Source organism: Pseudomonas sp. KCJK8993 (assembly GCF_046230915.1).
Taxonomy (GTDB): domain Bacteria; phylum Pseudomonadota; class Gammaproteobacteria; order Pseudomonadales; family Pseudomonadaceae; genus Aquipseudomonas; species Aquipseudomonas piscis.
Map to the genome: position 1 here is coordinate 1 of NZ_JBJJLO010000038.1, position 50,809 is coordinate 50,809.

At 64.0% G+C, this 50,809-nt stretch carries 51 protein-coding genes; 24 read left to right on the forward strand and 27 right to left on the reverse strand.

Annotated elements, in window-relative coordinates; genetic code table 11:
• Positions 1-3: 3 nt before the first annotated feature.
• A complete protein-coding gene (locus tag ACK6AU_RS14355) occupies positions 4-1,074 on the forward strand; it encodes a methyl-accepting chemotaxis protein (RefSeq protein WP_409299699.1) in 1,071 nt (356 codons plus the stop codon).
• A gap of 28 nt (positions 1,075-1,102) precedes the next feature.
• Here ACK6AU_RS14355 and ACK6AU_RS14360 read toward each other — a convergent pair whose 3' ends face one another.
• The 4 genes from ACK6AU_RS14360 to norR form a co-directional block, all read right to left on the reverse strand.
• Complete coding sequence (locus ACK6AU_RS14360; RefSeq protein ID WP_409299669.1) at positions 1,103-1,852, reverse strand: YkgJ family cysteine cluster protein; 750 nt, start codon at positions 1,850-1,852, stop codon at positions 1,103-1,105.
• 371 nt (positions 1,853-2,223) lie between these two features.
• The gene (locus ACK6AU_RS14365; protein WP_409299670.1) at positions 2,224-2,703 is read right to left on the reverse strand and encodes a GNAT family N-acetyltransferase; all 480 of its coding nucleotides are present in this window, start codon (positions 2,701-2,703) and stop codon (positions 2,224-2,226) included.
• A gap of 3 nt (positions 2,704-2,706) precedes the next feature.
• Complete coding sequence (locus tag ACK6AU_RS14370; protein ID WP_185698631.1) at positions 2,707-3,609, reverse strand: chemotaxis protein CheV; 903 nt, start codon at positions 3,607-3,609, stop codon at positions 2,707-2,709.
• A 136-nt stretch (positions 3,610-3,745) separates the two neighbouring features.
• Positions 3,746-5,299 (reverse strand): nitric oxide reductase transcriptional regulator NorR, encoded by a 1,554-nt coding sequence (gene norR / locus ACK6AU_RS14375; RefSeq protein ID WP_409299671.1) that lies wholly within the window; start codon positions 5,297-5,299, stop codon positions 3,746-3,748.
• Between the two features lie 154 nt (positions 5,300-5,453).
• Here norR and hmpA point away from each other — a divergent pair, with 154 nt between their 5' ends.
• The 8 genes from hmpA (at position 5,454) to ACK6AU_RS14415 (ending at position 13,860) form a co-directional block, all read left to right on the forward strand.
• Positions 5,454-6,635: an NO-inducible flavohemoprotein gene (gene hmpA, locus ACK6AU_RS14380; RefSeq protein WP_185698629.1), complete on the forward strand. Its 1,182-nt coding sequence runs from the start codon at positions 5,454-5,456 to the stop codon at positions 6,633-6,635.
• A 384-nt stretch (positions 6,636-7,019) separates the two neighbouring features.
• The gene (locus ACK6AU_RS14385) at positions 7,020-7,529 is read left to right on the forward strand and encodes a disulfide bond formation protein B (RefSeq protein WP_409299672.1); all 510 of its coding nucleotides are present in this window, start codon (positions 7,020-7,022) and stop codon (positions 7,527-7,529) included.
• A gap of 795 nt (positions 7,530-8,324) precedes the next feature.
• Positions 8,325-9,269 carry a ubiquinol oxidase subunit II gene (gene cyoA / locus ACK6AU_RS14390; protein ID WP_409299673.1) on the forward strand — a complete coding sequence of 315 codons (945 nt, stop codon included), beginning with the start codon at positions 8,325-8,327 and terminating at the stop codon, positions 9,267-9,269.
• A gap of 3 nt (positions 9,270-9,272) precedes the next feature.
• Entirely contained in the window at positions 9,273-11,291 is a 2,019-nt protein-coding gene (gene cyoB, locus ACK6AU_RS14395; RefSeq protein WP_185698627.1) for a cytochrome o ubiquinol oxidase subunit I, read from the forward strand.
• Between the two features lie 3 nt (positions 11,292-11,294).
• A complete protein-coding gene (locus ACK6AU_RS14400) occupies positions 11,295-11,921 on the forward strand; it encodes a cytochrome o ubiquinol oxidase subunit III (RefSeq protein ID WP_185698626.1) in 627 nt (208 codons plus the stop codon).
• A complete protein-coding gene (cyoD, locus tag ACK6AU_RS14405) occupies positions 11,922-12,263 on the forward strand; it encodes a cytochrome o ubiquinol oxidase subunit IV (protein WP_185698625.1) in 342 nt (113 codons plus the stop codon).
• A gap of 10 nt (positions 12,264-12,273) precedes the next feature.
• On the forward strand, positions 12,274-13,161 hold the full coding sequence (gene cyoE, locus ACK6AU_RS14410) for a heme o synthase (RefSeq protein WP_185698624.1): 888 nt from the start codon (positions 12,274-12,276) through the stop codon (positions 13,159-13,161).
• Positions 13,162-13,305: 144 nt separating this feature from the next.
• Positions 13,306-13,860 carry a cytochrome b gene (locus ACK6AU_RS14415; RefSeq protein ID WP_409299674.1) on the forward strand — a complete coding sequence of 185 codons (555 nt, stop codon included), beginning with the start codon at positions 13,306-13,308 and terminating at the stop codon, positions 13,858-13,860.
• Between the two features lie 99 nt (positions 13,861-13,959).
• Here ACK6AU_RS14415 and ACK6AU_RS14420 read toward each other — a convergent pair whose 3' ends face one another.
• Both ACK6AU_RS14420 and ACK6AU_RS14425 read right to left on the reverse strand, forming a co-directional pair.
• A complete protein-coding gene (locus tag ACK6AU_RS14420; RefSeq protein ID WP_409299675.1) occupies positions 13,960-14,835 on the reverse strand; it encodes a queuosine precursor transporter in 876 nt (291 codons plus the stop codon).
• Positions 14,822-15,424, reverse strand: coding sequence for a helix-turn-helix transcriptional regulator (locus ACK6AU_RS14425; protein ID WP_409299676.1), 603 nt, complete (start codon positions 15,422-15,424; stop codon positions 14,822-14,824). The genes ACK6AU_RS14420 and ACK6AU_RS14425 overlap by 14 nt, the downstream gene beginning before the upstream one ends.
• A 504-nt stretch (positions 15,425-15,928) precedes the next feature.
• Between ACK6AU_RS14425 and glyA the strand changes: the two genes are divergently transcribed.
• Positions 15,929-17,284, forward strand: coding sequence for a serine hydroxymethyltransferase (glyA, locus tag ACK6AU_RS14430; RefSeq protein ID WP_185698620.1), 1,356 nt, complete (start codon positions 15,929-15,931; stop codon positions 17,282-17,284).
• 66 nt (positions 17,285-17,350) lie between these two features.
• Here the strand turns inward: glyA and ACK6AU_RS14435 are convergent, their stop codons facing one another.
• The 8 genes from ACK6AU_RS14435 to ACK6AU_RS14470 form a co-directional block, all read right to left on the reverse strand.
• On the reverse strand, positions 17,351-18,049 hold the full coding sequence (locus tag ACK6AU_RS14435) for a hypothetical protein (RefSeq protein WP_409299677.1): 699 nt from the start codon (positions 18,047-18,049) through the stop codon (positions 17,351-17,353).
• Between the two features lie 263 nt (positions 18,050-18,312).
• Entirely contained in the window at positions 18,313-19,239 is a 927-nt protein-coding gene (locus ACK6AU_RS14440; protein ID WP_409299678.1) for a CobW family GTP-binding protein, read from the reverse strand.
• A complete protein-coding gene (locus ACK6AU_RS14445; RefSeq protein ID WP_185698617.1) occupies positions 19,236-20,984 on the reverse strand; it encodes an amidohydrolase in 1,749 nt (582 codons plus the stop codon). The genes ACK6AU_RS14440 and ACK6AU_RS14445 overlap by 4 nt, the downstream gene beginning before the upstream one ends.
• Before the next feature lie 130 nt (positions 20,985-21,114).
• Positions 21,115-22,296, reverse strand: a complete 1,182-nt coding sequence (locus ACK6AU_RS14450; protein WP_409299679.1) for a pyridoxal phosphate-dependent aminotransferase — start codon at positions 22,294-22,296, stop codon at positions 21,115-21,117.
• Positions 22,297-22,338: 42 nt separating this feature from the next.
• Positions 22,339-23,043 carry an ABC transporter permease gene (locus tag ACK6AU_RS14455; protein WP_409299680.1) on the reverse strand — a complete coding sequence of 235 codons (705 nt, stop codon included), beginning with the start codon at positions 23,041-23,043 and terminating at the stop codon, positions 22,339-22,341.
• Positions 23,044-23,052: 9 nt separating this feature from the next.
• Complete coding sequence (locus ACK6AU_RS14460; RefSeq protein ID WP_022640758.1) at positions 23,053-23,766, reverse strand: ABC transporter permease; 714 nt, start codon at positions 23,764-23,766, stop codon at positions 23,053-23,055.
• Between the two features lie 50 nt (positions 23,767-23,816).
• Positions 23,817-24,590: a transporter substrate-binding domain-containing protein gene (locus ACK6AU_RS14465; protein WP_409299681.1), complete on the reverse strand. Its 774-nt coding sequence runs from the start codon at positions 24,588-24,590 to the stop codon at positions 23,817-23,819.
• A 49-nt stretch (positions 24,591-24,639) separates the two neighbouring features.
• Positions 24,640-25,434, reverse strand: a complete 795-nt coding sequence (locus tag ACK6AU_RS14470; RefSeq protein ID WP_409299682.1) for an ABC transporter ATP-binding protein — start codon at positions 25,432-25,434, stop codon at positions 24,640-24,642.
• A 226-nt stretch (positions 25,435-25,660) separates the two neighbouring features.
• Between ACK6AU_RS14470 and ACK6AU_RS14475 the strand changes: the two genes are divergently transcribed.
• The 4 genes from ACK6AU_RS14475 to ACK6AU_RS14490 all read left to right on the forward strand — a co-directional run bounded on the left by ACK6AU_RS14475 (position 25,661) and on the right by ACK6AU_RS14490 (position 29,695).
• A complete protein-coding gene (locus ACK6AU_RS14475) occupies positions 25,661-26,581 on the forward strand; it encodes a LysR substrate-binding domain-containing protein (protein WP_185698612.1) in 921 nt (306 codons plus the stop codon).
• A gap of 121 nt (positions 26,582-26,702) precedes the next feature.
• Entirely contained in the window at positions 26,703-28,310 is a 1,608-nt protein-coding gene (locus ACK6AU_RS14480) for a 5-guanidino-2-oxopentanoate decarboxylase (RefSeq protein ID WP_185698611.1), read from the forward strand.
• A 106-nt stretch (positions 28,311-28,416) separates the two neighbouring features.
• Positions 28,417-28,896: an HIT family protein gene (locus tag ACK6AU_RS14485; RefSeq protein ID WP_185698610.1), complete on the forward strand. Its 480-nt coding sequence runs from the start codon at positions 28,417-28,419 to the stop codon at positions 28,894-28,896.
• A 1-nt stretch (position 28,897) separates the two neighbouring features.
• A complete protein-coding gene (locus tag ACK6AU_RS14490) occupies positions 28,898-29,695 on the forward strand; it encodes a GNAT family N-acetyltransferase (RefSeq protein ID WP_409299683.1) in 798 nt (265 codons plus the stop codon).
• On the opposite strand, the gene ACK6AU_RS14495 is transcribed toward ACK6AU_RS14490, so the two are convergent.
• Positions 29,692-29,916 (reverse strand): DUF4087 domain-containing protein, encoded by a 225-nt coding sequence (locus tag ACK6AU_RS14495; RefSeq protein ID WP_409299684.1) that lies wholly within the window; start codon positions 29,914-29,916, stop codon positions 29,692-29,694. The genes ACK6AU_RS14490 and ACK6AU_RS14495 overlap by 4 nt on opposite strands.
• Before the next feature lie 236 nt (positions 29,917-30,152).
• Here ACK6AU_RS14495 and ACK6AU_RS14500 point away from each other — a divergent pair, with 236 nt between their 5' ends.
• Positions 30,153-30,857 carry a hypothetical protein gene (locus ACK6AU_RS14500; protein ID WP_409299685.1) on the forward strand — a complete coding sequence of 235 codons (705 nt, stop codon included), beginning with the start codon at positions 30,153-30,155 and terminating at the stop codon, positions 30,855-30,857.
• 10 nt (positions 30,858-30,867) lie between these two features.
• Here ACK6AU_RS14500 and ACK6AU_RS14505 read toward each other — a convergent pair whose 3' ends face one another.
• Positions 30,868-31,521, reverse strand: a complete 654-nt coding sequence (locus ACK6AU_RS14505) for an SMI1/KNR4 family protein (RefSeq protein ID WP_409299686.1) — start codon at positions 31,519-31,521, stop codon at positions 30,868-30,870.
• A 152-nt stretch (positions 31,522-31,673) separates the two neighbouring features.
• Here ACK6AU_RS14505 and ACK6AU_RS14510 point away from each other — a divergent pair, with 152 nt between their 5' ends.
• From ACK6AU_RS14510 to ACK6AU_RS14520, 3 genes are all read left to right on the forward strand, one after another.
• Positions 31,674-32,504 carry an amidohydrolase family protein gene (locus tag ACK6AU_RS14510; protein ID WP_185698606.1) on the forward strand — a complete coding sequence of 277 codons (831 nt, stop codon included), beginning with the start codon at positions 31,674-31,676 and terminating at the stop codon, positions 32,502-32,504.
• 146 nt (positions 32,505-32,650) lie between these two features.
• On the forward strand, positions 32,651-33,094 hold the full coding sequence (locus ACK6AU_RS14515) for a DUF3592 domain-containing protein (RefSeq protein WP_185698605.1): 444 nt from the start codon (positions 32,651-32,653) through the stop codon (positions 33,092-33,094).
• A gap of 4 nt (positions 33,095-33,098) precedes the next feature.
• A complete protein-coding gene (locus ACK6AU_RS14520) occupies positions 33,099-33,683 on the forward strand; it encodes a hypothetical protein (protein ID WP_185698604.1) in 585 nt (194 codons plus the stop codon).
• A gap of 25 nt (positions 33,684-33,708) precedes the next feature.
• Here the strand turns inward: ACK6AU_RS14520 and ACK6AU_RS14525 are convergent, their stop codons facing one another.
• From ACK6AU_RS14525 to ACK6AU_RS14540, 4 genes are all read right to left on the reverse strand, one after another.
• Positions 33,709-34,956: an aspartate aminotransferase family protein gene (locus ACK6AU_RS14525; RefSeq protein ID WP_409299687.1), complete on the reverse strand. Its 1,248-nt coding sequence runs from the start codon at positions 34,954-34,956 to the stop codon at positions 33,709-33,711.
• 120 nt (positions 34,957-35,076) lie between these two features.
• Positions 35,077-35,658: a DedA family protein gene (locus ACK6AU_RS14530; RefSeq protein WP_185698642.1), complete on the reverse strand. Its 582-nt coding sequence runs from the start codon at positions 35,656-35,658 to the stop codon at positions 35,077-35,079.
• A 139-nt stretch (positions 35,659-35,797) separates the two neighbouring features.
• Positions 35,798-36,316, reverse strand: a complete 519-nt coding sequence (locus tag ACK6AU_RS14535) for a hypothetical protein (protein ID WP_409299688.1) — start codon at positions 36,314-36,316, stop codon at positions 35,798-35,800.
• Between the two features lie 41 nt (positions 36,317-36,357).
• A complete protein-coding gene (locus ACK6AU_RS14540; protein WP_185698601.1) occupies positions 36,358-36,867 on the reverse strand; it encodes a DUF2938 domain-containing protein in 510 nt (169 codons plus the stop codon).
• Positions 36,868-36,976: 109 nt separating this feature from the next.
• Here ACK6AU_RS14540 and ACK6AU_RS14545 point away from each other — a divergent pair, with 109 nt between their 5' ends.
• The 3 genes from ACK6AU_RS14545 to ACK6AU_RS14555 all read left to right on the forward strand — a co-directional run bounded on the left by ACK6AU_RS14545 (position 36,977) and on the right by ACK6AU_RS14555 (position 40,668).
• Positions 36,977-37,666, forward strand: a complete 690-nt coding sequence (locus tag ACK6AU_RS14545; RefSeq protein WP_409299689.1) for an ArsR/SmtB family transcription factor — start codon at positions 36,977-36,979, stop codon at positions 37,664-37,666.
• 190 nt (positions 37,667-37,856) lie between these two features.
• Positions 37,857-39,902 carry a c-type cytochrome gene (locus ACK6AU_RS14550; RefSeq protein ID WP_185698599.1) on the forward strand — a complete coding sequence of 682 codons (2,046 nt, stop codon included), beginning with the start codon at positions 37,857-37,859 and terminating at the stop codon, positions 39,900-39,902.
• A 196-nt stretch (positions 39,903-40,098) separates the two neighbouring features.
• Positions 40,099-40,668, forward strand: a complete 570-nt coding sequence (locus tag ACK6AU_RS14555; RefSeq protein WP_185698598.1) for a hypothetical protein — start codon at positions 40,099-40,101, stop codon at positions 40,666-40,668.
• A 9-nt stretch (positions 40,669-40,677) separates the two neighbouring features.
• Here the strand turns inward: ACK6AU_RS14555 and ACK6AU_RS14560 are convergent, their stop codons facing one another.
• The 4 genes from ACK6AU_RS14560 to gcvA form a co-directional block, all read right to left on the reverse strand.
• A complete protein-coding gene (locus ACK6AU_RS14560; RefSeq protein ID WP_185698597.1) occupies positions 40,678-41,043 on the reverse strand; it encodes a hypothetical protein in 366 nt (121 codons plus the stop codon).
• A gap of 52 nt (positions 41,044-41,095) precedes the next feature.
• Positions 41,096-43,024 (reverse strand): alkaline phosphatase D family protein, encoded by a 1,929-nt coding sequence (locus ACK6AU_RS14565; RefSeq protein ID WP_409299692.1) that lies wholly within the window; start codon positions 43,022-43,024, stop codon positions 41,096-41,098.
• A gap of 100 nt (positions 43,025-43,124) precedes the next feature.
• Positions 43,125-43,733, reverse strand: coding sequence for a LysE family translocator (locus ACK6AU_RS14570; protein WP_185698595.1), 609 nt, complete (start codon positions 43,731-43,733; stop codon positions 43,125-43,127).
• Between the two features lie 150 nt (positions 43,734-43,883).
• Entirely contained in the window at positions 43,884-44,813 is a 930-nt protein-coding gene (gene gcvA / locus ACK6AU_RS14575) for a transcriptional regulator GcvA (protein WP_409299694.1), read from the reverse strand.
• Positions 44,814-44,914: 101 nt separating this feature from the next.
• On the opposite strand from gcvA, the gene ACK6AU_RS14580 reads away from it, so the two are divergent.
• Entirely contained in the window at positions 44,915-46,048 is a 1,134-nt protein-coding gene (locus ACK6AU_RS14580) for an MFS transporter (RefSeq protein ID WP_185698593.1), read from the forward strand.
• 63 nt (positions 46,049-46,111) lie between these two features.
• On the opposite strand, the gene ACK6AU_RS14585 is transcribed toward ACK6AU_RS14580, so the two are convergent.
• Positions 46,112-46,435: a hypothetical protein gene (locus ACK6AU_RS14585; RefSeq protein ID WP_185698592.1), complete on the reverse strand. Its 324-nt coding sequence runs from the start codon at positions 46,433-46,435 to the stop codon at positions 46,112-46,114.
• Between the two features lie 167 nt (positions 46,436-46,602).
• Between ACK6AU_RS14585 and ACK6AU_RS14590 the strand changes: the two genes are divergently transcribed.
• Positions 46,603-47,313, forward strand: coding sequence for a response regulator (locus tag ACK6AU_RS14590; RefSeq protein WP_185698591.1), 711 nt, complete (start codon positions 46,603-46,605; stop codon positions 47,311-47,313).
• Positions 47,310-48,644, forward strand: coding sequence for an ATP-binding protein (locus ACK6AU_RS14595; RefSeq protein WP_409299697.1), 1,335 nt, complete (start codon positions 47,310-47,312; stop codon positions 48,642-48,644). Before ACK6AU_RS14590 ends, ACK6AU_RS14595 begins: the two co-directional genes overlap by 4 nt.
• A gap of 133 nt (positions 48,645-48,777) precedes the next feature.
• On the opposite strand, the gene ACK6AU_RS14600 is transcribed toward ACK6AU_RS14595, so the two are convergent.
• Together ACK6AU_RS14600 and ppk2 are read right to left on the reverse strand one after the other, a co-directional pair.
• Positions 48,778-49,515 (reverse strand): hypothetical protein, encoded by a 738-nt coding sequence (locus ACK6AU_RS14600; protein ID WP_185698590.1) that lies wholly within the window; start codon positions 49,513-49,515, stop codon positions 48,778-48,780.
• 371 nt (positions 49,516-49,886) lie between these two features.
• A complete protein-coding gene (ppk2, locus tag ACK6AU_RS14605; RefSeq protein WP_185698640.1) occupies positions 49,887-50,780 on the reverse strand; it encodes a polyphosphate kinase 2 in 894 nt (297 codons plus the stop codon).
• Positions 50,781-50,809 lie beyond the last annotated feature (29 nt).

Sequence of the window (50,809 nt, forward strand, 5' to 3'; positions counted from 1 at the left end):
CTATTGCCGCAATCATGGATATACCAGGGCGTGGCGGTGGCCCTGGGTTGCTGCCTGGGCTCGTTGGGCGTCGGCTGGCAGTTGCGGCCACTGGGACGCCTGACCGAACGGGCCCGGCAGATCGGCGACAACCCCTTGAGCCAGGGCATCTATACCGGGCGGGCGGATGAATTCGGGCGTATCGAGTTCGCCCTGCAGATGCTCGAGGCCCAGGTCGGCGCGGTGGTGGGGCGTATCGGCGACGCTTCCCAGCGGCTGGCCGGGCATGCGTCCGAGCTGGTGGAGCACTTGCATTGCAGCCACAACAGCACCCTGGAACAGCAGGCGGAAACCGATCAGGTAGCGGCGGCCATCAACCAGATGGCGGCCAGCGTGGCCGAGGTGGCCACCCATGCCCAGCAGGCTTCGGTGGCGGCCGACCAGGCGGAGAGCGAAACCCGCGAGGGCCACCTGTTAGTGGGGGAAAGCCGCAGCGCGGTGCTGCGCCTGGCCAACGAGCTGGAACGGGCCACTGAAGTCATCCATCAATTGGAAAGCCACAGCATCGACATTTCCGGGGTGCTGGAGGTGATCCGCAGCATCGCCGAGCAGACCAACCTGCTGGCCCTGAATGCGGCGATCGAGGCCGCGCGGGCCGGGGAACAGGGCCGTGGTTTTGCCGTGGTGGCCGACGAGGTGCGCGGGTTGGCCCAGCGGACCCAGGATTCCACCAACGAGATCCAGCGCATGATCAGCACTTTGCAAAATGGCGCGCGCAACGCCGTCGAGGCCATGCAGCACAGCAGCCAGCATGTGGAAAGCAGCGTCGAGCAGGCCCAGCGTGCGGCGCTGGCCCTGGACGGCATCAGCCAGCGGGTCAACCAGATTACCGAGATGAGCTTGCAGATCGCCGCGGCCGTGGAAGAGCAGAGCGCGGTGAGCGAAGACATCAACCGCAACATCATCGGCATTCGCAATGCCTGCGAGGCGACCGTCCATGCCGGCCAGCTCAGCCATGTGAACTCCGGCGACGTGGCCGGCCTGGCAGGGGACCTGCGCCAACTGGCCTTGGAGTTCTGGCACAAGCGCGGCTGAGCCGCGCCTTGCTGCCCAGGCGCCGGGCTCAGGCGGCCCGCAGCGGGATGAAGGCGTAGTCCAGGGGCGTATCGCTGACCACCTGGGCGCCGCTGGCGGCGACCTCGGCGGCGACTTGCTCGCTGGACAGGTGGAAGCGCCAGGCTTGTTCCGGTGCCACGAGCGGGCTGGCCTGGAGCTGGTCGATGGCCTGGGCCAGGGCGTCCATGTCCGGCAGGTAGGCGGTAAAGCCGTCGCCCTTGAGCGCCGTGGTGCGGATGCCCAGCCGGGTGCAGATGGCTTGCTTGGCCTGGATGTCATCCCGGTCGGCCTGGCGCGAGCGCTGGATCAGTTCGGCCAGTTGCTCATCCACCAATTGCCCGCCGAGGATCAATTGCGGGCCCTGTTCCCAGGATTCCGGCGGGCACTCCTTGGCCGTGGGAACCAGAGGAATGTGTGGATTGATTTCCATGGGGTAGATACGGCACACCAATGGCCGGCGCTCATAGATGCGGCACAGCTGGTCTTCGTCAAGATTCCGGCAGGGGCCGACGTTATAGGCGGCGAAGGTGATCGCCACATAGGCATCGGCACTGCCACTGGGCACCCGGCAGGAACGGCGCTGGGCATGTTCGCGTTGCTGTGCCGGCAAACCCAGGCCATTGCCGAGGAAGGCCTCCACCAGCACGATCACCTGGCCGCCATCGGCCGCCCAGGCCCGGGCTTCGGCGAGTGTCAGGGGAACATGGTGGTCGTGGCAGCACTTGCCGCAGCCTACGCAGGAAAACCGAGTGTTCATGGCATGAGCAACCCAAGCGGATCGAAAGGGGGCGTCGTCTTTCTGTTGTTCGACGCTGCGAATGCCCTGGCGAAGCAAGTTATGCGCCAGTCAACGGCTCTTGAGCGCTGGGCGAGTGCTGTTCCACTCGCTGACCAGCGCCTTGCGGCTGGACCGCTGGTACAGGCACCGCTCGATGCCGCTGCGGCCCTGCATGGGCTTTAGCGGGTACTGGCCCTGGAGCAAGGGGGCGCTATAGCCGACCCAGTCGTCGAACGGGGTGCCGGGGCGGCGGTCGGCGGGTGGAGGAGAGCGCGAAGACCCTGCGGGCCTTGTCGCAGCTTCGCAGGCCCAGTAGCGGCTACAGGCCGGGCGTGTCGGCGTAAGTGTGCCTATGGCACCCGTTCGCGGCGGACCACTTGCATGCCCGCGCTGTCGTACAGGCGGCGGGCGCGCAGGTTGTCTTCCAGCACCTTGAGGTCGAGCCGCTCTTCCCGGCGTTCGGCGAACATCACGAACACCTGTTGCAGCAGGGCCCGGCCCAGGCCCCGGCCGCGGGCGTCAGCATGCACCACCAGGTCCTTGAGGTAGGCGCTGGTCCAGCACTGGGCCACGCCTATGACCTGGCCGGCCTCCAGGAGCACCAGGCAGAGTTCAGGATCGTATTCGGCATCGGTCTCGAAGGCCTTGCGCCAGGTATCGAGGTCCGGGACGTGGCCGCCGCCGTCCAGGTAACCCAATTGCATCAAGTGATGCACCTCTGGCGCGAGATCCGGGCTGTAGTGGCGCAGGCTGACCCCGACCGGCCATCGGGGGGCGAGCTGTGGTCCGGTCAGGTCGCGGCGCATCAACAGGCAATAGCGTTCTTCCACGGTTCAGGCTCCGTGGGCAGCGATGGCCTTGGCCGCATCGATCAGGCAACGGGTCAGCTCCGGCGAGGAGAACTTGGTCAGCACCGCATTGGCCCCGGCCTGGCGCGCCTTCTCGCTGTTCATCGCGCTGTCCAGGGAGGTGTGCAGCAGCACATACAAGTGGGCGAAGTCCGGGGTCTCGCGCAGGGTCCGGGTCAGGGCATAGCCGTCCATCTCGGACATTTCGATGTCCGAGACGATCAGGTTGATTTCGTTGGCCGTGCCTTGCAGTTCGAGCAGGCAGTCGATGGCTTCCTTGGCGCTGCGGGCGGTGTGGCATTGCAGACCGAGGTTGCGCAGGGTGTGCACCGATTGCTGCAGCGCCACCTGGCTGTCGTCCACCACCAGGATGCGCGCGTTGCCCAGGGCATCGGCGTCTTCCATGCTCAATTCGGTGGGGGCCATCTCGATCTGGGCCGGGGCGATGCCATGGATCACTTTTTCGATGTCCAGCACCTGCACCAGGGTCCCGTCCACCTGGGTCACGCCGGTGATGTAGGACCTGACGCCGCCCGAGCCGTAGGGTGGTGGGCGGATATCGGTACTCAGGCAATGCACGATCTTGCTCACGGCCTGCACGTGCAGGCCCTGCTTGGAGCGGCTGACGTCGGTGACGATCAGGCAACCGGCGTCCGGATCGGCCAGGGGGCGCTCGCCGATGGCCCGGCTGAGATCGATCACCGACAGTGAGTTGCCGCGCAAGGTGGCGATGCCTTTCACATGGGGATGGGATTCAGGCAGCTTGGTCAGGGGCGGGCAGGGAATGATTTCGCTGACCTTGAGCAGGTTGATAGCCATCAGCTTGCCGCTGCGCAAGGTAAACAGCAGAAGCGAAAGCGAATCTGCGCGGGCTTTGTTGGAGGACATAAAAACCTTCTTCTTGAAGAATTGGCGCGTGGATCGAACCACGGACAACCATGGATAACGGGTTATCGACGTTTTCAGGACGGGCTTTAGCCGGATTGGCCGATCCGGCTCGTCGCAGGCACCGCCCCGCGGGGGCTCATTTGAGCCCCAGGCGCTTGGCCAGGCGACTCAGGTTGGCCCTGTCCAAGCCTAGCTCACGGGCGGCGGCGGCCCAGTTGTGCTGGTGCCGTTGCAGGCAGGCGTCGATCAACTGGCGCTGGTAGTGCTCGGTAGCCTGGCGCAGGTCCCCGGGCACCGCCAGTGGCATGGCCGGTGTTGTCGTTTCGGCAGCCACGCCGGGTTTCTCGCCAGCGTGGGGCAGGTCCAGGTCCGCGGCGTCGAGGCTAAGGATCTTCGGTCGTTGCCGGTGGTTGCCCAGGGCCTTGAGGGCGCTGCGGCCGACCAAGTGCTCCAGTTCGCGAACGTTGCCCGGCCAGTGATAGGCCAGCAACGCGGCCTGGGCATCGGCGCTCAGGCGCAGGCTGCCCAGGCCCATGCGCGAACGGTTCTGCTCCAGGAAGTAGCCGCTGAGCAGCAGCACGTCGCGGCCACGGTCGCGCAACGCCGGGACGCGCAGTGGATAAACGCTCAGGCGATGGTAGAAGTCGGCACGATAGCGGCCGTTGCGCACCTCTTGGGCCAGGTCGCGATTGGTCGCGGCGATCAGGCGCACATCCACCCGATGCTCCTGGTCCGAGCCCAGGCGCTGCAACTGTCCGCTTTGTAGCACGCGCAACAGCTTGGCCTGGACGAGCAACGGCAATTCGCCCACTTCATCGAGGAACAGGGTGCCGCCGTTGGCCAGCTCGAACTTGCCCTGGCGGTCCTGGGTGGCGCCGGTGAAGGCGCCCCGGACATGGCCGAACAGTTCGCTTTCCACCAGGGTATCCGGCAGGGCCGCACAGTTGAGGCTGACCAGCGGCTGGTCGGCGCGTAGCGAGGCGGCGTGGATGGCCTGGGCCACCAGTTCCTTGCCGACCCCGGTTTCACCGGTGATCAGGACCGTCAGGTCGCTGCTGCCCACCAGGGCGATTTCTTCCATCAGGTGCTTGTGGGCCTTGCTCTGGCCGATCATTTCCCGATGCTGGCCGCTGGCCTGGCGATACACCTCGGCGCGCTGGTGCTCGTTCTCCGCACGCTGGGCCAGGCGTTCGATGCGTTCGGCGGCGCTGACGGTGGCCGCGGCCAGGCTGGCGAAGGCCTGCAGGGCATCCAGCTCGATGGGCTCGAAGCGTTGCGGATCCAGCGCGTCGAGGGTCAGCAGGCCCCAGGGGCGTTCGTCGACAAATAGTGGGCAGCCCATGCAATCGTGGATTTCCAGGTGCTCGTCGAGCCCCTCCACCAAGCCGTCGTAGGGGTCAGGTAGCTGGCTGTCGCTGGCGAAGCGGGTTGGTCCCGGGCTAGCCAGCAGCGCGGCGAAACGCGGGTGTTCGCTGACCTTGAAGCGCCGGCCCAGGGTGTCGGTACTCAGGCCGTTGACGGCTAGCGGCACCAGCCACTCGCCATCCAGGCGCAGCAGCGCGGCGGCGTCGCAAGGCAACAGCACGCGCAGCGCCTCCAGCAGGCGTCGATAGCGTTCGCCTTCCGGCAATTCCCGGGACAGGTCGGTGACCAGGGGCAGCAGGGTGGTGAGCAGGGCCTTTGCAGTCATAAAGACTCCTTGTAGTCGATTTGACTATAAATTCATTGAAGTCTTTATGACTACTATTATCTTAAGTTATTGAATTTAAATGATTTTAATCTTGGCACGAATACTGATTGGACAAGGGAACCCTGCAAGCGGTCATAAGTCCAGGAGTTGTCCCATGCTAAGCGTCCAAGATCGCGCCATCATCAAGTCCACCGTGCCCCTGCTGGAAAGCGGGGGTGAGGCCCTGATCACCTACTTCTACCGAATGATGCTCTCGGAGTATCCAGCAGTCCGCCCACTGTTCAACCAGGCCCACCAGGCCAGCGGCGACCAGCCCCGGGCCCTGGCCAATGGCGTGCTGATGTACGCCCGGCATATCGACCAGCTCGACCAGCTGGGAGACCTGGTCGCCAAGATCATCAACAAGCACGTCGCCCTGCAGATCCTGCCGGAGCACTACCCCATCGTCGGCAGTTGCCTGTTGCGGGCCATCGCGGAAGTGTTGGGCAGCGAGATCGCCACCCAGGAGGTCATCGATGCCTGGGGCGCGGCCTACAACCAGCTGGCGAACATCCTGATCGGCGCCGAGGCGGCCATCTACGACGAGAAGGCCCAGGCCCCGGGCGGCTGGCGTGGTGCCCGGGAATTCAAACTGGTGCGCAAGGTGCGGGAAAGTGCGGAAATCACCTCCTTGTATTTCGAGCCGGCCGACCAGGGGGCGATCCTCGCCGCCGAGCCGGGCCAGTACATCGGCCTGCAGCTGTTCATCGATGGCCAGGAAATTCGCCGCAATTACTCGCTGTCGGCCTTGTCCGACCAGGGCCAGTACCGCATCAGTGTCAAGCGCGAGGCCGGTGGCGTGGCTTCCAACTATCTGCATGACCAATGCCCGGTGGGCAGTAGCATCATGCTGTTCCCGCCTGCCGGGGAGTTCACCCTCCAGGCCAGCGACAAGCCGTTGGTGCTGATCAGTGGCGGCGTCGGCATCACCCCGACCCTGCCGATGCTGGAGGCAGCCCTGGCCACCGAGCGCCCGGTGCACTTTATCCACTGCGCACGCAATGGCCAGGTGCATGCCTTCCGCCAGTGGGTCGATGCCCTGGCTGAACGTTATCCACAGCTCAAGCGTTTCTACTGCTATGCCGAGGATGATGGCGTCAGCCCGGCGGCCGACAGCCTGGGCGTGTTGACCCAGGATCAGCTGGCGCAGTGGCTGCCCGAGCAACGCGACCTGGATGCCTACTTCCTCGGACCCAAGGGCTTCATGGCGGCGATCAAGCGCCACCTCAAGGCCTTGGGCATTCCTGAGCAGCAGAGCCGCTACGAGTTCTTCGGCCCGGCCGCGGCTCTGGAATAACTCTCCCGCCTGCCGGCTCCTGTCCTCCAGGGGCCGCTTGTCGGCGCCCGCCAGGTGCATTCCAGCCACCGTTGGGGCGCCGGCAATCTCCAGACCTATTGGCCAACTTTGGAAGAGCGGCTGCCGGGTTAATCCCGACTTAACCTGCCTGTCGTTAATTGCCGGCGATATCGTCCGGGGCGCGACTGCCTGGGCGAGCCGTTCGATTCCATCGCTCGCCCGGCAGGCCTTGGCTTGCAGCCTGCAAGCCGTGCATTCAAAGGTCATGTTCAGCGTGTAGACTTCCGGGCACTGCGACGGCGAACCGGCCATTTGGCAATTCCACAGCGCGACGCCGCGATAGAAGCGGGCGGACCGCTGCAACACACAGAAAAAGGAATAGGGATGAGTGACGACAGACTGCGTTTGGGGCGTGAACGACGCTTCCTGGTACTGCTGGGGGTGATCTGCCTGGCACTGATCGGTGGTGCCTTGTACATGCAGGTGGTGCTGGGCGAGGCGCCTTGTCCGCTGTGCATCCTGCAACGCTACGCCTTGTTGCTGATCGCGATCTTCGCCTTCATCGGCGCGGCCCTGGGTTCGCGGCGCGGCGTCACTCTCATGGAGATCCTGGTGGTCATCTGCGCCCTCGCCGGCGCCGGGGTGGCCGGGCACCATGTGTACACCCAGTTCTATCCGGCGGTGAGCTGCGGCATCGATGTGCTGCAGCCGATCGTCGACAGCCTGCCGCTGGCGAGTATTTTTCCCCTGGGTTTCCAGGTCGATGGTTTCTGCTCCACGCCGTACCCGCCGATCCTTGGCCTGTCCCTGGCCCAGTGGGCGTTGCTGGCGTTCGTGCTGACGGTGATCCTGGTGCCGCTGGGCGTGGTGCGCAATCGCAAGAAAACCTATTGATCGTCTCGCAAAAGCCCCGGTTCCTGTAAAGGAGCCGGGGCTTTTTCATGCCGCGCATGAGGTGCCTGAAAAGTCCGTGATTTGCGGCAAGCCAGGGGGCAACAAAAGTGCGACATGTTGTCACACTGTCGCGGCCGCAGAGAGGTGGGGGAATGGTTTCAAGAGACTGCAAATTACCTGACTGGTTCAATCGATGTCTGTCAGTTTGTGCATGTCGATAAGACCGCGAAAAACCATAGCCTGCTATCTATACAATTCTTCACAGACCCCGTTTTACAAGGGCTGAGCCATACGGATGGCGGCTTTCAGCGACTTTTTCAGGTGCCTGCCAGCACCGGCATGAGGGACTTTTCTGGGGTTTTTGTTGCGAATGAAAATCGATATGATTTTGCGCCTTCGTAACAATCGTGTGGGATTGTTGCGGTCAGCGATAAAAATTATTTCGGGATAAGACATGGTTTATAAAACGCGACATATCTACAATCGCCCGCACTGAATTTCCGACGCTGCTCCCCCCTGAGCACACGAGGATGGTCGAGGAGTGGATTGAGCGCTCCATGCGACTGCAGGTGTCGGCGCCTTCCTAACTTCCGCACCAAATGGAATTGGTCTGTAACAGGGCCTTTGACCACGAGATCGAATAAGAACCACTGCTAGCCCGGGATGTGTCGTTGAGCGTTTCACCGCAACGGGCAGGCCCTTATTCAATTAAAGAAAAATGCCAACCCTTGGCAGGGTGAAGTGTTGGCGATCAAAACCCAACTGCATTGCGCAAGCTGCTTTAGAGGTCGTGAGATGAGTAAAAACAGGTACCCCAGATTACTAGGCTTATTGCCGCTGCTCAGCATGTTGATGCTGGGAGGCTGCAAATGGACCTTGCTTGATCCCAAGGGTCAGGTCGGTCTGGACGAACGAAACCTGATCATCACTGCAACCATCCTCATGCTGCTGGTGGTGGTGCCGGTCATTCTCATGACCTTCGCTTTCGCCTGGAAGTATCGCGCTTCCAACCAGAACGCGACCTACGCGCCGAAGTGGTCCCACTCCACCAAGATCGAAGTGGCCGTATGGGCCGTGCCGATCATGATCATCCTGGCCCTGGGCTATGTGACCTACAAGTCGACCCACGCCCTGGACCCTTATCGTCCGCTGGAGTCCGACGTCAAGCCGGTGACCATCGAAGTGGTCGCGATGGACTGGAAATGGCTGTTCATCTATCCGGAGCAGAGCATCGCCACGGTCAACAAGATCGTCTTCCCGGCGCATACCCCGATCAACTTCCGCGTGACCTCCGACACCGTGATGAACTCGTTCTTCATCCCGGGCCTGGGTGGCCAGATCTATGCGATGGCGGGCATGACCACCAAGCTGCACCTGATCGCCAACCAGAACACCGAGCTTGACGGTATCTCCGCCAACTACAGCGGCGCGGGCTTCACCGGCATGAAATTCAAGGCGACCGCTACCAGTCAGGAAGAGTTCGACGCCTGGGTAAACGAAGTCAAGAAGGCACCTAAACAGCTGGACACAGCTGAATACGCGGCCCTTTCCAAGCCAAGCCAGAACAACCCTGTGGAGCTCTACTCCTCGTACGCGCCAAACCTGTTCCAGACCATCATCGACAAGTATGAGGGTATGACTCCAGGCAAGCCGCTCAAGCACGAGAAGAAAGAGAAAGAAGTGGCCACTTCGCAGGGAATGGACATGAGCTCGCATTCAGCTGCCGGGGCAGAGGAGTAAACGATGTTTGGTAAATTAAGTCTGGACGCGATACCGTTCCACGAGCCGATTGTCATGGTGACCCTTGCCATGATCGCGCTCGGTGGTCTGGCGGTCGTCGCGGGTATCACCTACTTCAAGAAATGGACCTACCTGTGGTCCGAGTGGCTGACTTCGGTCGACCACAAGAAAATCGGCGTGATGTACATCATCGTGGCCATGATCATGCTGCTGCGTGGTTTCGCCGACGCCATCATGATGCGTTCCCAGCTGGCCCTGGCCACCGAGGGCTCGCCTGGCTACCTGCCACCTGAGCACTATGACCAGATCTTCACCGCCCACGGTGTGATCATGATCATCTTCATGGCGATGCCATTCTTCACCGGCCTGATGAACCTCGTCGTGCCGCTGCAGATCGGTGCCCGTGACGTGGCCTACCCATTCCTCAACTCCCTGAGCTTCTGGCTGCTGGTTTCCGGCGTCGTGCTGGTGAACGTGTCCCTGGGTGTCGGCGAATTCGCCCGTACCGGCTGGGTCGCCTATCCGCCGCTGTCCGAACTGGGCTATAGCCCGGGCGTGGGTGTGGACTACTACATCTGGGCGCTACAGCTCTCGGGCCTGGGGACGACACTGACGGGGGTCAACTTCCTGGCGACCGTCCTGAAGATGCGCGCGCCTGGCATGAAGGCCATGGACATGCCGATCTTCACCTGGACCTGCACCTGGGCCAACGTGCTGATCGTGGCTTCGTTCCCGATCCTCACCGCTACCCTGGCGCTGCTGACTCTCGACCGCTACATGGATTTCCACATTTTCACCAATGAACTTGGTGGCAATCCAATGATGTACGTGAACCTGTTCTGGGCTTGGGGTCACCCCGAGGTATACATCCTGATCCTGCCGGCCTTCGGCGTGTTCTCGGAAGTGATCTCGACCTTCACCGGCAAGCGCCTGTTCGGTCACCACTCGATGATCTACGCTTCGGGCGCGATCTCGATCCTGGGCTTCATGGTTTGGCTGCACCACTTCTTCACCATGGGTTCGGGCGCCAGCGTCAACGCCTTCTTCGGCCTGGCGACCATGCTGATCTCCATCCCGACCGGGGTGAAGTTGTTCAACTGGCTGTTCACCATCTACCACGGCCGCCTGCGCTTCACCAGCCAAGTGCTGTGGACCCTGGGCTTCATGGTGACCTTCGCCATCGGCGGCATGACCGGCGTACTGCTGGCCGTACCGGGTGCGGACTTCGTACTGCACAACAGCCTGTTCGTGATCGCGCACTTCCACAACGTGATCATCGGCGGCGCCGTATTCGGCTACATCGCTGGCTTCAGCTTCTACTTCCCGAAAGCCTTCGGCTTCAAGCTGCATGAAGGTTGGGGCAAGGCTGCATTCTGGTTCTGGATCTCGGGCTTCTTCGTCGCATTCATGCCGCTCTACGCGCTGGGCTTCATGGGCATGACCCGTCGCCTGAACGCCACCACCAACCCTGAGTGGGTGCCTTACCTGCACGTGGCCATGGCCGGTGCGGTGCTGATCGCCGTAGGTATCGCCTGCCAGCTGATCCAGTTGTATGTCAGCGTGCGTGATCGCAAGCAGAACATGTGCGAAGCGGGCGACCCGTGGAATGGCCATACCCTGGAATGGTCGACTTCGTCGCCACCGCCTTTCTACAACTTCGCTGTACTGCCGAAGGCCGATGGCATCGACGCATTCACCGAAGCCAAGGAAGCCGGTACCGCTTACCAGAAGCCAAGCCGCTACGAACCGATCCACATGCCGAACAACACCGCGACCGGCCTGGTCATGGGTGCTCTGCTGACCGTATTCGGTTTCGCGATGATCTGGCACATCTGGTGGATGGCCATCTTCGGCCTGGCCGGCACCGTGATCTATTTCATCATCCATGCCGCTCGTGACGACCAGGGCTACATGGTTCCGGTCGAGGTGATCGAACGCATTGAAGCCGAGCAGCACAAGCGTCTGGTATCGGAGAAAGTGATCCCGGCTACCCGTGTTGAAACCTCGTTGGAACAGGCTTAAACCATGTCGAACTTAGTGATGAATGCTGGACACGCCCATGGTCATGACCATGGACACGATGACCACCACCACGACTCGGGCGAGATGACCGTATTCGGTTTCTGGCTCTACCTGATGACCGACTGCATCCTGTTTGCGTCGATCTTCGCGGTATACGCGGTGCTGGTGAACAACGTTGCCGGTGGCCCGTCGGGCCACGACATCTTCGAACTGCCCTACGTGCTGGGTGAAACCGCGCTGCTGCTGTTCAGTTCGATCACCTACGGCTTCGCCATGCTGGCGCTGTACAAGGGCAAGAAAACCCAGGTACTGGGTTGGCTGGCCATGACCTTCCTGTTCGGCCTGGGCTTCATCGTGATGGAGGTCAACGAGTTCCACCTGTTGATCTCCGAGGGCTACGGCCCTAACCGCAGCGGTTTCCTGTCCGGGTTCTTCACCCTGGTCGGTACCCACGGTCTGCACGTGACCAGCGGCCTGATCTGGATGGCGGTGATGATGTACCAGGTCTGGAAAAAGGGCCTGACTTCCACCAACAAGACCCGTCTGAGCTGCCTGAGCCTGTTCTGGCACTTCCTGGACGTTGTGTGGATCTGCGTATTCACCGTTGTTTACCTGATGGGGACTATGTAAATGGCTAACGCATCACATTCCCACAATGGCCACGACGACGCCGGCCACGGCAGCGTCAAGTCCTACGCCATCGGCTTCATCCTGTCGGTGATCCTGACCGTGATCCCGTTCGGGCTGGTGATGTACCCATCGCTGCCCAAGGACGTGACCCTGTGGATCGTCCTGGCGTTCGCGGTGATCCAGGTGCTGGTGCACCTGGTGTACTTCCTGCACCTGGACCGTTCCGCGGCGCAGCGTAACAACGTGGTGGCGTTCATCTTCGCCGCGTTGGTCATTGTCCTGCTGGTTGGTCTGTCGTTGTGGATCATGTTCAGCATCCACACCGTCATGATGGCGAAGTGAGGTAGACCCGATGTCGCTCAAGCACTTTATCCAAATCACCAAACCGGGGATCATTTTCGGTAACGTGCTTTCGGTGGCAGGCGGGTTCTTCCTGGCCTCGAAGGGGCATGTCGATCTGGCCATTTTCCTGGCCGCCATGATCGGCACCTCGCTGGTGGTAGCGTCCGGTTGCGTGTTCAACAACTGCATCGACCGTGACATCGACCTGAAGATGGAGCGCACCAAGAACCGGGTGCTGGTCCAGGGCCTGATCTCCCTGGAAGTGGCCCTGGCCTATGCCTCCATCCTCGGCGTCGCCGGCGTCGCCCTGCTGTACTACGTGGCCAACCCGTTGGCCGCGCTGTTCGCGGTAATCGGCTTTGTCATCTACGTTGGCCTCTACAGCCTGTACCTCAAGCGCAAGTCGGTTCACGGCACGCTGGTGGGCAGCCTGTCCGGGGCCATGCCGCCGGTGATCGGTTACGTGGCCGTGAGCAACAGCTTCGACATGGCTGCGTTGACCCTGCTGGTGATGTTCAGCCTGTGGCAGATGCCGCATTCCTATGCCATCGCGATCTTCCGCTTCAACGACTACCTGGCCGCATCGATCCCGGTGCTGCCGGTCAAGCGCGGTATTCGCGTGGCCAAGAAGCACATCCTGCTCTACATCCTGGCGTTCCTGGTGGCGACCCTGATGCTGACTTTCAGCGGGTATGCCGGCATGAGCTACATGGCGGTAGCGGCGGCGATGGGCATGTACTGGCTGTACATGGCCTGGACCGGCTACAAGGCGGTGGACGACACCGTGTGGGCCCGCAAGCTCTTCGTGTTCTCGATCTTCACCATCACCGCGCTGAGCGTGATGATGTCGGTGGATTTCAAGGCCCCGACCGAGTTGCTGCTGACCTACGCCCACTAAGCCCGGGCCAAGAAAAAGCCCCGCCTTCGCAAGAAGCGCGGGGCTTTTTCATTGCATGGCGGTCACATCATTTAAAGCTTTAGGCCCGAAGCTGTTGCCTGGGCGAGTAAAATGCGCCGCCGTGATGAACCTTGAGTGGATGGAATGGAACGCGGTATCGAACTATACGACTCGAAGGAGCGCTACGGCGCCGTCAGTCGCGGATTGCACTGGACCATGGCATTGGCCTTCGCCTGGATCTACAGCACCGCCGGTGCACATTACCTGCTGGCTGATTCGGCCCTGGACGAGTTCCTCTGGCCGACCCACAAGCAGGTGGGCCTGTTGCTGATGGCCCTGTTGCTGGCGAGGGTGCTGTGGAGCCTGTTGAGTCGCCGTCGCCGGCCACCGAGCCTCAACCTCCTGGCAACGCTGGGGCATGGGCTGCTGTATGTGGGAATGTTCGCCATTCCGTTTTTCGGCCTGCTGCGCCAGTACGGCTCGGGGCGGGCATTCTCCGCCTTCGGCCTGCCGGTGATGAGCGGCTTCGAAGGGCCGAAGATCCAGTGGATGACCGACCTGGGCAACAACTTCCACAGCCTCCTGGGCTGGACCTTGCTGGTGGTGATCCTTGGCCATGTCGCGGCGTTGCTCTTGCACTGTGCCAAGGGCCAGGGGCATATCCTGCGTCGTATGCTGGGCAATGCCACTTCGGTTTGAGTATTTTAATCCGCAACAAGAAAACCCCGCCTTCGAGAGAAGTGCGGGGTTTTTTACTGACCGTCATTGTTGGGCATTCAGAGTACGGTTCAAGCGTTCTTATCCTGCCTGGCTGCTGGTCATGTACTTACTGAGCAATGACCTTGCGCCATAAGCGGGCAAAATATTGAAGAGTGCAAAAAACACCTTGATCGCGATCTGCAAGAGAACCATGTTCAGGATGTCCGCGTTGCGCATCAACCCATAAAAGACGATGTAGCAGAATAGAAAACTGTCGATGATCACTGCAAAGAAGGTACTCAAGAATATTCGCAGGAACAGGAATCTGGAATTCGTCAGTTCTTTTATTTTGCACAGCAAATAGGAGTTGATGTTTTCCGAAACAAGGAATGAGATGGATGACGCCACCAGTACGGACGATACCTGGGTGATCACATCATTATAAGGCGAGTCGAATTTCCAGCCGGGCAGACCAGGGAGGAAGGTCGAGCCATAGAGGAGAATGAACACGGTGGAGGTACTGGCGAATGCGAAGAAAATGGCTTTTCTTGCCAGGCGGAGCCCAAAGTTTTCGTTAAGCAGGTCAACGATCAAAAAGGTCAGGGAGTAAAGAAAGGTTCCTGGAGTGATGACGATGTCCAGCGATTCCAAGTAGATCGGCTTGGTTGCGGCGATGCTGGTGAAGATATAGAAGGTCACGAGCAGCAGATTCAGGGTTATATAGATCATCCATGAGGTTTCATGGCGGTCATTCAAGTCGTAGGCGGTGAGACTATCTCCTTGAGAGTAGAATTTTCGATAAAGATTCTTGATTTCTATTTTGTTCAGGTTGTCTATTATTTCGCTGTTCAAAACCTCGCTTAGTTTGATTTTTATAACCTTGCCGGTTGCGATGATCATGATTATCGCAAGCTTCTTGTTGTTGTCGAATCCCAAGAGCTTGTATTTGCTGTTGTCAATTTCAAAGGCCGACATGGAACCGCTCCTCGATGATATCGCCGACTACGATCATGCGGTCCGAGTCGGAGCGAGCATCATTCGATATCAGGAGCTTTCTTGTCAGTTTGTCGTAGATCAGCTTTTCCTTGTCGTCAGTCGATGAGCCCTTTTGCACGATCAACAGGTCGCCGGCTTCATTCACGCCTGGAATTTCATTCTCCAGCAACACGGCTATCAGATTGGAGGAAGTACCGAAGTAGTAGGTCAATGGGTAAAGCGTGACCAGCTCGCCAATTCGTTTTCCCATGCTCTCTATCAGCAGCCTCTCCCTGATGATCGGAACGGCTGCCGGGTTCATGTTTCCTTGAGGGGAGATACTGCTCTCGATGATCTCCTTTTCCTTGAAGTCGACAGTTTCTATCTCTTCATAGGAAACGCCGAAGAAATCGGAGATTTTCCGGATGGTGGACTGCTGTACGTTGCTGACCTTGCCTTCCAGGATGTTGTAGATGGTCGTTCGGGTCAGGCCGCTGGCGTTGCACAAGGACAGTTGTGTCTCACCACGACTTTTTATCAGGTACTTGATGTTGCTCTTTAAATGCTCTGTTCTTTCTCTTTTGTGCATCTGCTGCTCACCACTTCCTTTTGGTTCTGATCCCTTGAGTACTGCATAACGATCATGCAGTGCCTGGGGACAACTGCGTGACGCGGGTCCGAGGGCTGGCGGGGCAGTTTTGGCAATTTCCGCCAGCTCGCTAGTGCTCCCCAGGCTGTGCCGCGTTCCTCCTGAAATCCCTGATGGTCGATATCCAGGGCGATCGCCCCCCTGGGAAACGGCCGAATTACCAGTGCGGGGAGGGAGGCGACGTATGTGTCGGCCGTGACCATACAGCGCTCGAGGCGCGGCGTCATGACCCTGATGACAAACCTGAACACAAGGTAAGGTCGATGTCATTTCGACTCGCCAGGAAATACCTCATTTAATTTAGTTCATGTTCAATTTTTTGATTAATTTTGTTACATCTCGTACAGTCATTGCCAGTTGGCCCGTTTTGCCCAAACGAACGTAAAACCCAGGAAGCGTGCCTTCGTTCGTGGCATGCGACATACAAGGAAGGGACACAGAACCATGGCAGCCGATACTGAACCACTCAGGACCCAGGCAGACCTGTTGCGACGTGGTTTGGCCGAATTACGAACCGAAGACGCCGAGTTGGCAAGCATCCTGGACGCGGAAATCACACGTCAGCACCGCACCTTGTCCTTGGTTTCGTCTTCTTGCGCGGCGGGCCCCCGAACCTTGGCGGCATCTGCCTCGGCCTTGCTCAACGTCACCGTCGAGGGCGTTCCCGGTCGGCGCCGTCATGCTGGTTGCGAAAATGCCGATCTGGTCGAATCCCTGGCGATTCGTCGGGCCAAGGAACTGTTCGCTGCCCAGTATGCCGGGGTGCAATCGCACTCGGCCTCCAATGCCAATTACCAGGTCCTGTCGGCCCTGGCCGAGCCTGGCGACACCATCCTCGGCATGGCCCTGGACCATGGTGGCGACCTGACCCATGGCAGTTCCCTCGCGTTCAGCGGCGTCCATTACAAGGCGATCCGCTACGGCACCACGGCCCAAGGCGTCATCGACTACCCGCAAGTACGGCAACTGGCCCTGGCCCATCGTCCGCGCATCATCATCTGTGGGGCGACGGCCTATTCACGGATCGTCGACTTCCAGCGCTTTCGTGCCATCGCCGATGAGGCTGGAGCCATTCTCCTGGCCGATATTTCCCATATTGCCGGGCTGGTGGCCACCGGGCGCCACCCGAGCCCGATCGATTCGGCTCACGTCACCACCTGCTGTACCCACAGGCAGCTCGGCGGACCTCGCGGCGGGTTGATTCTCTCGGGACGCGATGCCGACACCAAGGTGCCGGGTCTCAGGTCGAGCTTTCGTCGAGTGCTCGACCAAGCGGTGTTTCCCGGCATGCAGGGGGCGCCGGCAGTCAACATGATCGCCGCCAAGGCGGCCGCGCTGGGTTATGCCAAGTCGGTGCAGTTCGATGCCTACATGGGACGGGTGCGCACCATCGCCGATGAAATGGCCGATGCGTTCATGGAGCGGGACTATGAGGTCGTGGGCGGCGGCACGGAGAATCACACCATCCTGCTGCGCCTGCATGGAGGCATCAGCGGCTCCATCGCCGAATCGGCGCTCGAGAAGTGCGCGATCATCGTCAGCAAGAAGCGTGGGCCGGGGGAAGTCCGCCCAGCCTTTGCCGCCAATGGCCTGTGCATTGGCACCGGCTCCATTGCCCAGCGCTACCTGGATTCCCAGGGGTGTCGCGAGCTCGTCGACCTGGTGTGTCGGATACTGGATCAGGTCAAGCCCCACGGCGAACAACACTACATCCTGGAGCCGGCCTTGCAGCAGCAGTTCCGGCGGCAGACCGAGGCGCTGTGCGCGATGTACCCGATTGTCGAATATGGGGATCGTTGAGAGGGGCGAGCCCCGCCTTCGTCATGAATACGGGGCTGCCAGCCGGCCGGTCGGCCGGGCATCGGCTTACTGCTGGATGGCGCTGTAGCCGACGAACGCGGTCTGCTGCTGGATCGCGGTGACGATGTTCTTGCGGGTCGCCGGTTGTTCGTTGCCCTGGTTGTCGACGAACACCTCGCTTTCCAGCTCGGCCTCTTCGCCTTCGCCGATGAAGCTGAAGCCCAGGAACTCGAAGGCTTCGCGGTCGGCATTGGCCTTGGAGCGCGGGCGCATCGGCAGGGTCACGCTGATGCCGTCCTTGCTGATGGCGAACACTTCCATTTCCTTCTTGGGCCGCGATGCCTTGCTCTTGCCGCTCGGGTTGCTGATGGCCTGGTGGGTCTGGTTCAGCACCTTGAGCGCCAGGCCATACACCAGTTCCTGGAAGTCCGGGTCGTCCTTGTAGCTGGAGAGGATCCGGCTGATGGGAAACTTCTTGCTCAGGTCCTCGAGGGCGGCCAGGTCCGCGGCTTCGGCATCCTTGAGTTGCTTGAGCTGGCCCATGAGTTCATAGGCGGTATCGTCGTCAAAGCTGTCGTGGGCCTGGCGAATGGCGGCGCGCAGTTCGCGAATCTGGTCACTTTCTTTCGAGCTCTGGAAGGCGTCGAGCACCATCTCGCTGATGCTCTTGGCCTGGGGCACATGCTGGGAAAGATGCATGGCGTTTTCGTATTCGGTCTTGCTGGACAAGGCGATCACGGATTCTTCGGTGTTGGAATCAGGCATTGAACATCCACTACTTGGTTTGACAGGTTTGAGGCGCGAAAAGCCCGGGGGGATTTTCGGGGGCGCCTAATCTATTGGAGCGCAGGGCCGTTGTCACGGACCAAGCGCTTGGAGAGTCAGGGCAGCCCTTACAGACCGGCCAGAGGGAGGAAGATTCCCCGATGAACGGAGCTCCATTGGCAAGCGCTCCTGGTCGGACAGGAACGCTAGCGGATGGAGGCGAAGCAGGTGAGAGTAGCTGAGCGTCGTTCGTGCCCCTGGCTTCAGGTCACCTGTATGGCACTGATCCCGGCTTCCAGCTCCTGGCGCAGGCCACTGCCGCGGCGGGCGATGAACACCAGTTGCGCGGCATGTTCGGTGGGGTGCCCGGTGGCCAGGGTGAACTGGCTGCGGCTGCCCACATGCTGCAACCAGTAGGGCTGCTCGTTGCCGTCCAGGCGTACCAGCCCCTTGAGGCGCAGCAGGTCGGCCGGCAACTGCGCCAGCCAGTCGCGCAGGGCCTTGGCCTGCAAGGGCCGGGGGCTGTTCCATACCCAACTTTCGAACAACTGGTCGTGGGCCTGGGGCAGGGCCTTGAACAGCACCTCGCTGGAACGTACCGGCGGGGCCAGCAACAGTTCGTCCGGCAGTTCGGCCTGTACGGTTTCGAACACCGGGGCGCGGCAGGCGAGGCTGGTACGGATCGCCTGCAACTGCTCGGGCGTGACCAGGTCGACCTTGTTCAGCAGCACCCAGTCGGCGCAGGCCACCTGTGCCCGGGACAGGCGCGCCATGTCGCCCTCCAGGGCCTGGAAACCGCTGGCATCCACCAGGGTCACCACCGCATCCAGGTGCAGGCGGTCGCGCAGTTGCGGGTAGCCGATGGTCTGCACGATGCGTTGCGGGTCGGAGACACCGCTGCACTCGATGACGATCCGCTCCAGGGCCGGGCGCAGCTTGGACAGGCTCACCAGTTGCGCCAGCAGGTCTTCCTGCACGGTGCAGCAGATACAGCCGTTCTGCAGGCTGTACACAGCGTCGGTGACCTCGGCGATGATCGCTGCATCGATGTTCAGCTCGCCGAAGTCGTTGACGATCACCGCCAGCCGGCCGCTGTCGGCGCGTTGCACCAGGCGGTTGAGCAGGGTGGTCTTGCCGGCCCCGAGAAAACCCGAGACCACCGTGACCGGAATGCTCGGCAGCTTGATCATGGTTCCTGGCCCTCGATCACCGGTGGCAGGCCTTCCCACACCGCCTGCAGCGGCGTGTCGCTGAAGGTGCCCTGGCGGTCGTAGACCAACTGGCCCTCGACGAAGGTCAGTTGCACCTGGGTGTGGTGGATGTAGTTGCGGGCCGGTTGGGCGAACAGGTCGCGGTCGAGCACGATCAGGTCCGCCGACTTGCCGACCTGCAGGCTGCCGGTCAGGTGTTCCAGGCCCATGGCATGGGCGCCGTTGAGGGTCGCCACTTGCAGCGCCTGCTCCAGGCCGATGGGGTCGCCGAAGGTGTCGGGTTCCTGGTTCCAGGGGTTCTGCCGGGTGACCATGGTTTCCAGCGCCAGCCACGGGTCGATGGAGGCCACCGGCCAGTCGGTGCCGAACACCGCGATGCCGCCGGCGGCCAGCACGCCCTTGAAGTCGTAGATGCGCTTGAGGCGTTCCTGGCCATAGCCTGAGCGCGCGCCGCTGGCGAACGGGGTCGGGTACCAGGCCGCCGGGGAGAACTCGGCGATCACGTCCAGGCTCTGGAAGCGCTTGAGGTTGCCCGGGTGCAGCAAGGTGCTATGGGCACACTGGTGGCGTACGCCGCTGTGGCCGTTGCGGCGCCGGGCCTCGGCCACGGCATCGAGGAACACGTCGGAGGCGCCGTCGCCGGTGCAGTGGGCGATCACCCGCAGGCCACGGCGGTCCATGTCCACCACCATGTCGGTGATGTGTTCCGGGGTCAGGTTGAGCTTGCCGCGCCAGCTCGACTCCTCGGGCCAGGGGGTCAGCAGGTACGAGGACTTGGGCTCCACGGTGCCGTCGAAATGGAACTTCACCGCGTTGGCGCTCAACCGTGAGCTGCGATAGAAGTGCCGCTCGCCGCTGAGCAGCTCCCAGCGCCGGCGTACCGGGAAGATATCGTCCTGCCAGCTGATGGCGGCTTCCACCCGCAGGGTCAGCTCGCCGGCGTCGTCCAGTTCCTTGAGTGCCTGCAAGCGGTTCTCGCAGACGTGCACGTACTTGGTGGCGGTGACCCCGCGAGAGGTCTGGAAGTGCACGCCATCGCGATAGGCCCGGCGCAGTACCGAGACCGGGGTCGCCGGCATGGCCGCGTGGATCAGCGCGTAGGCGCCGTCGATCAGCAGCCCGTTGGGTTCGCCGGTGAGCGAGTCGCGCTCCAGGTAGCCATTGCGCGGGTCGCTGGTATGGCGATCGATACCGGCCAGTTCCAGGGCCTTGGAGTTGACCATCATGGTGCCCCACATGCGGTCCAGCAGCGCCACCGGGCGGTCCGGCATGATGCTGTCCAGCCACTCGCGGCCCGGCGTCAGGCCGGCCTCGCGAAAGGTGTAGCGCACCCAGTATTGGCCGTAGATCCAGCCGTCGCCCGGATGGCTGTCGGCATAGGCGTGGATCGCCGCCGCCAGTTGCTCCGGGGTCGGGTCCTCGATGCCCACGTCCAGGTCGTCGGCATAGCGCGGCGCCAGGGCCAGGTCGGGGTGGGTGTGCATGTCGTGCAGGCCGGGCATGCAGAACGCCCCGTCCAGGTCGTGCTGGCGGGTATTGGGGCCGACCAGCGAGCTCAAGGAGGCGAGGCTGCCCACCGCGATCAGCTTGCCTTGGCGAATGGCCACGGCATCGGCCCAGGGCTGCGCCGGGTCGAGGGTGTAGAACCGGCCGTTGTGCAGCACCAGTTCGGCGTACTGGTCGACGGCGCTATGGGTGGAGTTGAATTGGTCGGAAGCGGTCACGGGTCAACCTCTCAAGCAGGGCCCTTCAACAATGGGCAAAAAATGGGCGACAGGCGCAGTGGCCAAGCAGTGGTTCATGGGCGCCGCCATGGCGAGGGAGCAAGCCGCCTCGCCAGCGTCGGCCCCTGGGTCAGCGTTGTGCGCCCAGGGCCTCGACGAATCCGGCGATGCGCTGGCAGGCGTCCTTGAGCACCTCGTCGGCGACAGTGAAGGAAATGCGCACGAAACCCTCGGCGCTGGCGCCAAAGGCCTGGGCATCGAGGACCGAGACCCCGGTGGCGCGAAACAGCTGCCAGGCGAAGTCCATGCTCGACAGGCCGGTACGGCGCACGTCCACCAGCATGAACATTCCGGCCTCTGGCTCGCGGCAGTCCAGCAGGGGCACCTGGCGCAGGCCTGCCATCACCAGGTCGCGACGGCGGCGGTAGACCTCGCGAGCGCTGTCGACCACCTCGTCATCCAGTTCCAGGGCCTTGAGCGCGGCTTCCTGGATGAACCCCGGCAGGCCGTAGAGCATGCACAGCAGCAGGTTGTCCAGGTGCCCCACCAGCTCCTCGGGGCCCACCACCCAGCCCACGCGCCAGCCGGTCATGGCGTGGGTCTTGGACAGGCTGTTGAGGATCACCGTGCGCCCGGCCATGCCCGGCAGGGCCGCGATGCTCAGGTGCTGGCGGTCGTAGGTCAGTTGCCCGTAGACCTCATCGGAAATCACCCACAGGTCGTGCTTGCGCGCGAGCTCGGCCACCGCTTCCAGTTCCTCGCGGCTGTAGACATTGCCGGTGGGGTTGCAGGGCGTGGCCAGGGCGATGCCCCGGGTCTTGTCGGTCAGGACCGCTTCCAGGGCCGCGGCGGTCAGGCGAAAACCGTTGGCCGCCGGTTGCTCCACCGCCACCAGGCTGGCGCCCGAGGCATGGATGCAAGCCTCGTAGGTCAGGTACATGGGTTCGGGCACCAGCACTTCATCGCCACTGCCGAACAGGCACAGCGAAGCGGCGAATAGGCCGTTCTGCGCCCCGGCCACCAGGGCCACGTTGGCCGCCTCGACCTCGATGCCCAGCAGGCGCCGCTGCTTGGCGGCAATCGCCTCGCGCAGGGCCGGGCGCCCAAGCACATGGGTGTAGTGGGTATCGCCTTGCTCCAGCGCGGTGCCGGCGGCGGCGCTGATGCGCGGGTCGGTGGCGAAGTCCGGATCGCCGACGCTGAGCACGATCACGTCCTCGCCACGGCCACGGGCCTCGATGGCGGCGTAGTGGATGTCCCAGGCACTGACGGATTCGCCGCTGATGCGCTGGACGAAAGGGGAATAACGCATGTGGTGCTCCTCACGGGCGCGTTGCCCGCGTAATGAATGGGTTCAGGCCTGGCGCTGGGGCGCCTGCTTGTGGGGTGTGGCGCCCAGGCGGCCGCACAGGTGTTCGATGACGAAGGCCAGCACGATGTAGATCAGTGCCACCGCCAGCAGCGGCTCGTAGACCTTCAGGGTCTGGGCCCGCACCAGGTTGGCGGCGCCCAGCAGGTCGGTGACCGCTACTGTGGAGGCCAGGGCCGTGGCCTTGAGCAGCAGCACGCATTCGCCCACCAGGGTCGGGCGTACCAACTCCAGGGCCCGGGGCAGCCAGACCCGGCGCAAGGTCAGCCAGTGGCCCATGCCATAGGCACGGGCCGCTTCCAGTTCGCCCCGGGGCACTGCCCGCAGTCCGCCGCGCAGGACCTCGCCGACATAGGCGCCGACACTCAGGGTCAACGCCAGGGCCACGTACCAGAAGCCTTCGCGCAGGTAGGGCCAGAGGAAGCTGCCGCGAATCGGCGGGTAGGCGGCGAACAGGCTGCCGACGCCGTAGTAGAGGATGTAGATCTGCACCAGCAGCGGCGTACCGCGGAACACGCTGATGTAGAAGCGCATGGGCGCGCTGACCAGGGGGTTGCGCGCCACTCGCCCCAGGCCCACCAGCACCGCCAGGACGAAACCGCAAGCTCCGCTCAGGGCCAGCAGCTTGAGGGTGATGCCCAGGCCGCGTACCAGCTCGGTGGAAAAAACGTTGATCCAGGAAAAATCCATCACAGCCTCCTAGTGCTGGGGCAGCCAGCGGTGGGTGCGTCGTTCGAGCACGCGGAACACGCTGCCGGACACGAGGGTGATGACGAAGTAGAACGCCGCGACCGCGAGGTAGAACACCAGGTAGTGCTTGGTGGAACCGGCGGCCTGCTTGCCCACCGAGAGCAGTTCGCTGTAGCCGACGATGCTGATCAGCGCGCTGTCCTTGACCAGCACCAGCCACAGGTTCGACAACCCGGCCATGGCGAAGGGCAGCATGCTCGGCAGCAGGATGCGCCGCACCAGCAGCCAGCGTTCGATGCCGTAGGCCCGCGCCGCCTCGATCTGGCCATGGGGAATGGCCAGGATCGCGCCGCGGATGATCTCCGCCGAATAGGCGCCCTGGACGATGCCCAGCACCAGTACGGCGGCGATGAAGCCGTTGACCGTGACGCTCGGGCGGTCCATGGCCGCCATGGCCATGTTCAGCAGGTCGGTGCCGGCGTAGTACAGCAGCAGGATCAGCAGTAGCTCGGGCATGGCCCGGTACAGGGTGGTGTAGAGGTTGGCCAGCTTCACCAGCCAGCGTGGCCCGCGCAGCTTGATCATCGCCACCAGCAGGCCGATGCCCAGGCCGAGGACGAAGGCCCCGGCGGAAATCTGCAGGGACACCAGCGCGCCCTGGGCCAGGGCGCCGAGCCAGCCGTCGGCGACGAACAGTTGGGAAAGGTCGGACAGAGAAATCATGACGTATCCAGTCAACGCCGGCGGCCAGCCGCAGCAGGCCGCCGGGCGGCTTAGTTGGCAGAGATGTCGACGCTGAAGTAGCGGCTGCGGATCTGGTCGTAGGTGCCGTCGGCCTTGAGTGCCGCCAGGGCCTTGTCGATCCGCTGCTGCAGAGCGCTGTCGCCCTTGCGCAGGCCGACGCCGATGCCGGAGCCGAACAGCGGGTCGCGGGGCGCCAGGCCCTTGTTGGCCAGGCCCGCGCCAGCCGCCGATTGCAGGACCGGCTCGATTGTCAGGGCGTCGGCCAGCATCACGTCGATGCGCCCGCTCTGCAGGTCGGAGAGCATGTCGTCCTGGGTGGTGTAGTAGCGCAGGGTCGAGGTCTTGCCGTAGTAGGCCTTGGCGAAGGTGGCGTTGGAGGTCGAGCCCTGCACGCCGATCAGCTTGCCCTTGAGCCCTTCGGGGGTGGGGGTGAGTTCCAGGGACTGGTCGGCGACCCACATGGCCGGAGTCTGGTAGTAGGGCGCGGAGAAATCGATGACTTGCTGGCGTTCCTCGGTGATGCTCAGGGAGTTGAGGATGGCGTCGATCTGGCTCGATTGCAGGGCCGGGATCAGCCCGTCCCAGGCCACTTCCTTGAGCGGGCACTGGGCCTGCATGCGTTCGCACAGGGCCTTGATCAGCTCCGGTTCGAAACCGCTCCAGTCGCCGGCGCCGCCTTTCATCGAGAACGGCGGGTAGGGTTCCAGGGCGATGCCGAAGACGATCTTGTCGGCGGCCAGGGCATGGCTGGACAGGGCACTGAACAGGCAACCGGTGGCGAGCACCTTGAGCAGGTTTTTCATGGCTTGACCCTTTATCTAAGTTGTTGTTTTCAAGGATTGCAGCGGGACGTCAGACGCGGTTTTCCTGGGCCATGACGAATTGCCGGCAGCGCTCGCTGACCGGGTTGCAGAATATTTGCTGTGGCGTGCCTTCCTCCTCCACCCGGCCTTGGTGGAGGAACATCACCTTGCTCGATACATCGCGGGCGAAGGCCATCTCGTGGGTCACCAGGATCATCGTCCGGCCTTCCTCGGCGATGCCCTGGATGACCTTGAGCACCTCGCCCACCAGCTCCGGGTCCAGGGCCGAGGTCGGCTCGTCCATCAGCAGCACCTTGGGGCGCATGGCCAGGGCCCGGGCGATGGCCACCCGTTGTTGCTGGCCACCGGAGAGAAAGGACGGGAAGGTGTCGCGCTTGTGGGCCAGGCCGACCTTCTCCAGCAGGTGCTCGGCGTGGGCGATGGCCTCCTTGCGGTCTTCTCCCAGGACATACACCGGTGCCTCGATGACGTTCTCCAGCACGGTGCGGTGGGGCCACAGGTTGAAGCCCTGGAACACCATACTCAGCTGGGTGCGCAGGCGTGCCACTTGGGCCGGGTCGGCGACCTGGGGATTGCCGGCGCGGTCGGTCTTCAGGCGTACCTGTTCGCCATTGATGCGCAAGCTGCCGCTGCAGGGAATCTCCAGCAGGTTGATGCAGCGCAGCAGGGTGCTTTTGCCCGAACCGCTGGAGCCGATCAGCGAGACCACTTCGCCTTCGTTGGCGCGCAGGGCGATGCCCTTGAGAACGTGGTGATCGGCGTAGCTCTTGTGCAGATCGTCGATCGCCACCACGGGCTGGGTGGAGTTGGGCTGCGATTGCAAGGGTCGACCCTCTTGTTATTGTGCGATGGCCGGGCGCTTCCCCGGTACAGGGTAGGGCCTGAGAATTAGTCATTGGCGGCATAGGGTCAATCGAGCTTTTTTAGCCGGATACGGAAATTTTTTTCAGCAGTCGGCGGTTTTTTCGGCGACGGACAAGGCTATTGCCGCACGCCGATTATCGCTATCGTGCAGCCACTCGTTTTCTTGCAGTCGAGGCACGATCGGTATGCGTTATCCCTCCATGACGGCGCTGCGGGCCCTGGATGCGGTGGCCCGCCTGGGCAGTGTCGCCGAAGCCGCCAGCGAGCTGAACCTGACCCCCAGCGCCATCAGCCACCAGATCAAGAGCCTGGAGCAGACCCTGGGGTTCGCCCTGACCGAGCGCCAGGGCCGCAGCATCCGCATCACCTACCAGGGCGAGCGCTACGCCCGGGACATCCACCTGCTGCTGGCCAATATCCTCGAGGCCGGGCAGCGCTCGGACGGCCAGCAGGTCAGCGGGCGCCTGTGCATCAGCAGTCCGCCGGGCTTCGCCACCTACTGGCTGTGCACCCATATCGCCGAGTTCCAGGCGCTGTATCCCCAGGTCGAACTGCACCTGGTATCGCCGCGTACCCCAGGCGATACCAGCGACAGCAACGTCGACCTGTTCGTCGCCTACGGCATGGGCGACTGGCCCAACCAGCATGTGCAGAAGATCGTCTCCCTGCGCTATTTCCCGGTGTGCAGCCCGAGCCTGGTGAACGCCATGGGCGGGCTCAAGAGCCTGGATGCGCTGGACCACGCTCTGTTGCTGCACATGATCGACTACTCCGACTGGCGGATCTGGCTGGCGGCGGCCGGGGCGCAGAACGTCGATGTGCGCCGGGGCATCGTGTTCGCCGATGCGCACTTCGTGCAGTCGGCCTGCATCGCCGGCCAGGGCATCGCCATGGGCGACAACCTGATCAGCGGCGAAGCCCTGGCCAAGGGCCTGCTGGTGCAGCCGTTCGACACCGAGATCGAGTCCAACCGCGGCTATTACCTGGTGGCCGACCCGCTCAAGGCCGAGCGCCCGGTGGTGCTGGCCTTCAGCGAGTGGGTCAAGTCGCAGTTGCATGGCATCACCCGCCTGCATCCGGAACCGCGACGCAATGGCAAAGCGTGAATTTTATTGATCAATCGCGAGGATTTTTTTCGATTGTTGCGCCTCGGTGGCTGCGACTAATGTCCCTCGACATCAGCCGGGCGCAGGGTGTCGCCCGCCGCAAGAACAAGAGGAGTAGTCGATGACCACCTGTGCGCAGTCGCTGGTTCGTTTGCTGGAAGGTTATGGCGTGGACACGGTGTTCGGGATTCCCGGGGTGCACACGGTAGAGCTGTATCGCGGCCTGCATGGCAGCCGCCTGCGTCACGTCAGCCCGCGCCACGAGCAGGGCGCAGGGTTCATGGCCGACGGCTACGCCCGGGCCAGCGGCAAGCCCGGGGTGTGCTTCATCATCACCGGCCCGGGCATGACCAACATCCTCACCGCCATGGGCCAGGCCTATGCCGACTCGGTGCCCATGCTGGTGATCTCCACGGTCAACCGGCGCGAGCACCTGCACCTGGGCCACGGCCATCTGCATGAGTTGCCGGACCAGCGGGCGATGGTGGCCGGGGTCTGCGCCTTCAGCCATACCTTGCAGTCGCCGGCGCAGTTGCCGGAGATCCTGGCCCGGGCCTTTGCCCTGTTCAAATGCGCGCGCCCACGGCCGGTGCACATCGAGATTCCCCTGGACGTGCTGGAGATGCCGGCCGTCGACCTCAACCTGATGCCACGCAGCCTGCCCGGCGCACCGGTTCCGGCCGGGGATTCGCTGGCCGCGGCGCTGGCCCTGCTCGATGCTGCCCACCGGCCGCTGATCCTCGCCGGTGGCGGGGCCCGGGGGTGCGCCCAGGTGCTGCAGCAACTGGCCGAGCGCCTGCAAGCCCCGGTGGCGCTGACCACCAACGCCCGGGGCCTGCTGCCCCAGGCCCACCCGTTGTTGCTCGATGGGGTGCAGTCGGCGGCCCATGGCCGGGCGCTGATCGACGAAGCCGATGTGGTGCTGGCGGTGGGGACTGAGCTGGGCGAGACCGACTACGACTTCTTTGGCCTGGGACCGTTGCGCTTCAAGGGCTCGCTGATCCGCCTGGATATCGATCCGTTGCAGGTCATGGGCGTGCAACGGGCCCATGTCGGCCTGTTGGGCGATGCCCGGCAGGGCTTGCAGGCGCTGCTGGAGCAGGTCGCCCCGCAGGGGGCTCGCGGGCGCTGGGCGGTGGACAGCGTGCAACGGGTGAACCAGGCCGAGCGCGCCAGCTGGAGCGCCAGGCAGCGAGGGCTGCAAGGTTTGCTGGACCTGCTGCGCGATAACCTCGACGCCCCCATCCTGGTGGGCGACTCGACCCAGCCGGTGTACCAGGGCGCGTGCGGCTACCAGGCCCCGGCTCCAGCCAGCTGGTTCAACGCCGGCAGTGGCTACGGCACCCTGGGCTACGGTTTGCCGGCGGCCATGGGGGCCAAGCTGGCCCGCCCCGAGCGACCGGTGGTGGCGCTGGTGGGCGACGGCGGCCTGCAATTCACCAGCGGCGAGCTGATCGCGGCCTGTGAAGCGCAGATCGGCGTGATCCTGCTGGTGTGGAACAACCAGTGCTATGGCGAGATCCGCGACTACATGCATGCCCGGGACATCCAGCCGCTGGGGGTGGATATCCTCACCCCGGATTTCCAGGCCCTGGCCGCCAGTTGCCATGTGGCCTATCACCAGGCGGCCAGCCCGGCGCAGTTGCAGGAACTGCTGGCGAGTCTTGCGGGCACCCGCCAACCGGTGATGATCGAGGTCGATGCCGGTGCCTACCTGGCCCTGGAGTGATTTTCCGGCGCCCCGGCAAGGCGCCGCAAGAAACGCGCAGGCAGGGACAAGCTGGGTTACATTCAGGCTTTGGCCGGGACACCCCTTGTCACTCGAGGATTCATGGATGAATTGCATTTTCTGCCAGATTATCGCTGGCGCCTTGCCTGCGGCCGTGATCTACCGCGATGAACACTGCATGGCCTTCATGGACGTGCATCCCCTGGGCCAGGGGCATGCCTTGCTGATTCCCCGATCCCATGTGGAAAAGCTCGACCAGTTGCCCGGTTTCGTCCGCCAGCACCTCTACCAGGTGTTCGACGGTGTGCTGGCCGCGCAGCGTCGTGCCGGCTTCGGCGTGCAGGGCACGCACCTGTTGGTCAACGATGGCCGGGCCACCAACCAGCATATTCCCCATGCCCACATGCACCTGATCCCCCGGCGTAGCGGCGACAGCCTGGGTTTCGCCGGGCGCCTGCTGCTGCACTTCACCGGGCTGTTCGGCCCCAAGGCGAAGTTCGACACCCTGCAACGCCAGGCTGCCCTTATCGCCGGCGAGGTACGGGTGCCCTGGGTCAGCGAGACGCCGGCCGGAGGCGGGCACTGATATGGATCGCTCGCGGGCGTTGGCCATTGAATATGCGGAAAACCAATACCTGCGGACCCGGGTCGAGGGGCTGGCGAGCATGCCGGGCAACCCCTATCGGGCAAGCGTGCAGGGCGATTCGAGTTGCGGCGCGTTCCTCGTGGCCGAGCAGCCCAGCCCGATGCTGAACCGGGTGCACGGTGACCAGGAGCAAGACGCCGGGAAGCTGGCCAGCCTGTTGCAGGCTTGTGCGGCCTGCGCCCCGGCGATCGCGCTGGTCGCCGCATCGGCCAGGATCGCACCAACCGTGGATCTGCAAGGGCAACTGTTGCAACGCCTGAAGGGCTGGACCCATGGGCAACTCTTTGCCCCCGTGGAGGCGATCCCAGCCTCGCCGGCGCGTTCGGATATCGAGTCAGTGGACCTGTCGACCCTGGAAAGCTTCTGTGCGCTGCACCGCGAGGCATTCAACACACCCGCGGCTGCCCGGCCGGTTACCCAAGCGGCTTTCAGCGCCTTGCTCGACGATGCTCGCGGGCACTTGTACCTGGCACGCGAACAAGGGGTCGCGGTGGCCGGCGCGGCGTTGTTCGTCGCCGACAATGGCCTGGCCTACCTGGGCACCGCCTTTACCACCAAGGCCGCACGCGGCCAGGGCCATCACCGGGCCTTGATCGCCCACCGGTTGAACCAGGCCGTGGCGCTCGGAGCCCAGAGTGTGGCGGCCACGGCGCTGGTGAGCTCGCAAAGCCGGCGCAACCTGGAGCACTACGGCTTGCGCCTTTCTCACCTGCAGGCCCTGTATCGGGCCGCACCTTAGCGCCGGCTTTGTTGCGCCGCTGGCGCCGGGTCGAAGCGGATCGACTGGGCAATGGCGCCCTGGGTGGCGATTTCCCAGAGCCCGTCGCGGTCGGCCAGGGTGGCGTTGGCCGGGGTCGGGTTCTCGAACCAGCCGCAACGGCGTTCGACTTTGGCCGGCGCGGCGATCGCGGGCAGGACGATAACGCTCAGGAGGGTGCATAGCAGGGTGCTCTGAAACATGGAGCATGTTCGAGGGGCGGGCCGGGGACCATGGAGCGCCGCTTCGGGCTCGTCAAGCCGGGCAAAGGGGCCGATGCGATCGTGGCCCCTCAGCACCAGGCGCTCGTCAGCGTCGCTGCGGTATGCCTATTGCTGGTTGGGGCTAAGGCTTCGGCAAGTGTGGCCGAAACAGCGACTGGGAAATGGCGAAATCTCGCGCCTGGCCAACGAGCCGTCCACCCGCCCTGAGGCATGTTATGCAACGGATGCTGTGCAGTGTTTTAAGCCTGGCGATCATCCTGTCATCGCTGGGAGCTTGTACCACGGCGCCGGCCAGGCCGGCGGTCGAGGGCCCGCAGGTGTACGGCTATACCCTCAATCTGCCTTTGAGCCGCGAGCAGGTGCAGCGGTTGACTGACACTGGCAAGCACTATGTCGGGGCCCTCAAGCTGTATCAGCAGGTGTTGCCGGATGGCAGTCAGTTCGATTTCTACACCGACTACCGCAACTGGCTGGATACGCTGGCCCACACCAGCCGGGAGTTCCCTGCCGAGAGCGATTGCCAGGCGGCCCAGCAGGTGGACCAGATGCAGCTCACCACCCTGATCGATGACTACAACGCCCGTCAGGCCCGCCCGGCGGGGGCGCCGCGTCAGGTGGGGGATGTCTATGCCATCCAGGCGCTGGACGCCTGTCAGCGTGTCGCTGGCCAAGGGCCTGGAGCACAAGCCTTTCGCTACACCCTTTGGGCCACCCTGCAAACCGAGACGACGGCCCATGAGCAGGGCTTTCTGCGCAAGATCGAGGACCCCCATGCGCAGACTCGGGGCATCGCGCAGGTGATACTCCTGCTGCCCTTTGCCGTGCTGATCACGTTCATGGGGGGCGGCTGCACCGATTTGCAGTCCCAGCCGGATGGCGACAGCTACTGCGCGCGGCAGCGCGCAGGGGCAGGTAGATGAAGCACCGGGGTCAATAGCGCCACTTGTGCAGCAGGTCTTGGCCGTAGCGCTGGATGATCAGTGCTTCGACGCCGTCATCGTCGTCATGTACCTCGGCCAGGCACAGCAGCATCAGCGCATCCAGGTAGGCTTCGGGCGAATCGAAGAAGCGTGTCAGGGCCATGCCGCTATCGTGGTCGAAGTAGTAGACCGCGCCGGTGCCGCGCTCGAAGCAGAACAGGTTGCCGTTACCCAGGTAGTCGCCGAAGGCCACCAACCGTTGTGCCAGCTCCAGGTCCAGGTATTGCTCGTCGATCTCGACGATGCCGGGGTAGGCCTCCAGCAGAGGCTGGATCGAGATGTCGCCGGGCTCGACGCTGCATAGGGTCTCGGCCAGGGACAGCACCCCTAGCTGGCGGTGATAGTCACGCAGCGCCGGTGGCAGCGGGCAGCCCAGGCGCTGCTCCAGGGCCTGCAGCGCGGCATCGCTGGCGGGCACTAGCCGGGGAGCGTTGGCGTGGCCCTCCCACAGTGCTCCATAGGCGGCGATCACCGCCCGGTACCAGGCCAGGCGCGCATCCTGGTCGGGCAGGTCCGGCCAGGCCAGGGGCGGGCAGCCGGCCGGTGGCCAGGCGTCGGATGCTGCGGCAGCGGCAGATGACGTCGCGGAAGACGGGGCGGTCACCAGGGGCCTCCTTGCGATGATGGGGGAAGGTGGCACTTTATCCACCGCTTGAGCGCATGGGTCAACCGTGCCGAGCATTGCGAACATTGTTGCCGGCCGGCGCCAGGCGTAGCGTGGTGCCTCGACCTGGATCTGCCTGGAGGGACGCAAGCATGACCGTGAAACTGGGAGCCATCGATGCCTGGGCGCAGCCGGCCAATGGCCGCGCGCGGGCGCTGTTGCCGGAAGTGGCCCGGCTGTTCGAGAAATCCGGCTCGGCGCACCTGCTCGACCAGCCGGTGAGCATCGAGCAGACCGTGGCGCTGATGGATCAGGCCGGGGTGGAAAAACTCATGCTCAGCGCCTGGTGCCGGCCCGAGGGCTGGGTGTTCAGCAACGATGAAGTGGCGGCCTATACCCGGGCTTTTCCCGAGCGTTTCGTCGGCGTGGCCACGGTGGACCTGAGCCGGCCCATGGCAGCCCTGGCCGAGCTCGATCGCGCGGTGGGCGAGCTGGGCTGCAAGGCCCTGCGCATCGTGCCCTGGCTATGGAAGCTGCCGCCCAACCACCGCCTGTACTACCCGCTGTACGCCAAGTGCATCGAGCTGGGGATTCCCTTCTGTACCCAGGTCGGCCATACCGGGCCGTTGATGCCCTCGGAGACCGGGCGGCCGGTGCCGTATCTGGATGAAGTGGCCCTGGATTTTCCGGAGTTGGTGATCGTCGGTGGGCACATCGGCCATCCCTGGACCGACGAGATGATCGGCCTGGCCTGGAAGCACGACAATATCCACATCGATACCTCGGCCTACCTGCCGGCCTACTACCCGCCGCAGCTGCTGCATTTCATCCGTACCTACGGCCAGGACAAGGTCTTGTTCGGCAGCAACTTCCCCCAGCTGTCGCTGAAAAAATGCCTGGAGCAGGTCCAGGCCCTGGAACTTCCGCCGTCGATCGCGGACAAATTCCTCCAGGGCAATGCCCGTCGGGTTTTCGCTTTGTAGTCGCCTCCCGCAGGCGTCCAGGGCCGTGACCCTGGGCGGCCCGGGTCCGCTGGCGGACGGTGCGCGCACCTTGCCGGCGGTTTTTCTAGGTCAAGGTTTCTTGTAATCTTGGCCTCCCCATTCACGGACGAATATCGAGACAGCCCATGGCTAACTCCACCCCGTCACGCCTCGGCAAGATCTTCCAGGGCCTGCTGTTCGCCCTGATCGGCATCGGCCTGCTGGTCATCGCCGCCAATCTCACCCTCGAACGCCGCGAGTTCCTCGCCAGTGCCCTGAGCGCCGACGGCATTGTCAGCGACCTGAATGCCGGTGGCTCGCACCCCGAGATCGCCTTCACCACGGCCAGCGGGGAGAAAATCTCCTATCCCCAGGGCGGCTTCATCTTCGGTTACCAGAAAGACCAGCCGGTGCGGGTCTACTACCAGCCCGACCGCGCGGCCAACAGCGCGGTGATCGACGATCCGGCCGCTCTCTGGGCCACCCCTGGCGTGTTGGGCCTGATCGGCCTGATATTCGTCATTGCCGGCCTCGTCGGCATCGGCAGCCAGCGCCGGCGTCGCGCCCCACAACCCTTAAAAGGACTTTGAATCCATGAGCTACGACATCCCGATCCCGGTCAACGAAAGTCGCTGGCAGTACCAGACCGCCAGTGGCGGCGGCCTGACCGTGGCCCTGCTGGCGGGCAGCGGTGCTTCCCTGGTACTGCGCTCGCCCCAGGGCGAGGATGTGCACTACCACTACGGCGGCCTTGGCGTAGGGGTAGGGTTCGGCGCCCGCCTGCCGCGTTTCGGCAAGGTCAATATCCGGATCAAGGGCAAGACCGTCGGCGGCGCCGGTGCGGCCGAAGCCTTTCCCAGCACTGGCAAGGTGTTCGTTTCCGACGCCCTGGCCAGTCGCGACCTGACCAGCGACGACATCACCGGTCCTTGCCTGTACACCGAAGTCGGTGCCGGGCTGGGGGTGGGTGGTTCGGCCACGGCCTTGCTGTTCGGCCTGGACCCCAAGCTGTTGGCCCTGGCGGTGGCGGTGAACTCCACGGCCGCTTCGATGTTCGCCGCCACCACGGTCAACCGCCAGCTGTTGCAGTCGGCCAAGGGCGCGGTGGTCATGGCCGGGATGAACGCCGGCCTGCAAGCCGGTGGCGGCGCCGCGATCTACATGGGCTACCTGTTCTAGCCCAACCTGCCTGGCAGGCCTGGACTCACAGGCGCGCCAGGCACTGCTGGAGAATATCCAGCCCCTCTTCGAAGATATCCGCCGGCGTGGTCAGGGGCGCCAGCAGGCGCACGATATGCCGTGACTTGCCGCTGGGCATCAGCAGCAGGCCGGCTTCTCGGGCACTGGCCAGCAAGCTGTTCAACCGATCGGGCGCCGGCTCGCCGCGTTCGTCCAGCAGCTCGATGCCACGCATGGCGCCGACCCCGGTCAGGCGTCCCAGGTAGCGACACAAGCCGGTGGATTGCCAATGCGCATAACGCTCGACAATCGCCCGTTCCTGGGACTCGCCCCAGGCTTGCAACTGCTCGTCGGTCATTTCCTCCAGGGTCGCCAGGGCCGCGGCACAAGCGATCGGGTTGCCCGAATAGGTGCCGCCCAGGCCGCCCCGGGGCAGGCTGTCCAGCAGTTCCTGGCGGCCTACCACCGCGCCCAGGGGCAGTCCGCCGCCCATGCTCTTGCCCAAGAGGATCAGGTCCGGCTCGATGCCCAGCCGGGAAAAGGCGAAACGCTGGCCGGTGCGGCCAAAGCCGGACTGGACCTCGTCGGCCACCAAGAGGATCCGCTGTTCGTCGCAGAAGCGACGCAGGGCCTGGGCGAACCCCGGGTCCAGCGCCAGGAAGCCGCCTTCGCCCTGCACTGGCTCGAGGATGAAGCAGGCCACCTCGCCGACATCGATCTCCACGCTGAACAACCGCTGCATGGCCTTCAAGGCTTCTTCGGCACTCACGCCGTTGTCGGCGCTGGGGTAGGGCAGGTGGTACACGGGCCCCGGTAGCACACCGACCTTCTGCTTGTAGGGGGCGACCTTGCCGTTGAGGTTGAGGGTGGCCAGGGTACGGCCATGGAAGCCACCATCGAAGGCGATCACGGCGCTGCGCCCGGTAGCGGCGCGGACGATCTTCAAAGCGTTTTCCGCCGCTTCGGCGCCACTGTTGGTGAGCATGCCGCTGACCGGGTAGCTCACCGGGATGAAGCGGGCCAGGCGCTCCATGAACTCAAGGTAGGGCGTGTGGGGCGCGGCGTTGAAGGCGTAGTGGGTGAGGCGGCTGGCTTGGGTCTGGATGGCCGCGACGATGCGCGGATGGCAGTGCCCGAGGTTGAGCACGCCGATGCCGCCGACGAAGTCGATGTAGCGCTTGCCCCGGGTGTCCCAGACTTCGGCGTTGCGCCCGTGGCTGAGCTGGATCGGGTGGACGGTGGCGATCGAACGGCTGATGTTCTGATGGCTCATGGGATGGGCTCTGCATGCCGGGAAAGAGCCGTTATCTAAGCCGGCCCGGGACGCCTGGGACAAACGAAATAAAGTCGCCGGGTCAGTATGAAAATTCCCGACCTCGCCTTTGCCTGCGGTTCAGGGCGTTTGTGCCTTGCGGCGGTTGCGCAGGTGGCGCACCAGGGCGGCGAGCGCCAGCAGGGCCACCACGCCGAGGAAGATCGGCAGGCGATAGGGCTTCAGGTCACCGAGGAAATGCTGCAAGGCCTCGCCGGCCCAGTAACCGGCCCCGACGAACAGCATGGCCCAGACCGCGGCCCCGAGCACATTGAGCAAGGCAAAGCGCCAGGGTGCCAGGCCGCTGGCGCCGATGACCATCGGCCCCACCAAGCGCATGCCATAGAGAAAGCGCACGGCGAACACCGAGGTCAGGGGATAGCGTTCGATCAGGCCCTTGACCCGCGCGATGGCGGCTTGGTGGCGCTTGAGCCTGGGCAGCACCCGGACGCCGGAGTAGCGACCGGTCCAGAACAGCAACTGGTCGCCGAGGATGCCGCCGAGGGTGGCCAGGCCGAGCACCTGGGGCCACTCCAGGTTGCCCTGGTGCGCGGCCATGCCACCGAGGATCAGCACGGTCTCGCCCTCCAGCAGGCAACCGACGAAGATCACCCAGTAGCCGTAGGTGGCGATCAGGGCGTTGAGGTCCAGGTGTTCGAGCATGGGCAGGGTCTTCCATGGGCAGGTGGAGCCGGTGGCCGGTAGCGATGCTACACAGAACTCTGATTCCATCGGTCGGCACAAGTGCCTGGAACATTCGCCTCTGGCGACAGTTGCGTTCAAGGGCTTTCGGGTAGGCGCTTCAGCGACTGGGTAGGGCTGCGCTTTCGGCCAGGACGGATCTTGACGAAGGGTAGCGTATCTCGACGCTGGCCCCCGCTTGTTCCAGGGCTTGTTGCCAGGTCCTGAACACCTGTGGCCAGGCTTGCATGACCTTGAAGGGAGTGTTGGCCATCAGCGTCTTGGCCTGCCGGGGGCTGAGGGTCATGGCCTGGCGGACGATGCCGAACACTCGGGCGGGATTCACGCCGACCTGGACAAGCCACAGTGCCGGATCGCTATGGGCCAGCGGCGGATATTCCGGGAATGGCCCATATTGTCGGAACAGCCTGGCCATGGCATCGGCGTGGTTCAGCGAAGCCAGAGCCTGGGCGCTGGCCAGGTGTTCAGCGCAAAACCACTCATAGCCATGGGGATGGCCCGCGTAGCTGGCGTCCAGGGGGCTGTAGTCGGCAAAGCGCACCAGGTCGCCGCCGCTGGCGGCATGGAACATCTCCGAGCGAAAGTCGTTGAGGCATAGATCGCAGATGGCTGGCTTCATCGCTGGAGCGGTTCCTGGGCGCTGGTAATTGGAGTTGACGCTCAGGCGGCCTGTCCCATCACCCACGCCCAGGTCAGGGCCGAACCGTACAAGCCCAGGCCGAACACCGAGTGGCCGACCAGGCTGCGCAGCCGGGCCACGTTCGGCTTGGGTGTCTTGCTGGCCGCGACTCCAGCGCCCATGCACGGCTGCATCAGGAAAAACGGCGCGGCCACCGTCAGCACGCCGACGATCAGCGCCGGGGCCAGGCTCGGCTGCAACGGCCATTGCGGGGCCTGGGTCAGCAGCAACAGTACCGCGAAAGCGATCCCGATCAGGTAATGGGCCAGCCAGCCCAGCGCTTGTTCTCCGGCTATTGGCGTCGCCTGGGCGATGTTCTGGTGCACGAACCGGCCCTGGGGGAAGTGGCCCACCCAGCGCCCGACCATGCCCCAGTTGGGGCCGGGCATCTTCAGGAGCCGGGCCAGGAACAGGTTCCAGAGATCCAGGACCAGGGTTGCGCCGACACCGATCACCAGTGCCGGTAAAATCAACGCCATGAGTGCATGCATAAGGACTCCTTCAAATACGGGAGCCTGGCAGTGCAGTGCCAGGTATTCCCGTGATAAGATTTCATTCAATTTAATGATTGAATGATCAATAAAGCAGCAGGAACTGTCAATGACCGATTCGTTTTCCCCACAGCAGCCGCTGGCCGACATGGCCGAGCTGGCGCGCATCCTCGGGCATCACCATCGCCTGATCCTGCTGGAGCACATCGCTCGCGGCGAGCAACCGGTGGAGCGCCTGGTGGAGGCCTCGGGCCTTTCGGTAGCCAACACTTCCCAGCACCTGCAGCAGCTGCGTCGCGGCGGTTTCGTGCAGACCCGACGCGATGGCAAGCGCGTGTTGTACAGCCTGGCCCAGGGGCCGGTGGCGAACCTGCTCGGTGCCCTGCGCCAATACGTCGACTACAACCACGGGCAGATTCGCGACCTGCTCAGCGATAGCGTGCAACAGCCGGCGCGGCTGGAGGGCATCTCCCGGGACGAATTGCACCAACGCTTGCAGGAAGGCGGCATGACCTTGCTGGATGTGCGTCCGCTAGATGAGTTCGCCCAGGGCCATTTGCCTGGGGCGATCAACATCCCGCTGGATGAGCTGGAGCAGCGGTTGGCGGAGCTGCCGGTAGACCAGGAACTGGTGGCCTACTGCCGCGGCCCTTATTGCGTGCTGTCGCACAATGCCGCGGCGTTGTTGCGGGCCAAGGGCTTCAAGGTGCGGCGCCTGGAGGAGGGGTTCACCGACTGGCAGGCCGCCGGGCTGGGTGTCGAGGCAGCGAGTGAAAGCGCCGAGAAACAGGGCGAATAAGCCATTGCCTACCGGTGCATGATCCATATCAACAGGGTTTTCAGAGAAATCCATTACAAGGGAGTCAGGCTCGGACCCACAAGGTACCGGGCCCCGGGCCTACCTCCCAAGGGCCCGAGATAACCAATAAAAACCTTTGCGGATATCGGCCGAGGGGGTCACCCCAGGCGGGTTTTAAAGGAATAACCTGATGGCTTTTTCTCTGTCGCGCTTGTGCCTCCTGGGCGCTGCGTTGCTCTGCGTACACTCCGTCCATGGTAGCGAGCCGGCCCCGGCAACTGCCGCCACTCCCGATGCCGAACTGATCCAGCGTGGCCAGTATGTGGCCCAGCTCGGCGACTGCATCGCCTGCCATACCGCCCGTGGCGGCGCCGTCATGGCCGGCGGCCTGGAGCTGAAGACGCCCATGGGCACCATCTACTCCAGCAACATCACCCCGGACAAGGCCACCGGTATCGGTAACTACAGCTTCGACCAGTTCGACCGCGCCATGCGTGAAGGCGTGACCCCTGATGGCAGCCATTTGTACCCGGCCATGCCGTACCCGTCCTACGCGAAGATGACCGAAGAGGACATGCGAGCGCTCTATGCCTACCTGATGAATGGCGTGGAGCCGGTGGCCCAGGGCAACCTGGAGGCCGACATGAGCTTCCCGTTCAACCAGCGCTGGGGCCTGTGGTTCTGGAACTTCGCCTTCGTCGACAAGCAGCCCTTCAAGCCCGATCCCCAGCGTGACGAACAGCTCAACCGTGGCGCCTACCTGGTCCAGGGCCTGGGCCATTGCGGTTCTTGCCACACCCCACGGGGCATCGCCTTCCAGGAGAAGGCCATGAGCGACACCGAATCCGGTGGCCAGCATTACCTGGCCGGGGAGACGGTAGAAGAGTGGCGTGCCCTGAGCCTGCGCAACCTGTGGACCGTGGAAGACACCGTGCAACTGCTCAAGACCGGGCAGAACCGCTTCGCCACGGTCTCGGGCAACATGGCCGATGTGATCCACCACAGTACCCAGCACTTCACCGATGCCGACCTGACCGCCATCGCCGCCTATCTCAAGTCGCTGCCGGCGGGCAAGGATGACCTGCCGATGCCGTCCGAGGTCCTGGCCCCGGCGGCGCCGCCGAGCAACTTGTTCACCTCTCGTGGTGGCCTGGGTTATGCGCAGTTCTGCTCCGACTGCCACCGCCAGGATGGCGCCGGCGTACCGCAGATGTTCCCGTCCCTGGCGGGCAACCCCAGCGTGGCATCGAGCAACCCGACTTCCTTGCTGCACATCACCCTGACCGGCTGGAAGACCGCCCAGACCGCGGCCCATCCACGGGTCTACACCATGCCGGGCTTCGCCCAGCTGGCCGATGAGGAAATCGCCGAGATCCTGACCTTCGTCCGCAGCAGCTGGGGCAATACGGGGTCGGCCATCAATGCCAGCCAGGTCAAGCAGATGCGTGCCCAACTGAGCCCGCAGGTGGAGAGCACGCCGTTCGAAACCCCACGCCTGGCCAACTTGCTGGCCGCGCCGAACGCCGAGCAACTGGTGCGTGGCATGCGCCTGCACCTGGAAACCAAGGCCCTGCTGCCGGACAACGTCGGCAACGCGCTGAACTGCACCAGCTGCCACCTCAACGCCGGTACCGTGGCCGATGGTTCGCCTTTCGTCGGTGTCTCGGCATTCTTTCCCGGCTACGCGCCACGGGCGGGCAAGACCATTACCCTGGAAGAGCGCATCAACGGTTGCTTCCGCCGCTCCATGCACGGCAAGCCGCTGCCGGTGGCTGGCCCGGACATGCAAGCCATGGTCGCCTACTTCGAATGGATGAAGATGAACACTCGTCCCGAGGACAAGGTGGCCGGGCGTGGCGTGGGCAAGATCGATCCCGCCCTCAAGCCCAACGCCGAGAACGGCAAGCAGGTGTACGCCAAGCAGTGCGCGGTGTGCCATGGCGCCGATGGCGAAGGCCTGAAGCGTGCCGACGGCAGCCTGATCTTCCCGCCGCTGTGGGGCGACGAATCGTTCAACATCGGCGCCGGCATGGCCCGTACCTACACTGCCGCGGCCTTCGTCAAGCGCAACATGCCGATCGGCTTCCACGAGAAATTCCCCCTGGGCCAGGGCGGTCTCTCGGATCAGCAAGCCCTGGACGTGGCCGAATACTTCTCCCATCAACCGCGTCCGGACTTCCCGGACAAGGTCAAGGACTGGCCCAACGGTGGCCGCCCGGCGGACGCCCGCTACTGACCGCGGCCTTGTCGCAGACAGCGACAAGGCCCGCAGGGGCTTCCGAGGCCCTCAAGAGCGCGTGCTCTTGAGGGCCTCGCGGTTTTCGGTGGCCGCTGCGGATCGTGCAGAAAAAACTGTGGAGGCTCAGTGGCGCCGCGGTAAGATCACCGTCCTTTGCCCGTAGTCTGAGCGGGCGGTCCTTCAAGGATGAATCATGCGGTTTCGCTCGATCCTGTTGCTGACCCTGTCCCTGGGGCTCGGCGGTTGTGCCTTTGTTTCCATGCTCAAAGCGACTACTGTCAGCTACCGGGTGCCGGCCGATGCCGGTGAAACCGCACTGATCCGCATCGTCGCCCAGGGGCTGGTACGTGGCGTGCCCTACAGCGATTGCATCGACTGGAGCAAGCCCGCGTCGGGGCTGATGGTCAGGCCTCATCGCGGCATCGCCAATCCCAACTTCCGCAACCTGCACATTCCGATGACCGCCGCCACCGACCGCATGCGGCGCCAAGAGGGCTTTGGCGCCAACGAGCTGAAGATCCCGGCCAATCGTCCGTTCGCCTTCATGTTCTACAACACGGAACCGGGGATGAGCCGGGACTACCGCGCGGTCTGCGAACAAAGCGTGACCTTCGTTCCCGAGGCTGGCGCGACCTATCAGATGGAGTTTCTCCAGGACCAGATGTGCACCGCCCGGCTGCGCAAGATCGATGAGCGTGGTGAGGCACTGCCGGACCTTGTGGTTTTGCGCCCCACCGGTTTCTGCCGCGCCGGCGCGCAATAGGGCGTGAACCTAGCGGGCTTCGTAGCGCTTGCAGATTTCTTCCCAGATGTAGGCACCGCGAAAGCGGATCCAGCGGATGAACAAGCGCCCGCGAAATGCCTGCCAGCGACTGCTGCGCCGTAGCGCCAGGCTTTCCTCGATTTCCTCCAGCAAGGGTTCGCGAGCGAAGCCCATCCAGATTTCCGGGATCACCGTCATCAGGTTGATGTAGCAGACCGGCGCCACCTCTTCGTAGAGAATGCGCTCCACCTCGGTCCGGTCGTAAGCCTGGGTCTGCCGGGCGATATAGGCGTAGTCCACCTCGTTATCCACAAAGGCGTCCGATAATACGTAGCGAATATCGTCCCGCTGCTTCGGGGTGATGTCTGATGACACGCTGTGTTCCTTCCTTGGGCTGTCGGGGATCTGGCTGGCGCGCTAGCGGGTTCTATCTTGGGGCGATCATCCGGGTCGGCGCTGCGCCATTGGCATTGTGCTGGAGGATGGTCACCGGCTGCCCCTGCTGATTGAAAAACACCTGGCCGATCCCCGAGGAATTCCACAGCCTCTCTCCGGCTTCGGCGTGCTCGGGCACGTGGGGAATGACCTTCATGCGTCGACGCCTGGTGAACCAGTTCAACGGCGAGCGTGGCGAGTAGAGCCAGCGGTTGAGGCGGTCGAACCAGTCCAGCAGGGCGGCGGGGAACTCGTTCTTGATGCCGCTGCTGGTGATCTGCCAGATCCGCGGGCCGCCCTGGCGGTGGCGGATCAGCACTTCGTAGACGAAGGAGTAGTGCACGTCGCCGGAGAGGATCACGTAGCTGCCCGGGGTGCGTGAGTGGCGGAAGATATTGAGGATCACCTGGGCCGAACCGCGATGGGCCATCCAGTTTTCCGCGTCCACCAGCAGCGGGTAGCCACACCAGCTGAAGACCTTCTGCACGGTTTCGATCAGCTTGACGCCGAAGATCGGCGCCGGTGAAACGATGATCGCCGAGGGATGGTCCAGCAGTTCGTGCTGCAGTTCGCTCAAGGCTTCCCAGTCCAGCAGGCCCGAGGGCTGGCCCAGGCTGAATTCGCTGCGCCAGCGTCGGGTGCGGGTGTCCAGGACCACCAGGGGCGGGGTGCTGGGCAAGACGTACTGCCATTGTTCAAAGCGCAGCAGCCGGTCGATCAGAGCGTCCTGGGTCTGAGACTCCAGCAGCTGTTCCGGGCCTTGTGGCGTGGCGCTCAAGGCGCGCACCTGTTCCAGCAGTGGCACGAAGGCATCCGGGTGGTTGCCCCAGCCCTGGCACAGCAGGTAGGCCAGTAGCGCGTTGCCGATGATGCGTTTGGAGAAGGGATGGCCGTAGGCGGTTTCTTCCCATTGGGCGCTGAGGTTCCAGTCGTCGGTGATGTCGTGGTCGTCGAAGATCATCAGGCACGACAGGTGGGCGAAGACCCGCGCCACGCCGTCCAGGCCGGCGACGAAGGCCTCGATATGCCGTTGCTCCTTGGCATAGCGCGCCTGGTGCTGCGGGCTCAGTTGCGGCATCTGGGGCGCGATCAGGCTCCAGGGCACCGGCGACCAGGCCAGCAGGTACATGGCCAGCACCTCGGCGAAGGTCACCAGGTGATTGTCGGCGCTGCTGCTGGTGAAGATCGGCTTCTTCACCCCGCCGAAGAACCGCTCGCGCAGGGTCTCGTTGCTCTTGAGCGCCGGCAGCAGTTCGGCCCGCTGGTAGTAGCTGGCGTGGTGCCGGTAGAGCGCCTGGCTGTCGTCCACCACGGCGCCCTCGAGCTGCTCGTCGAACAGGCCCAGGCGTTCGATCAGGGCATGGATGGCCCGCAGCATGGGGCCGGCCACATCGTCGGCGTAGATCTGGTCGCCGCTCATCAGCAGCAATGCGGGGCGGTCTTGGGTCGCCGGTTTTTGCGCCAGCAGGCGGTCGGCACACAGCAGGCCGTCGGGGGCCGGATGATGGGGCTTGCGGCAGGAGCCGTGGAGCAGGTTGTCGATGCGGCTGGGGAGCACGAATTCGGCCCGCCGCGCATTGCCATAGAGCAAGTGGGGCGCCCAGGCGGCCATGCCCTGGAAGCCATGCTGCGCATCGTTGAGCAGCAGGTCATAGGCGATCGGCAGATCCTCGGGCAGGGCCGCGTCCAGGCTCACGTCGATCAGGTGGATATAGGCTTCGCGGCCCACGGCGATGACCTGGCACTGACGCTCATCCAGGGTCAATTCCTGCATGGCCGCGCCTTCGGCCTGCAGTTGCAGGGTCAGGGACAAAGGCTGCGAGCCCACCAGCCACATCACCAGCCGGCTCGGTTCCAGGCGGCGCAACAGCGGGCCGGCGAGTACGGGGGGCAGCGTGTCGAGGACGTGGGACAAGGGCATGTGCGCAAGGGCTCGGGACTAGAAAAGAGGCGCCATGGTAGCGTAGCGAATGTCATGCAAACGTTGCCTGGCGGCGGCGTCCCGGGGCATTTGTATCCAGTTATTTACTGGTCGTGGCCATCATCACCCCGAAGCCCAAGAAGGTGATCCCCGAGAGCCTGCCGGCGATCCGTGCCCCGCGCCGGCTGGACAGCCAGTCTCGGGCACCGTTGGCCAGGCCGGCATAGGCACTGTGCACCGCCACCACCAGCAGGCCGTAGCTGGTCACCAGCAACAGGAACTGGCGCAGGTAACTGCCCTCGGCCTGGATGAACTGCGGGAATACCGCCAGGAAGAAGAACCCGGCCTTGGGGTTGAGCAACTGGATCGATAGCGCCTCGACGAAGCGTCGCCAGGGGCGCGGGCTGCTGGCCTGGAGTTGAGGAATGAAGCCCTGGCTGCGCCACATCTTGATGCCCAGGTACAGCAGGTACAGGGCGCCGAGGTACTTGAGCAGGGTGAACGCGGTGGCCGAGGCGGCCAGCACCAGGCCCAGGCTGCTGGCACACAGCCCGGCCACCACGAAGGCGCCCAGGGCAATGCCGAGGATGCCCGGCAAGGCGCCGGCCCAGCCATGGCGCAGGGCGTTGGACAGGGTCAGTACCACCCCGGGACCGGGGCTGAGGATGGTCAGGGTAGCCAGCAGCAGGAACAGTCCATAACTCGCCATGGGGCACTCCGGGCTTGGATGATGAAAGAGCGCCGTGGCAATGGCCGGCGCCGCGGTGCAGGGTGAGCGCGAAGGCACGTGCTGACAAACGCTTTAATTGCATCGCTGCTGTGCCGGAATCAGACGCATGGGGGATTCTGCCTGGTCGCTTCAGTGGCCGTCATGGCGCGCCGGCAACTGGGCCGGGTTGTGGGTCGCATCGTGCTGGATCTGGGCCTGCATCCAGTCGATGAACACCTGGGCCTGCGGCGCGGCGTCGCAGGCCATGGCGTAGTAATAGTGGGTCAGGGGCTGGCGCAACTGTGGCAGCGGGCAGACCAGCCGGCCGCTGGCCAGGTCCTTGGCCAGCAGCGAGGCGGGGCACAGGCTCAAGCCGAGGCCGTCGACGCAGGCCTGGAGCACGAAGTGCATATGGTCAAAATGCAGGGTCGGTGGGTTGCGCAGCGGCTTGAGCCGGCAGTGCTCGAGCCATTTTGGCCAGTCACTGAGTCGGGTGCGGCTGACCAGCAGGGTATGACGCGCCAGGTCCTTGGGGCTGTGCAAGGGGGTGTCGTGCAAGAGCGCGGGGGCGGCCACCACCAGGAGTTCGTCGTCCAGCAGGCGTTGCGGTTGCAGCGCTGCCGCCCACCCCGAGCGCCCGCGGCGGATCACCAGGTCGAAGGTTTCCCGGGCCGGGTCGGGGGACAGGGTGCTGGTCACCACCTCCGGGTGGATCTGCGGGTACTGCGCCATGAACTGCGGCAGGCGCGGAATCAGCCAACGCACGGCGAAGGACGGTCGCACGTTGATGGTCACCTTGCGCTGCGCCGAGCCCTGGCGCAGGGCGGTGGCGGCCTGGGCAATCTGGGTCAGGGCCACGCTGACCTGCTCATAGAAAGCCTGTCCGGCCGGGGTGAGGATCGACTGGCGGATGCGCCGCTCGAACAGCAGCACGCCCAGGTGTTCCTCCAGCAACTTGATATGCCGGCTGATGGCGCTGTGGCTCACGTGCAACTCGTCCGCCGCGCGGCTGAAGCTTTCGTGGCGGGCGGCCGCGGCAAAGGCGCGGACCGCGTTCAGGGGGGGCAGGTCGCTGATCATGCGTCTAATTTAGTTACCTATACGGCGCAAATAAAGCGTTTGTCAGCGCAGGTCACGGGCGGCACGCTGCACCGGGTTCGCGATCAGCCGGTCTGCCTGACATGCCCGATACCTCGCTTCGCCGTACCGATCAAGACTCTGCCCGTTGCGCCACCCTCCTCGGCCTGTGCCTGCCCGGTGATGTCCTGCTGTACCTGTTGCTGCCCATGCAGCACGAAGCGTTCGGCGTGACCCTGGCCGAGGCCGGTGTGCTGCTGGCCGCCAACCGCCTGGTGCGGATCTTCGGCTACGGCCAGGTGATGCGCTTCTATGCCCGGCACGGCGACCGCCCGGCGTGCGTGCTGGCCACGGCGACCGCTGCGTTGTGCGCCCTGGGCTACGCCACCCTGTCGGGCTTCTGGTGGTTGTTGCTGTTGCGCCTGGGCTGGGGCCTGAGTTACGCCGCCCTCAACCTCTCGACCCAGGTCATGGCCACCGCCGAGCCCACGGGCGCCGCCCGTCGCACTGGCCGTTCGCGTGCGCTGATCGCCAGCGGACCGATGCTGGCCTTGCCCATCGGCGCCCTGGTCAGCATCGAATACGGCCCGCGGGTGATCTTCGGGCTACTGGCCCTGACCTCGCTGCTGGCCCTGCTGCTGGCTTTCGGCCTGCCTGGCAGGCCTCATCCACTGGCGAATTCCGGCCGGCGCTTGCAGCGTCCCGACAGCGTGGCGCTGTGGTCCTTCATCGAAGGCCTGGTGCTGGACGGGCTGTTCATCCTTGGCTTGTCGTTGCAGGCCGAACGACTGATGGCTGGCAACGCACTGCTGGTGGCGGGTGTGTTGTTGGCCCTGCGCTACGTCTCGGAAATGCTCCTCAGCCCCCTGGGCGGTATCGCCGCGCAACGTTGGGGGGCGACGCGGATGCTGATCGTCTTTTCGCTGCTGACCTGCGCGGCCCTGGTGGGGTTCGGTTGCCATTGGCTGATCGTCGGCGGCGCCCTGGTATTGATACTGCGGGCCCTGCAACTGCCGCTAGTCGTGACGGTGGTGGCCCAGCGGCACCCGGGGGCAGGCCGAGTGCGAGCCCTGGCGGCCAATGCGGTATGGCGGGATATCGGCGCCGGGCTTGGCCCGCTGATCGCCGGCGTGTTGCTGCCGGTGGCGTCCTCGGTGTGGGTGTATTCACTGGCGGCGGCGTGCCTGGCGCTGAGTGCATTGGCGTGCCGGAAGCCCGATGCAAACAGCGGAATCTAAGCGGCAAGCGACAAGCTCCAAGCTTTAATCTTGAAGCTTGTCGCTTGCAGCTTGCAGCTGTCTTTACGCCTGCCTGTCGTCGCCGCGCTGGACGCTCTGGGGCTGGCCCTGTTCGATGACCCAGCGCAGCAGGTCGGTGACCGAGACCCGGTGCTTGCGCTCTACCCATTCCATGCCTTGGGGGCTGTAGTGCTCGCTGTAGCGGGTCAGCACCAGGTGGTTCTGGTCTTCGGACAGGCGCAGGCTGACTTCGCGGCAATGCAGGCTGGCGTCGTCGAGCTTGGTCACCCGTTGCAGCAGCGTCAGCGCCGGTTGGGCGATGCTGGGTTCGGGCAGCTCTTCGCGGATGGCTGGGGCGGGCGCCGAGGTGTTCTTGATCAGGTGCATGGTCGGCTGTTCTCCAGTAGGGGGAGGTCAATCCTGGCAGCCGAACCTTGCGCAAAGATGTCTGCTTTATTGCAGCGTTGCAGGTTTGTTACCGCGTTGAAATATATGACGCGACGCGGCGAATGGTTTTAGATAACGCTCCTTTCCACTTGAAGTGATCCCTGCCGGTGAGCCGTCTCCTGATCGTGGACGATGACGTCGAAGTCCTCGCCCTGCTGAAGAAATTCTTTGTCCAACAGGGCTACCAGGTCAGCGTGGCCACCGATGGTGTTGGGCTGTGGGCGGCCCTGGAGCGGGAGGTGCCGGACCTGATCATCCTCGACCTGATGCTCCCCGGCGACAACGGCCTGGCCCTGTGCCAGCGCCTGCGGCTGCAGCATGCCACGCCGGTGATCATGCTTACGGCCATGGGCGAGTTGAGTGACCGCGTGGTGGGCCTGGAGATGGGCGCCGACGATTACCTGGGCAAACCCTTCGATGCCCGCGAGCTGCTGGCGCGGGTGCGCGCGGTGTTGCGTCGCTCCGGCGAGAGCCGGCCGCTGGCGGGCGAGGTGCCACGGCCGTTGATCCGCTTCGCCGATTGGCAACTGGACCTGACCCGGCGCGAACTGCGTTCGCCGGACCAGGTGATGATCCCGCTGTCGGCGGGGGAGTTCGACTTGCTGCTGGTGTTCGTCGAGCATCCGCAGCGCATCCTCACCCGTGAGCAATTGCTCGATCTGGCCCGGGGCCAGGCCCATGACGCCTTCGACCGCAGCATCGATGTCCAGGTCAGCCGCCTGCGGCGCAAGCTGGAGTTCGATACCAAGCGCCCGGCGATGATCCGCACGGTGCGCAACGGCGGCTACCTGTTCACCCCCAGCGTGACCCGCCAGTGAAGGTACTCAAGCCGCTATGGCGTTATCGGCTGCGCGACACGGTGGCGCGCTGGATCGCCCTGACCATCATCATGGCCATGCTCACGGCCCTGGCCTTCAATGCGTTGTTCGTACAGTTGGCCGGGGTCTGGGCCTATCCATCCCTGGAAGAGTCGGGAGTCCTGGAGAACTCGGCGTCCATCGTGCGGATGATCGAGGCCTCGGAGCCGGGCCAGCGTGCACGGTTGGCGGCAGCGGTCAGTCATGAATCTTCCAGCGTGATCTGGCAGCCGACTCGCGAGGCTTTCAATCTGCCAGTCGTCGAGGACTCCGAATACGTGGGAGAGGGCATCCGCCAGGCGCTGGAACCGCCTACGCGGCGCATAGAGGCCTACATGCCCAGCGACTGGTCGGGGCCCAATGGCTGCTACGCGCTACTGGTGCAGTTGACCGACCAATCCTGGCTGATGTTTTCCTCGAAATCTCGCAATTGGGGGCTGGATGAGAGCACCCGCAACTTGATCGTCATCGCCCTGGTGCTGGTGTCCACCGGCCTGGTGGCCTGGATCGCCACCCGCCGCCTGGCCAGGCCGTTGCAGCAGTTCGCCCAGGGTGCACGACGCTTTGCCCTGGACTTTCACGCGCCCCCCATCGAGCCGGTGGGGCCCCACGAGATCCGCCAGGCGATCCTGGCGTTCAACGCCATGCAGGCGCAGTTGCAGCACTTCATCAAGGACCGTACGCAGATGCTCGCGGCCATTTCCCATGACCTGCGCACGCCCTTGACCCGCATGCGCCTGCGCGGCGAGTTCATCGAGGATGCCGACCAGCAGCAACGGCTGTTCCGCGATGTGGACGAGATGCAGGCCATGATCAACTCGGCCCTGGAATTCTTTCGCGACGATGCGCGCCTGGAGCAGGCGACCCAGTTCGACCTGGCGGAACTGCTGCAGACCCTGGTGGACGATTATCGCGACCAGGGCTTGGAGATCATCTTCAGTGGCCCGCCGCGCCTGGTGTATGGCGGCCGCCCCCTGGGGCTCAAGCGGGTGATGGCCAACCTGCTGGACAACGCCCTCAAGTACGGCGTCGAGCCGGCCATCGTGCTGGAGCAGGGGGCTGAGCAGGTGCGGGTGCGAGTGCTGGATCGTGGTCCGGGCATTGCGCCCGAGGCGTTGGAGCAGGTGTTCGAGCCGTTCTTCCGCCTGGAGACATCACGCAACAAGAGCACCGGCGGCGTTGGCCTGGGCTTGTCGGCGGCCCGGGCCATCGTGCGTGAGCATGGCGGCAGCTTGCGCCTGTTCAACCGCGAGGACGGCGGGCTCGAAGCCCGGGTGGAGCTGCCGCTGTAACCCTTGCACCTGGGGGCTTCTTGTAGCCGCTACCGAGCCTGCGAGGCTGCGTACGGGCGCGTAGCGGCCGTCCTGGTTGAAGGCCCTGCGGGCCTTGTCGCAGTCTCGCGTCGCTCGATAGCGGCCACAGGTGTCAGGACCAATCGAAGCAGAACAGCACCAGGCCTTCAACCGGTTCGTAGAACATCACGATCAGGTCGGCGCCGCAGATGCCGTAGTTGTAGGCCGGTACCCCCAGGACATGCTGGAAGCGGCGGCCCGCCGGGCTCAGGGGCCAGACGTCGATGTCGCCGCTGTCATCCTGGGCTTCGACCATGTCCATGGGAAATTCCACGGTTTCCACCCAGTTGCCATAACCCTCGGCCACGCCACCGATTTCCTCGATGAAGTTGAGCTTTTGCCCGTTGTCCCGGGGCCAAGTCAAGTGCCCGAGTTCCTGGTAGCGCTGGCGGGCGGCCTGGTAGGCGGCACGTTGCTCGGTGTAGTGCTGTTCCAGGTCGGCGCGAGCGTTGGGCTCGGGGTCGGCCAGGTGGGCGTTGTCCGGGTGCAGGAAGAAGTAGCGCGGATCACCGCACAGGCGATAGCGGCCGTCCTCGATCTTGAAACCGATCCAGTTGGTCTTCAGCAAGTCGCTGCCAAAGCCCTGGCCTTCGGTGAACATGCCGACCAGGCCGCCGCTGGGCTCGATGGGGCTCAGCAGGTGCAGGCGAGCGGACCACTCGGGGTTGATCAGGCTGGCATCGAAGGACAGCAGCGGCAGCAAGTGTTCGGCCAGCGCTTGCTGGTCGGCGACGAACAGGTCGCGCGCTTCGGGGTAGGCCACGGCGCCAGTTGGCAGTTGGTTGAATTCCGGGGTCGGGATAGTGGGCATGGAACATCCTTGGTATCGGGCGATTAACGTGCGCAAGCCACTGCGCGATTCAGCAAGAACAAGAGGCAAGCGCTCGAGCAGGGCCGACGCTTGCCGGGTAAGCGGGTGCGACGCAGGTTCCGGGCGCTGGTGGCCGGGAGCAGTCGGGTGGTAGCGAGTGGCCTGCCGCGCGCAAGGCTTGCGGGGCGGACGAAACAGCGGGCGCCAGTGGGCGCGGGTACCGGAGGGTGTTGCTGGGCATCCATGTCCAAGTTCGGTCTGTGCAATACGCGGTCATTGCCGGGGCCGGCAATCTAACACCTGGCGAGGGCCCGGGCCAGGCGCACCGCGACACAGGCCCAAAGGCCCGTGTGCAGCGGGCGAGGATGGCCTTAGAACGACAGCGCGGGGCCTGTGGCGTCGATGTCCGCCGCCAGTTGGCCGGGGCGCTCATCTTCTTCCAGCCCTCGCGAGGCACGGCCCACCAGCAGCGGATCGGGAGCGTGGGCGACCTTGGGGTCCTTGCCCGGGTAGTCCAGCTCGTGCAGGAAGTGACGGATGCAGTTGATCCGGGCGCGTTTCTTGTCGTCGGACTTGATCACCGTCCACGGCGCGTCGGCGGTGTCGGTGTGGAAGAACATCGCCTGCTTGGCACTGGTGTATTCGTCCCATTTGTCCAGGGACTTGATATCGATGGGCGAGAGTTTCCAGTGCTTGAGCGGGTCGTCGCGGCGCGAGATGAAGCGCCGCAGCTGCTCTTCGCGGTTGACCGAGAACCAGAACTTGAACAGCAGGATGCCGCTGTTGCACAGCATGCGTTCCAGTTCCGGAGTCTGGCGCATGAACTCCAGGTATTGCAGGGGCGAGCAGAACTCCATGACCCGCTCGACGCCGGCGCGGTTGTACCAGGAGCGGTCGAAGAAGACCATTTCCCCCGCCGTCGGCAGGTGCTGGATGTAGCGCTGGAAGTACCACTGGCCCTTTTCCTGCTCGGAAGGTTTTTCCAGGGCGACGATTCGCGCACCCCGGGGGTTCAGGTGTTCCATGAAGCGCTTGATGGTGCCGCCCTTGCCCGCGGCGTCGCGGCCTTCGAACAGGACCACGATGCGTTGCCCGGTTTCCTTGACCCAGCTTTGCACCTTGAGCAATTCGATCTGCAACTCGTGCTTGGCTTTCTCGTACTCGGCGCGGCGCATGCGGTGGCGATAGGGGTAATTGCCCGGCAGCTTGGCCGAGACGCTGTCTTCGTTGGAGCCACGAGGCGCGTTGGCGATTTGCAGGGCCATGGGGTTCTGTTCGAGATCGACCTCGATGG

Excerpts from the sequence above, each read along its gene's own strand:
- ACK6AU_RS14460 (WP_022640758.1), bottom strand. The coding sequence starts at position 23,766 with ATGATTTCTCTGTCCGACCTTTCCCAACTGTTCGTCGCCGACGGCTGG.
- ACK6AU_RS14450 (WP_409299679.1), bottom strand. The coding sequence starts at position 22,296 with ATGCGTTATTCCCCTTTCGTCCAGCGCATCAGCGGCGAATCCGTCAGT.
- ACK6AU_RS14490 (WP_409299683.1), top strand. The coding sequence starts at position 28,898 with ATGGATCGCTCGCGGGCGTTGGCCATTGAATATGCGGAAAACCAATAC.
- ACK6AU_RS14510 (WP_185698606.1), top strand. The coding sequence starts at position 31,674 with ATGACCGTGAAACTGGGAGCCATCGATGCCTGGGCGCAGCCGGCCAAT.
- gcvA (WP_409299694.1), bottom strand. The coding sequence starts at position 44,813 with ATGATCAGCGACCTGCCCCCCCTGAACGCGGTCCGCGCCTTTGCCGCG.
- ACK6AU_RS14495 (WP_409299684.1), bottom strand. The coding sequence starts at position 29,916 with ATGTTTCAGAGCACCCTGCTATGCACCCTCCTGAGCGTTATCGTCCTG.
- ACK6AU_RS14500 (WP_409299685.1), top strand. The coding sequence starts at position 30,153 with ATGCAACGGATGCTGTGCAGTGTTTTAAGCCTGGCGATCATCCTGTCA.
- norR (WP_409299671.1), bottom strand. The coding sequence starts at position 5,299 with ATGACTGCAAAGGCCCTGCTCACCACCCTGCTGCCCCTGGTCACCGAC.
- cyoB (WP_185698627.1), top strand. The coding sequence starts at position 9,273 with ATGTTTGGTAAATTAAGTCTGGACGCGATACCGTTCCACGAGCCGATT.
- ACK6AU_RS14600 (WP_185698590.1), bottom strand. The coding sequence starts at position 49,515 with ATGCCCACTATCCCGACCCCGGAATTCAACCAACTGCCAACTGGCGCC.
- ACK6AU_RS14425 (WP_409299676.1), bottom strand. The coding sequence starts at position 15,424 with ATGCACAAAAGAGAAAGAACAGAGCATTTAAAGAGCAACATCAAGTAC.
- ACK6AU_RS14555 (WP_185698598.1), top strand. The coding sequence starts at position 40,099 with ATGCGGTTTCGCTCGATCCTGTTGCTGACCCTGTCCCTGGGGCTCGGC.
- glyA (WP_185698620.1), top strand. The coding sequence starts at position 15,929 with ATGGCAGCCGATACTGAACCACTCAGGACCCAGGCAGACCTGTTGCGA.
- cyoE (WP_185698624.1), top strand. The coding sequence starts at position 12,274 with ATGTCGCTCAAGCACTTTATCCAAATCACCAAACCGGGGATCATTTTC.
- ACK6AU_RS14550 (WP_185698599.1), top strand. The coding sequence starts at position 37,857 with ATGGCTTTTTCTCTGTCGCGCTTGTGCCTCCTGGGCGCTGCGTTGCTC.
- ACK6AU_RS14540 (WP_185698601.1), bottom strand. The coding sequence starts at position 36,867 with ATGCATGCACTCATGGCGTTGATTTTACCGGCACTGGTGATCGGTGTC.
- ACK6AU_RS14360 (WP_409299669.1), bottom strand. The coding sequence starts at position 1,852 with ATGAACACTCGGTTTTCCTGCGTAGGCTGCGGCAAGTGCTGCCACGAC.
- ACK6AU_RS14570 (WP_185698595.1), bottom strand. The coding sequence starts at position 43,733 with ATGGCGAGTTATGGACTGTTCCTGCTGCTGGCTACCCTGACCATCCTC.
- ACK6AU_RS14440 (WP_409299678.1), bottom strand. The coding sequence starts at position 19,239 with ATGATCAAGCTGCCGAGCATTCCGGTCACGGTGGTCTCGGGTTTTCTC.
- ACK6AU_RS14520 (WP_185698604.1), top strand. The coding sequence starts at position 33,099 with ATGAGCTACGACATCCCGATCCCGGTCAACGAAAGTCGCTGGCAGTAC.
- ACK6AU_RS14535 (WP_409299688.1), bottom strand. The coding sequence starts at position 36,316 with ATGAAGCCAGCCATCTGCGATCTATGCCTCAACGACTTTCGCTCGGAG.
- ACK6AU_RS14485 (WP_185698610.1), top strand. The coding sequence starts at position 28,417 with ATGAATTGCATTTTCTGCCAGATTATCGCTGGCGCCTTGCCTGCGGCC.
- ACK6AU_RS14565 (WP_409299692.1), bottom strand. The coding sequence starts at position 43,024 with ATGCCCTTGTCCCACGTCCTCGACACGCTGCCCCCCGTACTCGCCGGC.
- ACK6AU_RS14455 (WP_409299680.1), bottom strand. The coding sequence starts at position 23,043 with ATGGATTTTTCCTGGATCAACGTTTTTTCCACCGAGCTGGTACGCGGC.
- ACK6AU_RS14545 (WP_409299689.1), top strand. The coding sequence starts at position 36,977 with ATGACCGATTCGTTTTCCCCACAGCAGCCGCTGGCCGACATGGCCGAG.
- hmpA (WP_185698629.1), top strand. The coding sequence starts at position 5,454 with ATGCTAAGCGTCCAAGATCGCGCCATCATCAAGTCCACCGTGCCCCTG.
- ACK6AU_RS14515 (WP_185698605.1), top strand. The coding sequence starts at position 32,651 with ATGGCTAACTCCACCCCGTCACGCCTCGGCAAGATCTTCCAGGGCCTG.
- ACK6AU_RS14530 (WP_185698642.1), bottom strand. The coding sequence starts at position 35,658 with ATGCTCGAACACCTGGACCTCAACGCCCTGATCGCCACCTACGGCTAC.
- ACK6AU_RS14475 (WP_185698612.1), top strand. The coding sequence starts at position 25,661 with ATGCGTTATCCCTCCATGACGGCGCTGCGGGCCCTGGATGCGGTGGCC.
- ACK6AU_RS14415 (WP_409299674.1), top strand. The coding sequence starts at position 13,306 with ATGGAACGCGGTATCGAACTATACGACTCGAAGGAGCGCTACGGCGCC.
- cyoA (WP_409299673.1), top strand. The coding sequence starts at position 8,325 with ATGAGTAAAAACAGGTACCCCAGATTACTAGGCTTATTGCCGCTGCTC.
- ppk2 (WP_185698640.1), bottom strand. The coding sequence starts at position 50,780 with ATGGCCCTGCAAATCGCCAACGCGCCTCGTGGCTCCAACGAAGACAGC.
- ACK6AU_RS14585 (WP_185698592.1), bottom strand. The coding sequence starts at position 46,435 with ATGCACCTGATCAAGAACACCTCGGCGCCCGCCCCAGCCATCCGCGAA.
- ACK6AU_RS14465 (WP_409299681.1), bottom strand. The coding sequence starts at position 24,590 with ATGAAAAACCTGCTCAAGGTGCTCGCCACCGGTTGCCTGTTCAGTGCC.
- ACK6AU_RS14385 (WP_409299672.1), top strand. The coding sequence starts at position 7,020 with ATGAGTGACGACAGACTGCGTTTGGGGCGTGAACGACGCTTCCTGGTA.
- ACK6AU_RS14525 (WP_409299687.1), bottom strand. The coding sequence starts at position 34,956 with ATGAGCCATCAGAACATCAGCCGTTCGATCGCCACCGTCCACCCGATC.
- ACK6AU_RS14400 (WP_185698626.1), top strand. The coding sequence starts at position 11,295 with ATGTCGAACTTAGTGATGAATGCTGGACACGCCCATGGTCATGACCAT.
- cyoD (WP_185698625.1), top strand. The coding sequence starts at position 11,922 with ATGGCTAACGCATCACATTCCCACAATGGCCACGACGACGCCGGCCAC.
- ACK6AU_RS14480 (WP_185698611.1), top strand. The coding sequence starts at position 26,703 with ATGACCACCTGTGCGCAGTCGCTGGTTCGTTTGCTGGAAGGTTATGGC.
- ACK6AU_RS14420 (WP_409299675.1), bottom strand. The coding sequence starts at position 14,835 with ATGTCGGCCTTTGAAATTGACAACAGCAAATACAAGCTCTTGGGATTC.
- ACK6AU_RS14580 (WP_185698593.1), top strand. The coding sequence starts at position 44,915 with ATGCCCGATACCTCGCTTCGCCGTACCGATCAAGACTCTGCCCGTTGC.
- ACK6AU_RS14370 (WP_185698631.1), bottom strand. The coding sequence starts at position 3,609 with ATGTCCTCCAACAAAGCCCGCGCAGATTCGCTTTCGCTTCTGCTGTTT.
- ACK6AU_RS14435 (WP_409299677.1), bottom strand. The coding sequence starts at position 18,049 with ATGCCTGATTCCAACACCGAAGAATCCGTGATCGCCTTGTCCAGCAAG.